Origin of the sequence: Pseudomonas frederiksbergensis (genome assembly GCF_003732705.1) — a bacterium.
In the GTDB taxonomy this organism is placed as follows: Bacteria; Pseudomonadota; Gammaproteobacteria; order Pseudomonadales; family Pseudomonadaceae; genus Aquipseudomonas; species Aquipseudomonas frederiksbergensis_F.
The window spans coordinates 76379-132017 of record NZ_MOBR01000005.1 but is presented as its reverse complement, the minus strand read 5'-3'; the positions used below and the strand labels follow the sequence as shown (position 1 = coordinate 132017).

Below are 55639 nucleotides of genomic sequence, written 5' to 3'. Positions count from 1 at the left end.
CAAAACACATAGCTCGTGGCTGGAGATCTTCGCTCCGGCATTTCGCCGCCGCACACTCACCAGTTCAGCCTTGGTCGGTGTCGCCATCGTCGGGTTGTGGGCCGGTTCGGTGTATGAAGCGACCGCCGTAGTGACGCTCGCCACCCGCGCCGGCATCGACCACGTCGGCGCGGTGCACCTGGCCTCGATTGGCGCGGCGATCCTGTCCTTGAGCACCATCCTCGGCTGCCTCATCGCGCCATGGCTGGCGGAACGCGTCGGGCGGCGCAAGGCGCTGGGCATTTACTTCGCCGGCATGGCCGCGTCGATCGTGGTCGCATTCGGCTGGGTGTTTTACATGGACGACGGCCTGCATCTGTTCATAGTGTCGCTGGTGTTCCTCGGTTTCTTTGGCGGCAACTTCGCGATTTTCTCACTGTGGCTGCCCGAGCAATACCCGACCCGTATCCGCGCCACGGCGTTCGCCTTCAACGCCTCGGTCGGGCGCTTTATCGGCGCCGGAGTCAACTTCCTGCTGGCGGCGGCCATCCACTGGCACGGCTCGCTGGGCGCGCCTGTCGCCTGGACCGCCGCCGCGTTTGTCGTCGGCATTCTGATCCTGCCGTTCGCCGTGGAAACCCGCGACCAGACCTTGCCGCAATAGCGCACCTGAACACTGATTTGGAGAACCCCATGCAAGCGTTAAAAGGCGTGAAGATTGTCGACCTGAGCCGCGCACTGTCGGGGCCGTTCTGCACCATGGTGCTGGCGGACCTTGGCGCCGACGTGATCAAGATCGAGCCCGGCCCGACCGGCGACATGAGCCGCACCTGGGGCCCGTTCGACCGTGGTGTGAGCACCTATTACCTCTCGTGCAACCGCAACAAACGCGGGATGTGCATCGACTTCCGCCACCCCGAAGGACTGGCGACGATCCAGCGGTTGATCGACGACGCCGACGTGGTGATCGAGAATTTCAAACCCGGCACCCTGGACAGCATGGGCCTCGGTTACGAGGTGCTCATTGCGCGTAATCCTCGGCTGATTCTCGGCAGCATCAACGCGTTCGGCGCCGACGGCCCGATGAGCAGTTGGCCGGGTTTCGACCAGATCGCCCAGGGTTATTCGGGACTGATGAGCCTGACCGGTTTTGTCGATGGCGACCCGACCCGTACCGGCACCGCTATCGGCGATTTGACCTCGGGGATGTGGCTGGTGACGGCAGTGTTGGCCGCGTTGCTGGAGCGTTCGAAGACCGGACGAGGCCAGCATGTCAGTACGTCGTTATTGGCCAGTCTGGTGGGGTTGTTGAGCGTGCATGGCCAACGTTATCTCAGCCTCGGCGATGTGCCCCGGCGCACCGGCAATGCGCATTCGGTGATCGCGCCTTATGGGGTGTTCCAGACGTTGGACGGCCCGCTCAATCTGGCGCCGATCACCTCGGCCATGTGGGGACGTTTGTGCGTATTGCTCGACTTGCCGGCGCTGCCGGACGATCCGCGTTTCGCCACCAATGAGGCCCGGGTCGAGCGTCGCGAAGAGCTGAAGGCGATCCTCGAAAGCCGTCTGAAAACCCGCAGCAAACATGCGTGGACCGAACTGTTTATCGACGCCGGCCTGCCTGCCGGCCCGATCAACACCCTCGACGAAGTGTTCGACGACCCGCAGGTTTTGCACAGCCAACTGACCGAAACCCTCACCCACCCGACCCTCGGGGCACTGCGCCAAGTGGTCACGCCGGTGTTCAGTGCGACCGACAGCGCCGCCAGCCGACCGCCGCCGCTCCTGGGCGAACACACCCTTGAAGTGCTGCGCGAAGCGGGTTTCGATACTGCATCGATCAACGCCCTGCTCGCCGCCAACGTGGTGTTCCAGGACACCGATGATTCATCCGAACACGCCACAGGAACCGCCCAATGAACGCCACCGTGACCGTCCACCCTGTCGAAGAGCGCATCGCCCGACTGGTTTTCAGCAACCCCACTCATCGCAACGCCCTCAGCGCACAACTGCTGAAGGCCCTCGACGAAAGCCTTGTCGCCCTCGCCGCTCAACGGGTGCCGGTGGTGATACTCGGCGCCGAAGTGGGCCAACCGGTGTGGAGCGCCGGCCACGACATTCGTGAACTGCAACATGACCGCGACCCGATTGCCTATGGCAAGCCCCTCGAACAAGTGCTGCGGCGCATTCGCGCTTACCCCGGCGTGGTCATCGCGCTGATCTCCGGCTCGGTGTGGGGCGGCGCGGTAGACCTGGCGATGAGTTGCGACCTGGTGGTCGCCGATCACAGCGTCAGTTTCGCCATGACCCCGGCGAACATTGGTCTGCCGTACACCACCAGCGGCTTGCTGCGGTTCTTCAACAACCTGCCGATTCATGTGCTCAAGGAAATGTTCTTCACCGCGCAGAAACTCGATGCGCAGCGGGCGGAACGGTTTGGGGTGATCAACCGGCTGGTGGACACCGACCTGCTGGAAGCGACCGCCCTGGACATGGCCCAGGGCATCGCCGCCAAGGCACCGTTGGCGGTGGTCGCGGTGAAGGAGCAATTGCGGATTCTGGAAGACCTGCAACCGATGCCGGTGCAGGCAATGGAGCAGATTGCCGAGTTGCGGCGACAGGCGTGTGAGAGCGTTGATTTTGGGGAAGGGTTGGCGGCGTTTGTTGAGCGTCGGGGGGCGGTGTTTAGCGGTCAGTAGTCAGAGCTGAAAATATATGGTGTCCGGGCTGCCGTCTTCGCGAGCAAGCCCGCTCCCACAGGGACTTCTTGTGGTTCACAAAATAATGCTTCAACACCAATCCCTGTGGGAGCGGGCTTGCTCGCGAAGGGGCCCTGGCATGCACCACAAATCCCAGGGATTGCGGCATTCTGTCCCACGCTGCCTATACTCACGCCCATAGATTCATCACCCACCGTCGCGGATGACTGGATCGCCGGGCAGCCTGACCGTTGCAACAGCCAGGGCTCCCGAACTGCCGTGACAATGGATCAAGGACGAGTGCATGGACGTTTCAGCCTATACAGCCCCCGCCCCCACCCGACAAAGCTCTGTGACCCGGCGACTGGCTTTTGCGATGGGCATTCTGTTTGTCGTCGGCGTCTTTATGGTGGTCGGCGCACTGTTCAGCATCGCCACCGGTCTCGATACCGATGACATCAACGACACGCGGTTCTACACCGCACGCGCGCTGGAAAACCGCATCACCGCGTCAAAAAACTACATCACCAGTTATGCCTTCTGGACGTCCGCCTACGACCATTTGAACGGTGAAGTGGACACCGACTGGGCGTACACCCAGCAAAACATGGGCAAGACCCTGTTTACCAGCGATGGCTACGAAGGCGTGTTCGTACTCGATCGAGGACACACCAAATACGCAGTGATCCGTGGTCAGTTAGTCCAAGAGGAATTTTCAAGTTACCTGACGGCCTCTGCAGCCGCGTTGATCGAACAAGTTCAGAGCCAGGCGGAACTGACCAAACCAGTGAGCATGTACACCATGTTCGAGGGTAGGCCCGCCCTGTTGACCGCCGAAGCGGTCATGCCGAATGACGAACGCCCGATTGAAGACCCGAAAAGCACGTCAGTGCTGGTGTTCGTCGATCAACTGACCGCGCCCAAACTGCTCACCCTGGGCACCAGTTATGGCCTGGACAACTTGAACCTTGCCCTCGACGGCACACTCACCAAAGACCAGCAGCAAGTGCCGCTGGAAACGACCGGCTACAGCCTGATCGCCGAACTCGATCAGCCCGGCAAGCATTTGTTATGGTCATTGTTGCCGCCACTGGGCGGGACCTTGGTAGTACTGATGTTGCTGACCGCCTACTTCTTTCGTTATGCGCTGCGCTCGTCCCGGTACGTCGACAGCAGTTATGCGGTGTTGCAAGCCTCCAACCAGGCACTGGAAACCGCCAATCACGCGCTGGAAGCCAGCGAAGAGCGCTTTCGCGCGGTGGCGGAGGCCGCGTCCGACTGGATCTGGGAAATTGATCAGCGCCAGTACATCACCTACCTGTCCGGACGTTTCAGCGCCGTCACCGGTTTTACCGATCAGCAATGGTTGGGACAAAACATCGAACAATTGTTGTATTGCGACACCACCCCGCTGGCTCTTTGGCTGAACAAACTGACCGAGGAAACCAGTGACAGCGACCTGCGCTGTACCTACCGCGATCAAAGCGGACAGCAGCGCTACTGCCGGGTGTCTGCCCGACCGATTTTCGATAATGAGACGGTCATTGGCTATCGGGGCACGGCCAGCGACATCACCGATGAAGTCGCCGCCCATGCGCAAATCCAGCATCTGTCGATGCACGATGCGCTGACCGGATTGCCCAACCGCAACAAGCTCGCGCGTTATCTGGAAGACGCCTTGTTGCTCAAGGAACACTCGGCGCCCCTGACGTTGTTGATGCTCGATCTGGATAACTTCAAGCCGATCAACGATTCGCTCGGCCATCCCGCTGGCGATGCGGTGTTGCAGGAAGTCGGCGCGCGTTTGCGCGAGTGCACCCGCGACCATGACATCGTGGCCAGGCTGGGCGGTGATGAATTTGTCGTGGTGCTGCACAACGTGGACAGCCGCAGCGAGATCGACAAGTTCTGCACCCGACTGATCGAAAGCCTGCACCGGCCCATCCACTATGAAACCCATGCCCTGCATATTGGCGCCAGCCTGGGCATCGCCCTCAGCCGCCGCCAGGGCTACCAGCCCAGCGAATTGATCCGCTGCGCCGACATCGCCCTGTACAAGGCCAAGTCCGACGGTAAAAACACCTGGTGCTATTTCGAAGCGCACATGAGCGACCAGATTCAACACCGTCGCCAACTGGAAGACGACCTGCGGCTGGCGGTGCAACGCAATGAATTTGTGCTGCATTACCAGCCACGCTACAAAGTGGACGGCAAGCAAATTGTCTCGGTTGAAGCACTGGTTCGCTGGCAGCATCCAACCCAAGGCCTGCTCGGGCCGGACCTGTTCATCCCGTTGGCCGAGCAAACCGATCTGATCGTGCCGCTGGGCCGCTGGGTCCTGCGTGAAGCCTGTGAAACCGCCCTGACCTGGCCGGACGACATCCTGCTGTCGGTCAACCTGTCCCCGGCCCAATTCGCCCGCAGCGACGTAGTGGAGGATGTGCGCGAGGTGCTGGTGGAAACCCGCTTCCCGGCCAGCCGCCTCGAACTGGAAATCACCGAAAACGTCATGCTCAATGACATCGACGGCGCCCTCACCACCATGAACGCCCTCAAGGAACTGGGGGTACGCTTGAACATGGACGACTTCGGCACCGGCTACTCCTCACTGGGCTACCTGCGCGCCTACCCGTTCGACGGCATCAAAATCGATAAACGCTTCATCGCCTCGATGGGCAGCGGCGGCAACGACCGCGCCGTGGTCCAGGCCATCATCGGCCTGGGCAAAGCCATGGGCCTGACCGTCACCGCCGAAGGCGTCGAGACCGAAGAACAACTGAACATCCTCGGCGCCGATCAATGTCACGAGGTGCAAGGTTTTTACATGAGCCGGCCAATCGACAAACAGGCGTTCAGCACACTGCTCAGCAAGTCCCGAGCCTGAACAATTCGCCCTCCCCTGCAGGAGCGAGGCTTGCCCGCGAAGAGGCCCTGAGAAATCACCACACACCGCCAAACAGACACAACGCGGTGCCTGGACACCCGCCGTCAAGTGGGAGAAAGTGCACGTTTTGAAACATTGGGTAACAACTAGAATCAAGGACGACTCATGAAAACTTTGCTGTGCTTGCTGATCGCCACCGGCGTCGGCGCGGCGTTGCAATACGCCGGCGTGCCCCATGGCCTGCTGCTCGGTTCGATACTCGCGAGCGCGCTGGTGGTCAGCAACCTGCGCTTTGCCCCCACCCTGCCCTTGAGCCTCGGTTATGTACAAATCGTGCTGGGGATCGCCACCGGCCTGATGTTCAAGTCGTGGGACAGCCACACAGCCGCGGCCATGTTGCCGAGCCTGGGCTTTCTGTTTCTGTGCCTGGCCGCCCAAATCACCGTGGCCGGATTCTGGTTGTTCAAGGTGTCAGGCTGGAACCTCAAGGACTCGTTGCTGGCCGTCTATCCCGGCGCACTCGCCGCAGTGTTCGACTTGCTGGAGTCCGAGCGGGCGTCCAGCAAAGTAATCGTCGTGCACCTGGTGCGATTGTTGTCGATCACCGTGCTGGTCAGTTTCCTGATTCCCGGATCCACCGGTGTGGCACTTGCCGACAGCGGGCCGATGCTCGTGAGCACCTTTCTGATACTGCTGTCGCTGATCGTCCTGTGCATTGGCATTGGCCGCGTCTTGCTGCGCATCGGCGTCCCGGCACCCTTCATGCTCACGGCCATCGTCGCCACCGGCGTCTTCGTCAAGATGGACTACCTCCACGACTTCAACATGCCGCAATGGAGCGTCGATTTCGCCACGGTGCTGCTCGGCGTGCTGATTGGCTCGAAATTCAACGACATCTCCCTGAAAGAACTGATTCGCCACGGTAAGTCCGGGGTAATGTCCGTCGCCCTGATGCTGCTCATCGCCGCCGCATTTGCCACCGTCGCCGCGCGAATCCTGGGCAGCGACCCGTTGTCGTTGTGGCTGGCCTACATGCCCGGCGCCATCGAAACCATCGCCATCGTCGCGTTCAGCGGCGGGCTGAATGTGGTGTTCATCCTGACCCATCACCTGGCGCGGATGGTGGCGCTGCATTTTGCGCCGGCACTGATTGTCCAGGCGCGGCGCTGGGGCGAGAGCGGGTCGTAAAAATCTCGAACTCCGGGCATATCGCCGTATCCAATGTTTTAGGCCAACAGAGGTACTCGATATGAACAACGAATCGAAAACAACACCGAACGCGCCGCCGACCGATACGTCGGGCAAACCGGTGAACGTGGTGGAGCGGGATCTTGAGGATCGAGATGACGACACCCGAGGCGTGGATGAAGTGATTACGCCCTCTTCAACCCGGGTTAAAGAGCAGGATGCGGAGGAGTTACAGAGGAAGGTTGATGAGATAGAGCGCAAGGTTGCGGATGGCAACTAACCTTTTAGGAGCTGCCGAAGGCTGCGATCTATTGATCTTCGAGATGCAAAAAAGCCCCGTTTCTCTAAACAGGATGGGGCTTTTTACGACATTCGGATCTCAAAGCTCACACACGCCGCCATCGTCATCGAAGAAATATATGTTTTCATGCTTGAACCCCCAGGCTCCGCTCTTCTGACGCACATGAGGCTCAAAGGTAAAACACTGCACTTCCCCGAGAGATCTGTGGTTCCCGGACTCGACATACAACCTGTCATCACGACGGACACAGATGCTATGCCCAACATTTCCACTGAAGTCGAGATTCTCAAACCCCGCCGAGATGATCGAATCATTGGCAAATTCATAAAGCTCATGAAATGTCGTCTCAGGCCGGGCAAAGCGGCACATCATCTCGTGTAACCGGTGCTCGACCTCATGCCCTCTACCGAACTCATCCCCAATTGGCACAGCTCGGCACACGCCCTCTTCCACATAAAACGAACGCGCGCAGTCACCCCAAACGTTGCCTGATTTCGGGCTCAAATCGACCGTTATCAAATTGTGGCTTCCAACCGCTTCGTTGCTCGGCCTGTAGTCTCGCCCTGACACAGAGAGCAAGCTGCGGGACCCAAGCAGTACAAAGGCTGGACAGGCGTAGTACCAGGTTTCGGGATAGCCTGATTGGGCGAGCGCGTGCGCGGCGAACCAGGCAATGGATGCTTCTGTGGACGTGGGTGTTATGTGTTCGACAAGTAACTGCAGGACCGCTTTTGCCGCGGTTTGGACGGGTAAGCTCAAGGGAATTGGCATGTAAGACGCAGCTCCGGGGAGAGTGACAAGGTGAAGCGTCGAACGCCTACCTGTGGCAAGGGACAGTGCTGACCTTAGCTTACCCACAAAAATGCCCGCTCACCGTCACCGGTTCAGCGGGCTTTTTGTGTCTTCACACCGGAGAAATCGTGGCAAGGACTCCAATCAAAATCGTCAGCACCAGAAACCCACCCAGGAAAATCGCCATTCTAGCCATAAGGCCTCCTACTACTTGAGTTTGCGGCGCAACAGGCGCAGTGAAGTGTGCTCACTTCAGGCGGCCGGGCCGGTGAGGCATTGTGGGACTGGGGCTGATCTGGTTACAGATGCAGGTGGCACGGGAAAATACGGATCAGATCACCGCACTCCTTGTGGGAGCGGGCTTGCTCGCGAAGGCGGTGGGTCAGCCGCGATAAATGTCGGCTGACACTACGCTTTCGCGGGCGAGCCTCGCTCCTACGGGTCGGTGTATATCCCGGGCAAAAAAAGTCCGCTGACCGTTACCGGTTCAGCGGGCATTTTTGCTGCTTTACATCACTTCAGATCAAACCGATCAAGATTCATGACTTTGACCCACGCCGCCACAAAGTCCTTAACGAACCGCTCCTTCGCGTCACTGCTGGCATACACCTCCGCCAACGCGCGCAACTGCGCGTGTGAACCGAAGACCAGGTCAACCCGCGTCGCCGTCCACTTCACTGCGCCGGTTTTGCGGTCCCGTCCTTCAAACGCTTCCTGCGTGTCCGACGTCGGCTTCCACTCCACGCCCATGTCCAGCAGGTTGGTGAAGAAGTCGTTGGTCAGCGCTTCCGGCCGCTGGGTGAAGACGCCGTGTCTGGTTTGGCCGACGTTGGTGTTAAGCACACGCAAGCCGCCGATCAACGCGGTCATTTCCGGCGCGGTGAGGGTCAGTTGCTGCGCCTTGTCGATCAACAGGTGCTCGGCCGGTACGCGGTAGCGGGTTTTGAGGTAGTTGCGGAAACCGTCGGCGATCGGTTCGAGGAAGCCGAAAGACTCGACGTCCGTCTGCTCTTGCGAGGCGTCTGTCCGCCCCGGCGTGAACGGTACTGTCACGTTGTGTCCGGCATTTTTCGCCGCTTGCTCGACGCCCACGCTGCCGGCCAGCACGATCAGGTCGGCCAGGGAAATTTTCTTGCCGCCGCTGCTGAACTCGCGCTGGATACCCTCAAGTTTCGCCAACACGTTGGCCAGTTGCTCAGGTTGGTTGGCTTGCCAGGACTTCTGCGGCTCCAGGCGCAGGCGTCCGCCGTTGGCGCCGCCGCGTTTGTCGGAGCCACGGAAAGTGGAGGCTGCCGCCCAAGCCGTCGAGACCAGTTGCGAAACGCTCAGGCCCGAAGCCACCAGTTTGCCCTTGAGTGCGGCGATATCGGCGTCATTGACCAGTGGATGATCGACGTCAGGAATCGGGTCTTGCCACAGCAGTTCTTCGGCGGGCATTTCCGGGCCGAGGTAGCGCGAAAGTGGCCCCATGTCACGGTGGATCAGTTTGAACCAGGCGCGGGCGAACGCGTCGGCGAGCTGGTCGGGATTGGCCAGGAAGCGCCGGGAGATCGGCTCGTAGATCGGGTCGAAGCGCAGGGCCAGGTCCGAGGTCAACATGGTGGGGTTACGCCGTTTCGACGGATCGAACGCATCCGGAATGATGCCAGCGCCAGCGCCGTTTTTCGGGGTCCACTGGTGCGCACCGGCTGGGCTTTTGGTCAACTCCCACTCGAAGCCGAACAGGTTTTCCAGGTAGTTGTTGCTCCACTTGGTCGGCGTGGTGGTCCAGGTCACTTCCAGGCCGCTGGTGATGGTGTCGGGGCCTTTGCCGGTGCCGAAACTGTTCTTCCAGCCCAAGCCTTGTTGTTCGAGGCCCGCCGCTTCAGGTTCTGCGCCCACATTGTCGGCAGGCCCGGCGCCGTGGGTTTTACCGAAGGCATGACCGCCGGCGATCAACGCCACGGTTTCTTCATCGTTCATGGCCATGCGGCCGAAGGTTTCGCGGATGTCGATGGCGGATCTGACCGGGTCGGGCTCGCCTTCCGGGCCTTCAGGGTTGACGTAGATCAGGCCCATTTGCACGGCGGCCAACGGGTTTTCAAGGTTGCGGCCGTGGTCGGTCCGGCTCTCTTCGTTTTTCCCCGGTTCAGCGACGAGCGGACCGTCACCGGGCTCTTCCACGGGTTTTTGCGATTTGTCGTAGCGGGTGTCGCCGCCGAGCCACTTGTTCTCGGAACCCCAGTACACGTCTTCGTCCGGCTCCCAAACGTCAGCGCGACCACCGGAATATCCAAAGGTCTTGAAGCCCATGGACTCCAACGCCACGTTGCCGGTGAGAACAATCAGGTCGGCCCAGGAAATGTTCTGGCCATACTTCTGCTTGATCGGCCACAGCAGCCGCCGCGCCTTATCGAGACTGACGTTATCCGGCCAACTGTTGAGCGGCGCAAACCGCTGCTGACCGGAACCCGCCCCGCCGCGACCGTCACCGGTGCGATACGTACCGGCCGCGTGCCAGGCCATGCGGATAAAGAACGGCCCGTAGTGACCAAAGTCCGCCGGCCACCAGTCTTGTGAATCGGTCATCAGCGCATTCAGGTCCGCTTTGACCGCCGCAAAATCCAGCTTCTTGAACGCTTCGGCATAGTCAAAGCCCTCGTCCAGGGGATCGGACAGGGACGAGTGCTGGTGCAGGATCTTCAGGTTCAGTTGATTCGGCCACCAGTCGCGGTTCGTCGTGCCACCGCCAGCGGCGTGATTGAACGGGCATTTCGATTCAGTTGCCATGTATGAGCTACCTTTGGTCGTATTCATCCAGCTACCCGGCCCGGGCGGGCCTGCAATAGCAATGAGCGAAATCAATGACATAGGCTGCTGGGCCAGGCAGTTCGATCAACTGCCCATTGTGGCCACACGGGGAATTCCAGAAATTGGCGATCGATTCGCCAGCACGCGGGCCCACGGCAAGCCTGTGACTCTTTCTTATCTCGATATCAGGTATTGAGCGGCCAGCATGCGCCAGCGCAACGGTAAGACTAGACCGTCTGGGGAGGACTGCTAATAGGCGCAGTGTTACGCGATGATAGGGAGAATCTTTTGCCTGCCGGGAGGGCGCGCAATCCGTCACGCCATGGGTTTTCCATAGCATGACGGTGACTCGGTCATGGCTTGATCAAAAGCCCCTGACCCGTCGGCAGGCTGGCGATCGCAATATTCCTTTTTGCGGCCCATTCGTCCATCCCGTCTTTTTGCGGCTGATAGCCAAAGTAGGCGTAGTCATCCAGCAACACCATCGCCCCCGGCACCAGGCGATCCCATAAAAACTCAAGGGCAGCCACTTCCGGCAACATGCAATTCATATCGATGTGCAAGTAAGCAATCTGAGTCGAATCGATCTGAGTCAGCGTATCCGGAATGGAACCCTGAATGATTTTCACATTCGACCATTCCGAGAAGTTAGCCCTTACCGCGTCAATGTTTGACGTGTAAGTGCCGTCGTCCACCCACTTCTGACTTTTATCAGACACACCACCCGCTTTCTCTTCGGCAGACAAAAACCGATCGTCAATACCGGAGTACGTGTCCAGCAGGTAGAACGTTTTACCGGTGTAGTCCCAGTCCAGATCGGCCATGATAGCTGAACTTAAAAACCCGTAGTTGACCCCGCACTCGACAAAATCACCGGGGCGGTTCGCGGCGGTGCGTGCCGCCCACAGCCCCAAGTGAACGCGCCAGTACAATTGATAGTCAGTGCCGCAGGCCTGTACGCCACGGTCATAGGCCGCGATGTAACGGGGGTCACTTATGAAGTCGTGATTGTGTATGGTTTTCAACCCATCAAAATTAAACTGCCCCCTGACTTTAGGCACTAACGGATCAGGACTTGGCTTATAAGGCCGCCCTTCTCCGATGCCCCAGGTCAGGTAGTGAACTTCAGGATTGATCCCGGCCAATCTGACGTCCGGGTGTAAAAACAGGTATTGCTCAGCAGAAAAATCAATTGGCAAACTCATTCCATATCCTTGTTAGCCATTAAACAGCTCCATCAGCCTGCGCAAAACACTGCAACTTTGGCAGACCAGCGCGTGGCGATAGTACAGTAGCCACGTGCCACTCTCCATACAAAAAAACCGCCAGACTGCGGTGCTTGAAGATCTGGTTAAACATCAAAAGCGATGGATGCGAACTGTCCGGGCGCCAACCAAAGACATCATGCCATTGCGCTAGAGCAAGCCGAGGAACGCATCCAAATCATGGGGTGCCGCTACAGTGTTGATAGCGGCAGCGTTAGGGAGTGACAGGGAGAATCTTTTGTCTGAGGCGTTCCTGTTTGAGACGCGTCGCAGGTCATTTCGCCAAAAAGAAATAACCTTCAAAAATACGAACGAAAAAAAGTCTAATGATCCTGTCATTTATGACAGTAGACGCTACTTAACTCATGGAGCAACGCTACACCTTCAAAAAAGGAGGTGTGTGACATGAGTTTGATCAAATTGACGACCCTGGTTTTGGCAGCACTTTATGGCTCCACCGTATCTGCCGCGATGACTGCCGAAGAATACCAGGCAGAATTACAAAGAACGGAAAAGGCAAGCGCCGCCCTGCCCCAGAACCAGCGCCCAAGCGTGAGTAACGTAGAGAATAAGGACTGTCGAGATGCCTGGAACCTCAGTTCTGCCTCTCAATCCTGCACCACACGTCAAGTGATATCCCAAGACCCGGCCGGAACCTGCAACCTTTATCTCAGTTGCAAGCGGCTGAACTCCCAAACCAGAGCCCTGCCTGATTGGAAAACGTCTGTTAACGCGGCTAGCTGGCAGTACGATGAAGCACAAAGAACGGAGCCGTTTTTTCCTGCGCCCTACCCGTATGTAAAGCTATTAGTCAATTGCGATGGCGTTTTACAGTATGGAAGTTGCCAATAAACTGATTTTCCCGGTGGAAAGGACATTAAAAAACCCGCTGACCGTCACCGGTTCAGCGGGGTTTTATGACGTCGAGCAAACTTGATCCCGAATCTCTATCTCAGGCCGCGTTGGCCTCTTTCTTCAAACTGCTCATATCAATCACAAACCGATATTTCACATCGCCCTTCAGCATCCGGCCATACGCTTCGTTGATGTCCTGAATGTTGATCACCTCGATGTCCGAAACAATCCCGTGCTTGGCGCAGAAATCCAGCATCTCCTGGGTTTCCTGAATCCCGCCAATCAACGAACCCGCCAGACTGCGACGCTTGAAGATCAGGTTAAACACCGAAGGCGATGGATGCGGACTGTCCGGAGCGCCGACCAGCGTCATGGTGCCATCGCGCTTGAGCAGATTGAGGAAGGCGTCCAGATCATGCGGTGCCGCGACGGTGTTAAGGATGAAATCCAGGGTGTTGGCAAACTTGGCCATCTCATCCGGATTCTTCGACACCACCACTTCATCCGCGCCCAGACGCAAACCGTCTTCACGCTTGTTCGGCGAGGTAGTAAACAACACCACATGCGCGCCCATCGCGTGGGCAATCTTCACCCCCATATGCCCCAGCCCACCGAGACCGACTACACCGACTTTCTTGCCAGGGCCGACTTTCCAATGGTGCAACGGCGAATAAGTCGTGATGCCCGCGCACAACAGCGGCGCGACCGCGGCCAGATTGGCGTCGCCATGGGAAATGCGCAGAACGAACTTCTCTTTCACCACAATATTGTCCGAGTAACCGCCGAACGTGTTCTCGCCACCAAACACCGGACCGTTGTAAGTACCGGTGAAGCCGCTCTCACAATATTGCTCTTCACCTTCCGCGCACGACGCACAGTGTTGGCAACTGTCGACCATGCAACCAACGCCGGCCAGATCGCCCACTTTGAACTTGCTGACATTCGCGCCAACGGCCGTTACCCGACCGACAATTTCATGGCCCGGCACTGACGGATACAAGGTGTTGTGCCACTCGTTTTTTACGGTGTGCAAGTCGGAATGGCACACGCCGCAATAGAGGATATCGATCTGCACATCATCCGCGCCCGGGGCGCGACGTTCGAAGGTGAAAGGCTTGAGCGAGTCTTTGGGGTCTTTCGCGGCGTAGCTGTAAGTCTTGGTCATTGCGATCGCCTTTTTGAGTCGGATGTTGAATATAAGAGGAGTAGCGTAGTTGCTGAATCGTTCAAGTGGATGACAGTGAGAGCCGGTTTGATGGCCGGCTCTCAAGAAGCGATGGCGACTGGGTTATGTCGCGTAGCGGATAGGGTAAAGCTTGGGGAGGTGTGGGCGATGGCTGCATTCTGCTGAATGATTGCCTAATCCCGCCGGAATGGGTCAGCGCTAAAAGCTGCCCCCTCAATATGGTAGACGGTCGGTTCTTCCGAAAAATATTCCTCTAAGCCCGTCATGAACATCCGATGGTCTTCACTCTCTTCGAAGCCCGGTGTGTGGTCCTCGAGTGATTGCCATCGCACTATCAAGTTGAATAGCTGAGGGGTTTCAATCCCTTGCGCCAGTAAGTGGCCGCCGTAACCTTTTGCGCGGCTGAGCAAAGGGGCGACCTCGGCAAATGCACGTCTGAACTGTTCAATGCGTTCTTTGTGAATGGGGAGCAGAGCGATCTCATAAATCATGGCGTTCTTCCAAAAGGGTTTAATCGGTTAAAAGTACGGACTTACGAGACGAGCGATGGCTCGACTGCAATCGCGATTTTTCCTCGCACAGCATTGTTGGGACTTTCCAGCCGGGCATGGGCGAGCGCCATGTCGGCAAGCGAATACACGGCGCCAACGTGTGGCCGCAACTGACCGCGCGCGACCAATGCACTTAACTCATCCAGCTTGCCGCGGTTCTGTCTGGTGAAAACGAAGTGATAGCTCGCGTTCTTGCCCCAGGCCTGAACGAGGTTTTGTGGCTGTGCGATGTCCACGATCGAGACCACGCGGCCAAGTTGTGCGAGCACGTCGGGGCTGCGGGACAATGTGTTGCCGCCAATGGTGTCGAACACAACATCGACGCCATGGCCACCCGTTTCCCGCAGGATGGCGTCGACGTAATCTTCCTTTTCGTAATCGATGATCACATCGGCACCCAAACTTCGTGCGAACTCGGCGTTTGCTTCGCGCACGGTTGTGAACACCCTGGCGCCGATGGCTTTTGCCAACTGGATCGCCACATGACCGACGCCTCCCGCGCCGCCGTGTATCAGAATGCTTTCCCCCACTCTGAGCGCCGCTCGCACCACCAGTGCTTCCCACGCTGTCCCGCCGACCAGGCTCAGACTTGCCGCCTCAAGATGGCTTAGCGAGGGAGGCTTCTTCCCGATAATGCTTTCGGCAGCCACGTGGTACTCGGCATAACTTCCTGGCCCGTCAAATATTTGCGGGGTGTACCAGACTTCGTCTCCTGGGGCGAAGGCCGTCACACCCGGCCCGACTTCTTCGACAACGCCCGATACGTCGTGGCCGGTAATGGCCGGCAGTTGCACCAGGTCGGGATAATCGCCGCGTCGAACCTGGTAATCCAATGGATTGATCGAGGTTGCATGTACCCGGACCAGGACTTGTCCCGCACCCGGCACGGGCTTGGGCACGTCGCTGAGTTCGAATGATTCCGGGCCGCCAAATGATTGAAGCATCATCGCTTTCATTGAAAATCCTCGTATCGACAATAAGGGATATCGAGATATCTCGATATACTGGGGTAAAAAAATTACAGGTCTTTGCCTATGATCTCGGCAAGTGCACTGATGGTTGCTTCATTGCGTTTGTAGTAGGTCCACTGCCCGATGCGCCTGACTTCAACCAGGCCCACGCGTTGCAGCGTTGCCAGATAACCAGACACCGTGGACTGCGACAGTCCGATACCTTCTTGAATACTGCTGACGCAGACGCCTACCGTGAGAACGTCACCCTCATCCTGCGGAGGGAAGTTCTTTGCGGGGTCCTTCAAGCCTTTCAAGATTTCAAGGCGTGTAGGATTTGAGAGGGCTTTGAATATTTCGAGTAATTCCATGCCGCGAGGATATCGAGATTTACCGATATGTCAATGCGAGAATCAACCCGGACCAAATTCTTGAGCTGCTGCGTCGCCCGGCGGGAGCAAGCTCCCTCGCCACAGGGTATCTGCCAACTCCGGTATTGCGTGATTCGCCAACGCCAAATCCCACCCACAAAAAAGCCCACTGACCGTCCCCGGTTCAGTGGGCTTTTCCCAATCAGGCTTCTACTTACAAAGCCATATCGCTAGCAGCATTAGCCTTCGGAGCCTTCCCTGCATCAGCAGGAGCCGGAGCAGCAGCCGGAGCCGCCAACTGCGGAATCACCGGCGGCGGAGTCAGTTGCAACACCTTCGCCGTGTAAGCCCATTCCTCAGCCACTTTAGCCGGATCGTTGTTCAACTGAGTGCCATAGCTCGGCACGATCTGATGCAGCTTTTCCTGCCAGGCCGGCGATGCAACCTGATCCTTGAAGACCTTTTGCAGCACGGTCAGCATGATCGGCGCAGCCGTCGATGCACCTGGCGATGCACCCAGCAGACCTGCAATGGTGCCGTCAGACGAAGCCACAATCTCGGTACCCAACTTCAGCACGCCACCCGCCGCTTCATCACGCTTGATGATTTGCACGCGTTGGCCGGCTTGCCACAGGCGCCAGTCTTCGGCTTTGGCGTTCGGGAAGTATTCTTTCAGGGCGTTCATGCGGTCTTCGTCGGACAGCATGAGTTGGCCAGCAAGGTACTCAACCAGTGGGTATTCCTTGATGCCGACTTTGGTCATCGGCCAGATGTTGTGGGTGGTGGTGCTGGTCAGCAGGTCCAGGTACGAGCCTTCTTTCAGGAACTTGGTGCTGAAGGTCGCGAATGGGCCAAACAGGATGACGCGTTTGCCGTCCAGGACACGGGTGTCGAGGTGCGGAACGGACATTGGCGGTGCGCCGACGGAGGCTTTGCCGTAGGCCTTGGCCAAGTGTTGTTCGGCGATGGTCGGGTTTTCGGTCACGAGGAACGAGCCGCCAACCGGGAAGCCTGCGTATTCCTTGGCTTCAGGAATGCCGGACTTCTGCAGCAGGTGCAGTGCACCGCCGCCCGCGCCGATGAAGACGAACTTGGCGTCGGTTTCGGTTTCCGTGCCGTCTTTCAGGTTTTTGTAGCTGACGCGCCAGGTGCCGTCTGCGTTCTTGGTGATGTCCTGTACTTCGCTGGACAGTTTCAAGTCGAACTTTGGCGTGGCTTGCAGGTGCGCAACGAACTGGCGGGTGATTTCGCCGAAGTTGACGTCGGTGCCGATCGGGGTCCAGGTAGCCGCGATTTTCTGGTTCGGGTCACGCCCTTCCATCATCAGCGGAACCCATTTCTTGATCACAGCCGGGTCTTCGGAGTACTGCATGCCGGCGAACAGCGGGCTCGCTTGCAGGGCTTCATAGCGTTTTTTCAGGAACTTGATGTTGTCATCGCCCCACACGAAGCTCATGTGCGGTGTGGAGTTGATGAACGAACGCGGGTTCTTCAGGACGCCTTGCTGAACCTGCCACGACCAGAACTGGCGGGAGATCTGGAAAGCTTCGTTGATTTCAACGGCTTTCGGAATCGACACTTTGCCGTTTTCGTCTTCCGGGGTGTAGTTCAGCTCGGCGAGTGCCGAGTGACCGGTACCGGCGTTGTTCCAGCCGTTGGAGCTTTCCAGGGCGACGCCGTCGAGGCGCTCGACCATTTCCATCGACCAGTCCGGTTGCAGCTCATTGAGCCATACACCCAGGGTCGCGCTCATGATGCCGCCGCCAATGAGCAGCACATCGACTTTCTTTGCCTCTTCCGCGTGAACGGACGTGATCCCCATCGACAAAGCCAGCCCCAGCAGGGCCGTGTTCAGTTTCTTAAGCATCTGTAGCACCTATGATAAAACGCCATCCGCCCTTCCATCCCAATCGCGAAGGCCCCTGGTTCACGGCATGCAGGCAGCATGTCGCGGGTTCCCGCACATCAGGATTGGAGGGTGGGCACACAAGGCCGACGTGTCTCCATCGACCTCAGTTTATATGTCCCTCTGAACTGACTTCTTATCATTATTGGCTTCAGCTACTTGAGCGACATCGATCCTGTTTGCACGTCTCGGGGACGTGCGAACTGAATAGGTCAAAGCAAGTTGGGGCGAAGAATATCACGACACGGCAAACCCGCGCGTCTGTTCGCGACTTGGTGGTCTGGGTCTGTGTCTGGACGCATCGGCGGCAATTTGAAAAACATGCCCGAGGATCGGCGTCTGTACGCCCTGCCCGGTGGCTAAATAGCATCGGGTTCAAGGATCGTCAGCCAAGGCCAACGCGCTTGATAACTGCGAGCCTTCTGTGCAAACAAATCAGGCTGATGATTGATTGGATTGATCCGCAGCAGGCCCTGTTCGGTATCCGCCAACCCGTAAGGCGCATAAACCTCACCAGTGGCAACATCCATAGCGATGCACGTTCCAGCAATCAAATAGCGATCAACGCCGTCCTTTGCTGAATGAAGTTGAGGATAAGACTTGCCGAACCGCTGGGCGTACCACAAGTGAACCCGGGCCTGATTTTTGATTTCGATGTTCAGGTCCAGGCCGTGAAAGAGTCGCTGAACGCTTTGGATGACTTCATTTTCGGCCTCCCAGGACACGTCCTCATCAAAATAAAAGACGTCGTAGTCCTTCACGCCCCAGGCTGGCGGCAAGTCTGATTGTAGATTCCACACGGCCTGGAACAGGCAGCCCGCAGTCAACAGGCACTGGTTCAAGCCAAGTGAAGGCAAGCGTCGGGCAATCTCGGCATTGGCCGGGTTAGTCATCGCGATATCGATCAGCGTCTGGGTAGTCAGTGTCATGTTTTTTCCTTGAAAGGCTGCCTTCCTTGGGGCTGACGATACCCAAAAACGAGGTGACACGCCTCCGGTAAACCGGTACTGGACTGACGCCTTCGCGAGCAAGCCCGCTCCCACAATTGGAACGCGTTCTAAATGTGGGAGCGGCGGTGCGACGATTCGACTTGCTCGCGAAGAGGCCCGCTCAATAACCATCAAACCAGGGCCCTGAAAGCGCCCGCACGCTCAGCGCATTCCCCAACGCAAACCCGCTCGCCGTGTTATCGAAGATGCACCAGGTCTCGGCCCCCGCCTGCGCTGACAATTGAATCTTCGCCGCCAACACCTGCAATCGATTCATGTCGTAGTCGCTGTAATAAATCCGCGGGGAACCATGCAGCCGCCAGTAACGCACCCCGGACCATCCACCCGGCGTGGTGCCGCCAGTGATTGGCGATGGATCGGCCGCAACCCGGCCGATCCGGTGTTCAATCAGTAACCCGCTGGCTGCGCGCCAGGTTTCATGGCGGGGTTCAAGCACTACGGAGCCGAAATATCGTTGCCGCAATATCCGAAAAAACTCTGCGGTCACAACGGCGTCATAGGCCAGCGATGGCGGCAGTTGAATCAACAAACAGCCCAACTTGTCACCCAATTGCAGGCATTGGGAAAAGAACTCATCGAGCAGCGCTTCGCAGTTCTGCAAGCGCTGAACATGGGTGATGAGTTTGGGCATCTTGATCGAAAATCGAAACGCGGGCGGCACCGATTGCGCCCAGCGAAGATAGGTCTGTGGCTGATGCGGGCGGTAGAACGAGCTGTTGATTTCAACGGCCGTCAGTTGCGTGGCATAGCGCTGCAAGTGGGTGCCGGGCTCAGGAAACATCGCCCCATATTCCCGGGGCACGCTCCAGCCGGCGGTGCCCACATAAACCGATCCAGGCACCGAACTAAGTCCCGCCTCCCAGCCCCGCAAATGAACGGGCAAAAGCGCCCCCCGCCTCGCGCACCAGCACGCGCCATTCCGCGCTGTTGATCAGCCCGGCGCGCTCCATCTCGTCGGCAGCCTTCAGCAGTTCGTCGTAGTGCTCCTCACTGTCCATGGAAATTTCCGGTTGTCGCAGCAGTTTGTACCAAGCGGCCAAGGCTTCCTGCTTCGGATCATCATTCATGGTCGTGCTCCCTTGGGTCGTTTTCCCTTGGAAGTATTGAGTTGAACGGCCGTTCCTCGCGCCCGACAGATGGCGCGGGTCGCCAGAAACGCTCTCTGTCTGCTCGCTAAAATATCTACTAAGTTGTACGACGACTGACGAATATCGTCGGTCTCGACTCCCTACAACAACAAGGAAACACCCATGCAAAAAGCCAAATTAGTGATCGGTTTTCTGTGCCTGTTCAGCGGCTATGTCGCCGCCGCCCCGGCTGCCGCTGAGAAAGACGTGGCACAAGCCGTCGACCACCTGACCCAAGCCATGCTGCACAAGGACATTCCCGAACTGCAAAAGCTGACGGCGGCCAAGCTGAGCTACGGGCATTCCAGCGGCAAGGTGCAGGACAAGAAAGAATTTATTGCCGATATCGAAACCGGCAAAAGCGCGTTCAAGACCCTGGAGATGCAGAAGCAGACCATCACCCTGCTGGGCGATACGGCGCTGGTGCGTAACCACTTCTCGGCGCAGGCGTTGAATGGCACGGAAGTGGTGCCGACTGAAATCGAGAACTTTCAGATTTGGCAGAAACAGGGTGGGAAGTGGTTGTTGATTGGGCGGCAGGCGTTTCATATCTGATGATGTTGATGGGCTCTGCCCGGTGTGCGGTGGAGCCATTTTCTTATCTGACCTGACGCCATCGCGAGCTTGCTCGCGAAGAGGCCCGCCCAGACACCGCAAATCCCTCAGTGACCCAAATGCCCGGCAACCCACCGCTCAAGCGTCACCACTTCAATACCCTCCTGAGCATTGAACGTCCCCGCCTTATCCCAAGCCACTCCCCTGCCCTCGGCAAACACCAACCGATACTTGCTCAACTGATCATCCGGCCGCTTCGCCAGTTCAGCCCTGAGCATCGGCACACTCCACGGCACCCGCGATATCTCGCGACCCAGCGCAGATTCCACCACGTCAGCCAGTTGCCCATAGGTGATCGTGTCACCGGCCACGTACACAATCCGGTTCACAAACCGTGGCTGCTTAAACACGATCATGGCAGTGAGCAGGCCGATGTCCTCGGGCGTGGTAATCGTCAATTGCGTATCCCAGTCCCCCAGCGTATGGACCGTATTGTTGGCCAGATCGACCACGCCGAAGGACGGTTCGAACAGAAAACTGGTGAACATGCCGGTGGAGACAATCACCCATTCAATTCGCTGCTGCGCGCGCAGCAGATTGCGCACATGCAACTGTTCGTCAAAGGAATCCTGCGCACTGCCAAAGCCAATCACGTCGTAATCCACACCGAATTGCCATGGGAAATAACGCTCAACGCCAGACTCAATCGCCGCTTGCGTCAGTTTGGTCTGAGTGCCCGGCCCTGCGGCAAACCCGACGCAACTGATCACCGTGTCAAAGGCTGCAAACAGCGCCGCCAGTTCACTGACCGTGTCCTTCGCGATATCGCCAGCCAGGGTTTTGATACCCCGTGTTTGCAGCTCGGACAGTTGCGCGAGGCGGCTCGGGTCTTGTGTCTCAATGGCCGACGCGCGCAGCAACACGCTGACCTTCGCGCCTTCGGCCTGGGCGGACAATGCCCGCATCACGGCCATGCCCAGTTCGCCGGCGCCCAGCACCAGAATGTTTCGCGAGCCGGTGTTTTGGTGGTTGCTCATCGTGTGACTCCTGATCGCCAGATGACTGAAATTCAGCAATCATGCTGGCACCCTTCGACGCCGCGCATAAGTAGGCACACGGGTGATACCGGAGAACCGAGTGGACATTTCAGACATCCTCAAACAGTCCCAAGGGGCCTGCGAAGCGCTGAGTGCGGACGACGACGGCCTCAAGCGCGACGTACTCACGCACGCCGGCAATCGCTGGTCGCTGGGCATTGTTTATGCCCTGGGAGTGGCCGGCCCGCTGCGTCATGCCGAGATCGGCCGGCGCATGGAAGGCGTGACTCAACGCATGTTGACCCGCACGCTGCGCACGTTGGAGCGAGATGGATTGGTGTTGCGCCATGACTACCAGGAAGTGCCGCCACGGGTGGAGTACGAACTCTCCGCGCTGGGTATCGGGTTGTTGGAGAACATGATTCCGTTGTGGAATTGGGTGATGGAAAACGCTGGGGGATTTCGGGCGGCACGGGCGGCATATGAAAAAGGTATTTAAGGTGTCTGGGCTGACGCTTTCGCGAGCAGGCTCGCTCCCACAGGGGTTTTGTGATCGCCGCAAATCCAATGTGGGAGCGAGCCTGCTCGCGAAGAGGCCCCTACAGACAACCCAATTCAGGGCTGGGTATGCGCCACATCCAACTGACTGAACGTCACCTGCCCTCCCTCGTTTTTATAGCCGGCGTTGTCCAGCGCATACACCCCGGCCTTGAAGTACAGAAGCTTGTTCTTCCAACTTGAGCTGATTTGTTTTCCCCAGCTATAGCCCTGGGAACTGACGTTCAAATAACCGGCAGAACTGAACCGAACCTCGTAAGAAAATGGCTTGCCCAGCGCAATGTCTTTGGCAATCACGACGGTGATGTCTTCACTGCCCGGTTTCAGTCGATAGTTGGCAATCACGTTGCCCTTCTTGGTGGCCGCATCGTACTGATACTCCACTTTCAGCAGCGGGCCTTTGTCTTGATAGATATGGATTTGCCCAATCACGATCCTACCCGTTGAAGGCACTTGATTGACCTTCAACACGGCTTTGAGTCGGTGATCGGCTTCGGGATACGTCCAGTTGCGCAGCGTCCCGTCGCTCAAGGTTTCACGCAGTTCGCTGCGGGGAAACTCTGATTCCGCAGTGCTGGACCCGGTGACGGGAGCCCAGAAAAAAAGGTTATCGCCGGAGCGAAAATAGGGGTCGGAATAGCCATCCACCAGTCGCGGCGTATCGATGACTTTGGCAGGCGTCCCTACGGGGATCGTCAAGTTCCAGGTTGCCAGATCAATCATCTCAACTCTCCTTGGGGGCGACAGGACCATACAGCACTTATGTCTGCGGCCCCTCAAGGAAAGTCTTACAGCCTGAAGCGGTCCACCGACTGCGACAGCTGCCCCGCCAGCGTCGACAACTCATCCGTGGTCGACGCCGTGCGCCCAATCACCTTGCTGTTGTCTTCAGACATGCCGGCAATCATCTCCACCTGATGGGCGATTTCGTTACTGGCCAGGCTCTGTTCGCCGATGGTGCGGCTGATGTCGTTGACCAGTTGCGTGGTGTTCAATGTGGCTTCGAGAATCTCGCGAATGGCGCGCTCGACGTCGGCCGTCACGGCCATGCCTTTGTCGACCTGGGCCACGCCGGCTTCCATACTGGTAACCGCTTCGCGGGTGCTTTGCTGGATGCGCGCGACCATCGCAGCGATTTCCTGGGTGGAGGCGCTGGTGCGGCCCGCCAGACTGCGGACTTCGTCGGCCACCACGGCAAAACCGCGGCCCTGCTCACCGGCGCGGGCCGCTTCGATCGCCGCGTTGAGCGCCAGCAGGTTGGTCTGATCGGCGATGCCCTTGATCACCTGAATGATGCTGAAAATCCCCTCGGACTCTTTGTCCAGCGTGCGAATCACCTGGGCCGACTGCTGCGCCGAGCGGGCGATGCCGTCCATGTCGCTGACCACCTGATGAATCACCCGGCCACCATCCTTGGCCAGTTCTTCGGCCTGGTTGGCCATGTTCAGCGCACGATCGGCGTGGCGGGTGATTTCCTCGATGCTGGCGGTCATTTCGCTGGCAGCGGCCGCCATGGTGCTGGCGGCGACGCTTTGCTGCTGGCTGCTGCCGGCGACTTCGTGGCAACCGTTGCTCAATTGCTGGCTCATGCCGCTGACACCGTGGGCGTTGCTGCGCACCACTTCGATCATGCCGCGCAGGTCGCGCTGCATGGTCGCCAAGGTACGGATCAACGTGCTTGCCTCGTCGTTGCCGGCAGGTTCGATGATCGGTTCGCTGAGGTTGCCATGGGCGATGCTGTCAGCGATGCGACTGGCCGAGCGCAACGGACCGAGGATGCTCAGGATCACCCAGCGGCCCTGGGCCAGCAGCAGCAACAGGCTGGCGACGAGGACGCTGCCGAGGGCGATGTTGGCGTGGCTGATGGCTTGCTGAGTGGCTTGGCTGGCCTGCTGAGTGTTGGTTTCAATCAGCTCGCTCAGCGCCGACATCTCGCCTTCCAGCTGCATGAACACCCCGTTGAACGTACCGATTTGCTGCTGCGCGGCCTCCGGGTTTTCCAGTGCGACCGCGACGATGCGCTCGGCAGCGCTGATGTAAGTGTCGAGGCTCGGCTTGACCTTGTTCAGGCCCGCCATGATGGTGTCGTTGACCGGCAGCTTGAGGTTTTCACCCAATACTTCACGAAATCGCGCCGCATGCTCCTCGATGGAACTGTGCACCTCGGCCTTGCTGCTGGTGCTTTTGCCCAGCCCCACCAGCATCGCCGACAACACATCGGCGCGCAGGGCGTCATGCATCATGTCGGCTTCGAGGTGATTACGCAGCGCCGCCATGCTGACCTCGCTGTCGTTCACGGCCTGAGCCATCTGGATGTTTCCCAGGTAACTGACCAGGCTCATGATCAAAGCCGTGAGCAGGCCAGTACCCATCAAGAGAAGTAAACGCAGTTTTATGGACACTTGTTGTTCCCCTGGTGGACGCTGCGAAAGGCGGCTCTGAAAGGGTTATCGACCCCATGCTGTGGTTATTTAAGCCTATTTCCACACGCCCGTTGGTTTAAGACCAACGGCGCGCCTGCCCTGACGGATGCACCCGACCTTTGTAGTAACTGTCGTTATGCGAACAGCACGGAACTCCTGAGCCTCGCCGCACCTCCTAAGTAATGTGTTACTTCCTTTTCGCTTTACGCTGTTGGAGGACGACGCCATGCGCCGCATGCTACTCATTACTTCTCTGATATTGTGCCTGCCCATCGGGTCAGCCCTGGCCGTGAGCGGCAAGGATGTCGCGACCTCGGCAGGGGTTTCCGCTTCGCTGTATTCCACCTTCAAAGACCACAAAATGGTGATTCCGGCCAGGGATGACGTCTCTGCATTTGTCGCCAGTGACGGCGCGATTCGCGGGGTCTACATGGAGGCGGTGTTGCAGCAGATCCGCCAGGACAACCCTGGTCTCAACGCCACCGATGCCGACCTGGCCAACGCGATCCTCGTCCAGTACGAAGGACCGGTGGCTCACTAGGCACCCAGGTTCACCCGCGTGAATAACAGGGGCAGGCTTGCATGGATGCCTGCCCTTGGGCCACGCGCAAACGCTATGGGCAAAACCGTTCATGGGCCTCTATGATTGAGCCCATGACGACCTCCGCCCCGATCCGCTCCCCCTGCCCACCCGGCGCCTGCATCTGCGGGCGTGACCCGTTGCTGGAAACACCCGGCGCGGATGTGCGCATCCTGTTCCTGACCCGCCAGGAAGAAAAACGCCTGCTGGATCGCCTGGAAAACCTGCAAAGCCTCGCCGATCTGGAACGTCTGAAAGTGCGGATGTTTGATCAATTGGGCATTCGCGTGGAACTGGTGCCGAGCTTCAACGAAGTCCGGACCATGCGCGGTATCGGCATTCAGATCGAGGAACTGCCCGGCCTGTGCCGCAAGACCCGCGCCGCCATTCCGGCCGCGATTCGCCGCAGTCTGGAAAAGCGCCCGGAGATTGCCTACGAGCTGCTTAACGCCAATGACTTGTTGCGCGATGCCTGAGTGTTTCACCCTTGTATCACTTGCTTGGATATTCGCTCCAAACCCAACGAAACAAGATCAGCGGTCGTACGCCGGGGGTGCGCCGCTGCTATGCCTGATCGTGGGAGCAATGGTTTGAAGCCAGTCAGGAAGGCGCTGCAAACACAGGTGTGAACCCGGCCCCGGCGCCAGCCAGGTGCGCAATCCGAAAACAGGTGCCGATCCGTAACAGGAGGTGGCAGATGTTATTCATCGTCAGCTGGACCATCAGTGCGCAAAGCCGAAACGCCGCGATCGAACGTTTCCTCAAGACCGGAGGCGCCCCGCCCGCCGGCGTCAAAATGCTCGGACGCTGGCACGCGATCGGCGCCTCCAGCGGGTTTGGCATTGCCGACGCCAGTGACCCGGTCGCTATCCAGAAATGGGTGCTGGAGTGGAACGACCTGATGACCATGGAAGTCCACGCGGCACTGACCGACGAACAAATGGCGCCGCTGCTGGCGGCGGTCGGCCAGCACTAGTCATCAGGGCGGCGAACGCTGCTCGCCGCCCTGATGTATTACCCTTCTCGCGCCTATGCTCCGGCATTTTTGAACTACCGTTATCAAAAAATAACGACTACCCCCACGGAGCATCCACCACCATGAACCTGTCCCGAAACGTGTTAATCGGCGCCACGCTGGCCAGCCTGTTATTGGGCGGTTGCACCTCCAAAGTCACCGATAAGGAGCAGTACTCGGGCTTCCTGCCCAACTACAACAACCTCCAGGAAGTGACCACCCCCAGTGGCGAGAAAGCCATGCGCTGGGTCAGTCCGTCATGGAATCCCAACGCCTACGACACCGTGGCCTTCATGAAGCTGGAACTGTATCCGGTGCCCAAACCCAACGATCGGGTCGACCAGCGCACACTGGAAGAATTGCAGACCTACATGACCAACAGCGCCAAAGGGGTGCTCGGCCAGAAATACCGCGTGGTGCCCAGCGCCAAAAAAGCCCCGGCGGGCTCGAAAACATTGGTCGTGCGGGCGGCGATTACCGGGGTGACCGCCTCCAACGAAGGCATGCAATGGTATGAAGTGGTGCCGGTTGCCGCAGTGGTCGGCGGAGTCAGCGCGGCTTCCGGGCATCGCAGCCAGGACACTACGCTGTTCCTTGAAGCGGAGTTGGTAGATGCCAGCAACAACCAGATCATGGCCAAAGTGGTGCGCAAGGTGTTTGGTGAACAGCTGAAAAACTCGAGCGAGAAAATCACCACCAATGACTTCAAAGCGGCGATCAGTAAGTTGACGGCGGATTTGCAGGCGTTTATTCGGTAGGAAACAGACAGATAGACCGCGTCATCGTTCTTCGCGAGCAGGCTCGCTCCCACAAGGGATCTTCGTCGTACACAACATCTGTGTGCACTGAAGATCCACTGTGGGAGCGAGCTTGCTCGCGAAGGCGGCGTGTCAGTTAACAGCGATTTGACTGTGTCGGCCTAATCGCGAGCAAGCTCGCTCCCACAGGAAATCGTTGTCGAACACAAAATCCGCATCCACTGAAGATCCACTGTGGGAGTGGGCTTGCTCGCGATGGCGGCGTGTCAGCCACCATCAATATTGACTGTACCGGCCTAATCGCGAGCAAGCTCGCTCCCACAGGAAATCGTTGTCGAACACAAACTCCTTATCCACTGAAGATCCACTGTGGGAGCGAGCTTGCTCGCGATGGCGGTCTGAGAGTCAACGCATCACTTTAGGCATGGATAACTAAGCCCCACCCTTCGCCTGCTGCTCCAGATGCACCTGCAACTCTGGCTCGATCTTCAGCGCCGCTGCCAGTTCATCCAGATAATTGCGCTCCGCGTCTTGTTGATCGTCCACCACCATCACACTGGCCAGGTACATTTCCGCGGCGATGGCCGGATCGGTGGCCGATTGCGCCACATCGGCGGCGTCCAGCGGCCGGGCGACTTCCTCGTCGAGCCATTGCTGCAGCTGCGGGTCGTCGGTGTGGCGGCCGATTTCGGTGCTGATCATGTGTTTTTCGTTGTCATCGATCCGCCCGTCAGCCTTGGCGGCGGCGATCAAGGCGCGCAGCACCGCGTGGCTGTGGTCTTCGACTTCCGGGCCGGACAGCAAATCCACGGTGCGTGGCGCCTGTTGCGGTGCCGAGGCCTGGTTGCGTTGCCAGGCTTGATAGGCCTGGAATGCCATCATCCCGAGGGACGCCAGCGCCGCATAGTTGGTGCCGCCGGAAGAACGGGTCTGGGTCGAACCGCCCAACGCCGAGCCGCCGCCCAGCAAACCACCGAGCAAGCCGCCCAACCCGCCACCGCCCGCGCTTGACCCGGCGCCACCGCCCAACAGACCGCCGAGCAATCCGCCGAGACCACCCAAGCCTCCCTGGGATGGCGAAGCGCCGCCACCCTGTTGCGACATCGAGCCCTGGCCGGCCCGCAGAAGTTGTTCGAGCAAATCGCTGGTGTTCATGACGACGTCCTCATAATCGGCGCTGTTCAAATAAGCTTGATGCAGTCACGCAACAATAGCCCCCGCCGCCAATTGCGCCAGCACCGTTGGGCTGACCTGAAATCCGCGTTATCACACTACTGACAGAATCTGACACTGCGCCCTTCTATGCTGCCCCGATCAACCACGGAGCAACCCCATGATCACGCCTCGCTACATGCTGCTTTTCGTCGAAAACCCTGCGGTCAGCGCGCGGTTCTACGAGTTTCTGCTGGACCTCAAACCCGTGGAAGAATCCCCGACCTTTGCGCTGTTTGTGCTGGAGGGCGGCTACAAACTGGGACTCTGGTCGCGGCACACCGCCGAACCGGCCGTGGGGATGACCGGCGGTGGCATGGAACTGGCGTTTCCAGTGGAGTCCGCCGAACAGGTCGACGCACTGTTCGGCAAATGGTCGAGCCTGGGCTTGAGCATCCTGCAAACACCCACCGAGCTGGATTTCGGCCGCACGTTCGTCGCACTTGACCCCGATGACCATCGGCTGCGAGTGTTCTTCCCCCGCTAACCCGCCGCCCAGAGGATCACTCCACCCATGGATCACCATCAGATCGTCGTCAGTGACGTGATTGAACCCGAAGTCGAGCAGTTGCTCAGCGCCGGGCTCAGCGCCTTCAATGATCAGGCCAGCGGGATCAGCGACTGGCAAGCGCTGGCGGTGACCCTTCGCGATCCCGCCACCGATCAGGTGCTGGGAGGAATAACCGGGCGTACGTCGCTGGGTCTGCTGTTTCTCGATCTGTTCTACTTGCCCGAGTCGCTGCGCGGTTCCGGGCTGGGCTCTCGATTGCTTAAAGCCTATGAAGAGGAAGGCCGCCGCCGGGGCTGTCAGTCTGCCGTGCTCTACACCTTGAGTTTTCAGGCACCGGCGTTCTATGAGAAGCATGGCTGGCAGCGATTTGGCGAGGTGCCGTGCAAACCCGAGGGCACCAGCCGGGTATTTCTGAGCAAAGCGTTATAAGCCTGCCTCCATTCCAATGTGGGAGCGGGCTTGCTCGCGAAAGCGGTGTATCAGTCAACATCAATATTGCCTGGACGAACGCCTTCGCGAGCAAGCCCGCCCCCACAGGGATTTTGGGGTGCCTGAAGACTCGGACCCAAGTCACCAGCCATGCAAATTTCTCCGACGTATTTTTTTGCGGGACAGCTAAGATTCATAGATGGTGAACCTTAACCCCGCTTTTCCGGTCGATACCTGCAACCCGACCCGGTTTGCCGACGCCCCCATTAGAAGGGTGCTGACTGGCTTGCTTCACTTTTTGGAGAACGCCCCCGTGATATCGACCCTACACATCGCCAGGCTCAAAGCATGGGGCGCCCATGGTTTTACCGCCACCGGCGTGGTCACCGCCTTCCTGGCCACCCTCGCGCTGCTGGAAAACCAGGCCACCCATTGCCTGCTGTGGCTGGGCGTGGCCCTGATCGTCGATGGACTGGACGGTGCACTGGCGCGCAAGGTCAATGTGCAATCGGTGCTGCCGAGTTTCGACGGTTCGGTCCTGGACCTGGTCATCGACTACCTGACCTACGTGTTCATCCCGGCGCTGTTCATCTATCGCTATATCCCGTTGCCGGACTACACGCTGCTGCTGACCGTGTCGCTGATCCTGGTTTCGTCGCTGTTCTGCTTCTGCAACGTCAACATGAAAAGCAAGGACAACTACTTCCAGGGTTTCCCCGCCGCCTGGAACGTGGTCGCGTTGTGCCTCTATATCATCGGCCCGTCGCCGTGGATCACGCTGCTCACCGTCATCGGCCTGGCCCTGCTGACCGTGACCCGAATGAAATTCCTCCACCCATTCCGCGTGCGCAAGTTCATGCCGATCAACATTGCCGTGACCGCCATCTGGCTGCTGTGCAGCTTGTCGCTGGTGGTCAACCACCCGGTGATCAATCCGCTGGTGATGGGGCTTTGGCTGCTGATGTCGGCGTACTTTCTGGGGATCTGCATCTGGCGCACGGCGATGGAGTGGTTTGACGGCTCGCGACACAAGTAACCGGGCATGGCCATCCACATCGTTCGGCTGGGCTCACCCCGTGGGCCCGACGAAGGCCTGCGCCTAGGCACGGTACGCCGCCCGCCTCGGGGCGTGCCGAAAGCCGAGTTCGCCAGCCGTGACTTTTATGACGTCTGGCAACCGCTGCTGTCTCCCAGCCCGGAACTGGTCGCCGAAGCCAAAGCGGCTGAAGACGCCAAGGCCTGGGACCTCTTCAAGCGAAAGTTCAAGGCTGAGATGAACCAGCCTGCACCCAGTCACTTGCTGGATCTGCTGGCGGCGCTGTCCCATCAAACGTCGCTGGCGGTGGGGTGTTATTGCGAGGAAGAGGCACATTGTCACCGCTCGGTATTGCGCGAACTGCTGCTGGCGCGGGGCGCCCAGATCATCTAAATCCCCTCCGATCACCGCAAACCCCTGTGGGAGCGAGCTCGCTCGCGATAGCGGTCAGTCAGTCGATATAAACGGTGACTGACACACCGCTATCGCGAGCAAGCTCGCTCCCACATTGATTGCGCCAGTCCGGGAGATCAGCCACAAGGAATGTAGCCACGTGAACACCGAAATCCGACTCGCAATCCCGCACGATGCAGCCGCCATCAGCCAGGTCATCATCCAGTCCCTGCACCAATCCAATGCCCAAGACTACCCGCCCGACGTTATTGCGCAGGTTGAGAAAAGCTTTTCCACCGAATCCATCCTTGCCTTGATGGACCAACGCCAAATGTATGTGGCAACCGTGGATCATCAGATCGTCGCAACCGCCAGCCTCGACCGCGACGTCGTACGCAGTGTGTTCGTCGCCCCCGATCATCAAGGGTTCGGCCTCGGCCGGACGTTGATGACAACCCTTCAATCCATCGCCCACGACGCCAACATCAAAGTCTTGCGCGTGCCCTCCTCCGTTACCGCCGAAGGCTTTTACTTGAAGCTGGGTTTTCGAAAAACCCGCGATGAGTTTCATGGCGCTGAACGCACGATCATCATGGATCTTCGATTAAGCCCCGATTGAATGTGGGAGCGGGCCTGCTCGCGAAGGCGGTGGTTCAGTCACCATCAATATCGACTGGCAGACCGTATTCGCGAGCAAGCCCGCTCCCACAGTTGTTCAGCGGATACCGTTCAATCTGTCGGGTAGACAGAATACCTCCCATGACGATAGCGTCGGACCCTCACAGTGAAAGGATTCGCCATGTTCCCGATTGTTGACTACACCCACGAACACCATCGCAACGCTGTCATCGAACTCTGGGAAACCGCATTCGGCTACGAAACCGCGCACAACACCCCAAGCCTGGTGATCGACAAAAAACTGGCCGAAACCGATGGGTTGTTTTTTGTGGCGCTGGACGGAGAGGTGGTTGTGGGCACGGTGATGGCGGGATACGACGGCCATCGCGGCTGGCTGTATTCGGTGGCGGTGCATCCGGCGCAACGCCGGCAGGGCTTGGGCGCCGGGCTGGTGCGCCATGCCGAGCAGGCATTGACGGTTCGCGGGTGCATGAAAATCAATCTGCAGATTGTCAGCACTAATGAGCAAGTGAAGAGCTTTTACGAGTCGCTGGGTTATGGGGTAGAGGCGCGTATCAGCATGGGCAAGAAAGTTGAAGTCAATATCCCTGGCGCCTGACAGTCCGTCATCGCGAGCAGGCTCACTCCCACACTGGATTGGTGTCTTGCAGATAATCTGCGACTGACCCCGGAAAACTGTGGGAGCGAGCCTGCTCGCGAAAGCGGTGGTTCAGTCACCATCAATATCGACTGGCAGACCGTATTCGCGAGCAAGCCCGCTCCCACACTGGATTGGTGTCTTGCAGATAATCTGCGGCTGACCCCGGAAAACTGTGGGAGCGAGCCTGCTCGCGAAAGCGGTGGTTCAGTCACCATCAATATCGACTGGCAGACCGTATTCGCGAGCAGGCTCGCTCCCACACTGGATTGGTGTCTTGCAGATAACCTGCGGCTGACCCCGGAAAAACTGTGGGAGCGAGCCTGCTCGCGAAAGCGGTGGTTCAGTCACCATCAATATCGACTGGCAGACCGTATTCGCGAGCAGGCTCACTCCCACACTGGATAGGCATTACCCAGTCTTAACGTCTTGTGATCACCACTTCCAGGTATTCACTCGGCACCACCAGCGATGCCTCGCCGGCCCTGTTCATCTTGTTCAACAATGCGGTGAAGTCCCTTTCCAGCGCCATCGCGCCGTCAACCGGTAGCACCGCGAAGGCTTTGTGAACCGGTCCGTACCAACTGCGGAACGTGTCGATGAAGTGCGCGGCCGAGCGGTAGCGGAAGTTGAAGGTGCGGCGTGTCACTTGGGTCTGGAAGTCATGGTCATCGAAGTGCGTGTGCAACCAGGCTTCATTGCCCCAGTTCGACGGCGGTAGTGCGCCGGGGGGTGGCGGCAGGTGTTGGCCGAGGGTCTTGAACATCTGGCCGACAAAGCCTTCCGGCGTCCAGTTGGCCAGGCCGATGCGGCCACCGGGGCGAACCACCCGTGCCAGTTCAGCAGCAGCCTTGGCCTGGTCCGGCGCGAACATCACGCCGAAGGTCGAGAGCACGGCGTCGTAACTGGCATCGTCAAAGGGCAACGCCTCGGCGTCGGCCACCTGGAAAATCACCTCCAGCCGTTCGGCCCGGGCGCGGTCTTCACCGCGTTCAAGCAGCGCCGCCACATAATCGGTGGAAGTGACTTGGCAGCCACGACGGGCAGCGGCGAGCGTGACGTTACCGTTGCCGGCGGCGACGTCCAGCACCAACTCGTCGCAGCGCAGGTCGCAGGCTTCGGCCAGTTGCTCGCCGACGATCTGCAACGTGGTGCCGATCACGGCGTAATCGCCACTGGCCCACGCGGCCATCTGACGGTTTTTCAGGGCAGTAAGATCAATGGGTGTACTCATAAAGTGTGGCTCCCTCGCGGGTTTGAACACGAATCAGGCTCTGACGGACGACTCTTCCGCCGTGGTGGGATCAATGATGGCTCTGACCTGGGACACGCTGTTCGCCGGGAAGCCGCCCTGCCTGGCATGTTCACGGATGAGTTCTTCGTTCGGCGCGATGTACACGCAGTAGATCTTGTCGCCGGTGACGTAACTCTGCAGCCATTGCACCTCAGGACCCAACTCGCGCAAGACCCGGCAGGACTTTTGCGAAATGGCTTTTAGATCCCGATCCGACAGTGCTCCGGCACCCGGGATTTCCCGCTCTATGACGAACTTCGGCATGGCAACCTCTCTTCTTGTTATCGCTACAGGGCCGGCAGTGACCCTGTAGATCAACTATCGCGCCAGCGCGGGCCTGCGTCCTGTCCGATCGTCGGCCAACACTGTCCGATCGTCCGGAGGTTTCACGCCGCGCGCAGACGCGCTCACACTCAAAAGCACCCGTTGCTACGAGAATTCACCATGGACGCCCTCTCGCAAACCCTGCGTGTTGTCCACCTGGTTGGCGCGATTTTCATCAACGCCCGATTCACCGCGCCCTGGTGCTACCAATCCCCCAGCGCCGACTCCGCCGCCCCGTTTCTGGAACCCGGCGCGGAACGTGTGGTGATCTTTCATTTGGTCACCGAAGGCGAGTGCTACGTCGAACTCGGCAACGATCCGCCCTTGCTGCTGAACGCCGGTGACGTGGTGGTTTTCCCCCAGGGTGATGCCCATCGCATGAGTTCTGAACCCGGACTTAAACCCGCTTCCGGTGCGCGACTGGATGCGGTGCTGGCGCGGCGTCCACGGCAATTGAGTTATGGCGGAGGCGGTGCCGTGACGCGGCTGGTGTGCGGTTATCTGGCGTGTGATACGCGGCTGGCGGGCATGCTGCTGACCGGGTTGCCGGCGGTGATCCGGGTCAATGTGCGCGGTTCAAATGCCGGCATCTGGCTGGAATCTTCAGTGTGTTACGCCCTGGCCGAGGCACGTTCGCCAAGGCCGGGCGGCGAAGGTGTGTTGGCGAAACTGGCGGAGGTGCTGTTCATCGAAGTGCTGCGTCTGTACATGAACGAACACGGCGAAGGTCGCACCGGTTGGCTGGCGGGTGTCGGCGACCGGATTGTCGGCGCCGCGCTGAATGCCCTGCACACCCAGCCCAGTCATTGCTGGACCCTGGAAGAACTGGCGCGCACCGCCAGCACCTCAAGGTCGGTGTTGGCCGAGCGTTTCCAACAACTGGTGGGCAGTTCGCCGATGCAGTACTTGACGCAATGGCGGATGTTGCTGGCGGCCAACCTGTTACGCCGCAGCAACACTTCATTGGCGCGGATTGCCGAGGAAGTCGGTTATCAAACCGACACGGCGTTCAGTCGCGCATTTCGCCGCGAGTTCGGCGCACCGCCAGCGGCGTGGCGGCGAGGTCAGAATGAAAAAATAATGGCCCACGGGCCGGAACCCGTGAGCCATTGATTCAGAAAGGTTACGCCGCCGGGGTTTTGGCCTCTTGCAGCAACTGCTGGATCATCTGCTCCTGCGTGTCGTAGCGACCCTCGCCAAAGTGGGTGTAACGCACCTGCCCCTTGGCATCGATCAGGTAGTGCGCGGGCCAGTACTGGTTGTCGAAGTTACGCCAGATCGCGTAGTTGTTGTCGATGGCCACCGGGTAGGTAATGCCGAGTTTTTTCACCTGATCCTTGACGTTGTCGATGATGCGTTCGAAGCCGTATTCAGGGGTGTGTACGCCGATCACCACCAGGCCATCCTTCTCGTATTTCTTCGCCCAGTCTTTCACGTACGGCAAGGTGTGCTGGCAGTTGATGCAGTCGAAAGTCCAGAAGTCGATCAGCACCACTTTGCCTTTCAGGGATTCGTTGGTCAGGGCCGGCGAGTTCAGCCATTCCACGGCGCCGTTGAGGGATGGCATGGCGCCTTTGGCGTTGTCCATGGACGTGTCGGCCTTGACCTTGCTGACGAAGTAATCGACCACTTTCGGCACGGTTTCCAACACACCTTTCTCGATACTGCTGACGCCTTCCGACGACGTGCCGGCCAGCAGTGTTTTGTCGGCGCCGGTGGAAATCACCGCCGCGGCAAGCAGCACGGCCACGCCAGTGCCACGACGCACCCAACCGGTGACCGGAATTGATGCTTTCAAGCGATTGACCAACCCGCGACCAGCGAAGATCAAGGTGCCCAGGGACAGCGCACTGCCCAAGCCATAGGCCACCAGCAGCAGGCTGGTTTGGGCGTTGGCGCCTTGCAGCATGGCGCCAGTCAGGATCACGCCGAGGATCGGCCCGGCACACGGCGCCCACAGCAACCCCGTGGCGACGCCGATCATCACCGAGCTCAGCGGGCCGGACATTTTGCGGGTGTCGGGGTCGAGGCGATTGCCCAGCAACACGAATGGACGTGCCAACCAGCCGCCAATGCGCGCGGAAATCAACGACAGGGCAAACAGCACCATGACGATCAGCGCCACGTGGCGACCGGTGTTGTTGGCCTGGACCACCCATTCGCTGCTGACCACGGCCAGGCTGGAGATCAAGGCAAACGTCAGGACCATGCCGCCGAGGGTGAGCAGGATCGAAGAGCGGGTGCGCTCGACGCCGGCGAACAGGAACGGCACGACCGGGAGGATGCAAGGGCTGAGGACAGTCAAAATACCGCCCAGGAATGCGATGAGGAACATGGGGGATTACCTTAATTAAGTGGTTTAGCTCGAAATCCACCCCTCACCCTAACCCTCTCCCCAGAGGGTAGAGGGGACTGACCGAGGTGTTTTATCGAGCTACATCGACCTGGAATTCCAAGTTGAACTCAGGTTCGCGATCCGCGACTTCGAGTCGAATTCAGATTTTGAGCAGCATGAAGATCGGCTCCCTTTCCCCCTCCCCCCCCTGGGGAGAGGGCTGGGGTGAGGGGTCGCTCTTGATGACCCCTCAAACCATCGGGTTATCCAGCAACTGCCCTTGTGGCGTCCGGCTCCCGCCGTTCTCGGCCACCATCTGCCCCTGCGGTGTGCGGCTGTAGCCGTCTTCGGCCAGGAAAGCATTGGTGTCCTTCTGCGCGACGGGGGTCAGTTGAAAGCACGTGGTGCTGCCACAACTGTTCTGTTCAACCGCCGCATTGGCATGGGCAGCCGTGCCGGCAACGGAGAAGGCAATGGCGGTCAAGTAGCGAGTGACGTGGTTCATGGTGTTCTTCCTGTTTCAAATGGGGATTGGGAGAAGGATTCAATTGCCTTCGTGGCAGTCATCGGAAAACTTGCTGTAGTTCAGGGCCTGGGTTTTGCCCTGGGAGTCCAGGTAAGTCAGCCGGGCATTCACAATCCCGCAGGAAGGGCCGGTGTCTTGTGTCAGCGACACGACTTTCTGGATGTCCAGATGTGTGCCGTAGGTGTAGGTTTGCGGGGTGACATCGGCTTCGGCACGGGCCGACAAGGTGCAGATGTTCAGGGCGGCAAACAGGCAAGCGGCGTAGACGGCTTTGGTGTTCATGGTGGTTCCCTCAAGACTTCAATGATTAATGGGTCCGAGGCGGGTTGGTTTGCCTCGATGGGACCCATTAGAAGCCTGCGAGGTATCCCGTCTGTGTCGGAAAAAGGCCTGAGTAAATCGTTACGTATCAAAGCCGCCGCCCGATACACAGCGATACAAAACCCCCGAAAATTCATGTTTTTGCGTCGGCGTGTATCCGTCGACACAGCAGATACACTGGAATACAAAGGGCGGCAGGCGTACGGGCGAATGCTCGATAGACTGCGCGACATCCCCCATTGATAGAGGCTTGGCCCCATGGAACACGTCGATCACATTCTCATCGTGGACGATGACCGCGAGATTCGAGAGCTGGTAGGCAACTACCTGAAGAAGAATGGCCTGCGCACCACCGTGGTGGCGGACGGGCGGCAGATGCGGTCGTTCCTGGAATCGACACCGGTGGACCTGATCGTGCTCGACATCATGATGCCCGGCGACGATGGGCTGATGCTCTGCCGCGAGTTGCGCGCCGGCAAACACAAAGCCACGCCGGTGCTGATGCTCACCGCACGCAACGATGAAACCGACCGCATCATCGGCCTGGAGATGGGCGCCGACGATTACCTGGTCAAGCCGTTCGCCGCCCGTGAATTGCTGGCACGGATCAACGCCGTACTGCGTCGTACACGGATGCTGCCGCCGAACCTGGTGGTCACCGAAAGCGGTCGTCTGCTGGCCTTCGGCCGTTGGCGCCTGGACACTTCGGCTCGGCACCTGCTCGACAGCGACGGCACCATGGTCGCCCTCAGTGGTGCGGAATATCGGTTGCTGCGGGTGTTCCTCGATCATCCGCAACGGGTGCTCAATCGCGACCAGCTGCTGAACCTGACCCAGGGCCGCGATGCTGATCTGTTCGACCGTTCCATCGATTTGCTGGTGAGCCGCTTGCGCCAGCGTTTGCTCGACGATGCCCGCGAGCCGGCCTACATCAAGACCGTGCGCAGCGAGGGTTACGTGTTTTCCCTGCCGGTGGAAGTGATGGGGGCGTCGTCATGACGCTCTCGATGCGTTGGCCGCGCACTCTGGCGTCACGGCTGTCGCTGATCTTTTTGATCGGCCTGATCCTCGCCCAGGCGCTGTCCTTTGGTGCGCAGTACTACGAGCGTTACGAAAGTTCGAAAAACACCATGCTCGGCAATCTGGAAACCGACGTCTCGACGTCCATCGCCATTCTCGACCGCTTGCCGGCCAATGAACGGGCGGGCTGGCTGCAACAACTGGAACGGCGCAATTACCGCTATCTGCTGGACGAAGGCTCACCGGGCACGGCCATGAGCGATACGCCGATTGCCGTCACCTCGATCAAAGACGCCATCGGCAAGGATTACCCGATGACCGTGACCGACATCCCCGGGCCGCAAAAACACTTTCAGGTGCACCTGAAACTGGCGGACGGCAGCCCGGTGACCATCGATGTGCGGCCAGCGATGGTGCCGTTGTCGCCGTGGCTGCCCATCGTGCTGCTGGGCCAACTGGCGCTGATGCTCGCCTGCACCTGGCTGGCCGTGCGCATCGCCATCCGCCCCCTCACCCGCCTCGCCGTGGCGGTGGAAACCCTCGACCCCAACACTCACGCGGTGCACCTGGACGAAAAAGGCCCGACCGAAGTTGCCCATGCCGCCATGGCGTTCAATGCGATGCAGGCGCGGATCGCGGCGTATCTCAAGGAACGCATGCAACTGCTGGCGGCGATTTCCCACGACCTGCAAACCCCGATCACCCGCATGAAACTGCGGGCCGAATTCATGGACGATTCCAGCGAGAAAGACAAACTGTGGAATGACCTGGGCGAGATGGAACACCTGGTGCGCGAAGGCGTGGCGTATGCCCGCAGCATCCATGGCGCGACCGAAGAGAGCCGGCGCACAGACCTGGATTCATTTCTCGACAGCCTGGTGTTCGACTATCAGGACATGGGCAAAGAGGTGCAACTGAGTGGCAAGACCGCTGCGGTGATCGACACCCGGCCCCACGCGTTGCGTCGGGTGCTGGTCAACCTGACGGACAACGCCCTGAAATTCGCCGGCGCTGCGCAGTTGCAGGTGGAAGCCAAGGCTGATGGCAGTTTGTCGGTGAAAGTCATGGACCGCGGACCGGGGATTGCCGAGGAGGAACTGGCGCAGGTAATGGAGCCGTTCTACCGCGTGGAAAATTCACGCAACCGCAGCACCGGCGGCACCGGGTTGGGGTTGGCGATTGCACAGCAACTGGCCCTGGCGATTGGCGGGTCGCTAACCTTGAGCAACCGCGAAGGCGGCGGCTTGTGCGCCGAACTCAAATTGCCGGCAAACAAATAAACCCCACCACAAAACCCTGTGGGAGCGGGCTTGCTCGCGAAGAGGCCGGCACATCCAAAATTGACATTGGCTGACACGCCGCCTTCGCGAGCAAGCTCGCTCCCACGAGAGATCTGCGGCGGGCACAACACTCCTGATCAACACTGAACCCTGTGGGAGCGGGCTTGCTCGCGAAGGGGCCGGCACATTCAGCATTAATGGTGGCTGACACTCAGCTATCGCGAGCAAGCTCGCTCCCACAAGGGATCTGCGGCGGGCACAACACTCCTGATCAACACTGAACCCTGTGGGAGCGAGCCTGCTCGCGAAGGGGCCGGCACATTCAGCATTAATGGTGGCTGACACTCAGCTATCGCGAGCAAGCTCGCTCCCACAAGGGATCTGCGGCGGGCACAACACTCCTGATCAACACTGAATCCCTGTGGGAGCGGGCTTGCTCGCGAAGGGGCCAGCACATTCAGCATTAATGGTGGCTGACACTCAGCTATCGCGAGCAAGCTCGCTCCCACAAGGGATCTGTGGTGGGCACAGGATTAGCGATCCACACTGAACCCCTGTGGGAGCGAGCTTGCTCGCGAAGAGGCCGGCACATCCAAAATTGATGTTGGCTGACACCCCGCCTTCGCGAGCAAGCTCGCTCCCACATGGGGATCTGCGGCGGGTCGATTATGGCAATCACCCCCGCCCCAAAATTTGCCCTTCCCTCCCATGAACCAGATTTGAAACCCGCAGTCTTAGACCTGCCCTGTCATACGCTCGTCCCCCCACTCGACAAGCGTGTCTTGAGCCCAATGATCGCCAGTACCGTCGTCATCTCCTCAGAGCCGTTCGCCTCATGCGCCAATTCGTCGTGTCTTTTCGCGTTGTTTCGCTCTGCCTTGTTCCGCTATTTCCCCTGTTCGCCACGCCCGCCCATGCCAGTGAGGAGCGGCAGCTGGTGTCGGAGATTAACGATTACCGCGCCCACCCGCGTGGTTGTTCGATACGCCCGGTCCAAGGCTTGAGGCCTCTGGCGCTGAAGTCGAACCTGGCGTTGCCGATCGGTTATGGCGGTCCTTTGCGCGAGGGGTTGAAGCAGAACGGTTATCAAGCGGTGACCGTGCGGACCATCCGTCTGGTCGGTGCGCAGGATGCCGAGGACGCCTTTGACAGGTTGCAGGACAACTACTGCGGCGCGTTGCTCGATGCGCAGTACGCCGACATCGGCATTAGTCGCGCCCGCAGCGAATGGCAAATCGTGCTGGCGCGACCCGTGCTGGACAGTCAGGTCAGCGACGGCCGAGCGGCCGGCAAGACCTTGCTGGCCGAGGTCAACGCCGCACGGGCACGGCCACGGATGTGTGGGCGCCAGCGCTTCGCCGCCGCTCGGCCACTGAGTTGGAATGCTGCGCTGGGCGCCGCCGCGCAAGGCCACAGCAAGGACATGGCCTACGGCAATTACTTCGCGCACCAGGACCCCGACGGTGAAATGCCGGCGGACCGTGCCAGGGCCGCTGGTTTCCGTGGCCGGCAGATCGGCGAAAACATCGCCGCCGGCCAGGGTTCACCGAGCAAGGCGATGGCCGGTTGGCTCGCAAGCCCCGGGCACTGCGCCAACCTGATGAACCCGATGTTCACTCAAGTCGGCGCAGCCTTTGCCACGGATGCACGCAGCGATGAGGGTGTGTACTGGACGATGCTGTTCGGGGCAAAGTGAGCAAAAAGCCGTCTACAGAACAGCCACGGATTTAGGTAGAGTGAGGCCCTTGCGCAACGCCTGCATACGGGGAATCAGCATGATCAGTCTTTCAGTTCTTGCCTTGGCCGGTCGCAACGGATGACTCAGCCCGCCGCACCACTCCCGACCGCCGCCCCCGGCAAACTCACCCCCCGTGAACTGCGCGGGCTGGTGGCGATTCTGGTATCGATCGCCCTGGCGGTACTCGATACCGCCATCGCCAACACGGCGCTGCCCACCATCGCTGCGGACCTCAACGCCTCCCCCGCCGCCTCGGTGTGGATCATCAATGCCTATCAACTGGCGGCCGTGGCCACGTTACTGCCGTTCGCCGCTCTGGGCGGAATCATTGGGCACCGCAAAGTATTCCTCAGCGGCATCATCCTGTTCGTGGTGGCTTCGGGGTTGTGCGCGCTCGCGTGGTCACTGCCGACCCTGACCGTGGCCCGCGTGCTCCAGGGTGTCGGAGCCAGCGCCATCATGAGCGTCAATGCCGCGCTGATCGGTTTGATCTTTCCCCCGGAACGCATGGGCCGTGGCCTGGGTTTGAACGCGCTGGTGGTCGGCACCTGCTTCGCCGCCGGCCCGACCATTGCCTCGCTGGTGCTGTCGGTGGCCAATTGGCCCTGGCTGTTTGCGATCAACCTGCCCCTGGGGCTGTTTGCCCTGACCTTCGCCTGGAGCTCCCTGCCAACCAGTCCGCCCAAAGCCGTGGTGTTTGATCGGCTGACCGCCGTGCTCAATGTCATCACCTTTGGTGCGTTGATTTTCGCGCTGAGCCAGGCCGCGCAGTTGGGCTCGATGAGCAGCGTGGTGATCGCCCTGGCGGTGTTCCTGATCGCAGGGGCCTTGATGCTGCGCCGCGAAGTCGGGCATCCGGCGCCAATGTTCCCCCTGGATTTGCTCAAGCGGCCGATGTTTGCCCTCTCGACGCTGACCGCGTTCTGTTCCTTCGCCACCCAAGGGTTGGCGTTCGTCTCGTTGCCCTTCTTCTTCGAAACGACCCTGGGCCGCGACCCGATCCAGACCGGTTTTCTGATGACCCCATGGTCCATCGTCGTAGCCCTCATCGCGCCGATGGCCGGGCGCCTGTCCGACACCTATCCGCCTGGCCTGCTGGGCGGTATCGGCCTGGCCATTCTGAGTGCGGGGATGGTGTCCCTGGCAATCATGCCGGCGGATCTCAGCGCTACCGGGATCGTGATTCGCATGATCATCTGTGGCATCGGCTTCGGCTTTTTCCAGGCGCCGAACCAGAAAGCCCTGATGACCAGCGCCCCGAGGGAACGCAGCAGCGGTGCCAGTGGGACCATCGCCATGGCTCGGCTGATTGGCCAGGCGACCGGTGCTGCGTTGGTGGCGTTGAGCTTCGGAATGTCGGGCACCCATGGCCCGGTGTTGGCGCTGAGCATTGGTGCGGGGTTTGCGGCGGTGGGGAGTGTGGCGAGTGCGTTGCGGTTGGTGGCGCGTAACGCATAACACCGAACCTGTGGCGAGGTGGCTTGCCCCCGTTGGACTGCGCAGCAGTCCCCTTAAAAGCGAGGGCCGCTTCGCGACCCAACGGGGGCAAGCCCCCTCGCCACAGCAAGCTCCCTCGCCACAAAAGCCCTTTTGCCGCAGGTTCTTCAGCGCTTGATTAGCGAGCCGCCCACGCATTAAAGCGTTCTTCCAGCTCCTCGCCATGGTCCACCCAGAACTCCGCATCTACCGCCCGGGCCTTGGCCATGTTGGCTTCGGCCGTCGGCAATTGCTGTTGCACTTGCTGCGGCAACAGCGCTAACGCCTGGCGATGAACCGGCCCATAAGGGATGTTTTCCGAGAACACTTTCTGGGTCTGCGGCTGGCTGGCGAATGCGATGAAACGCTCGGCCAGGGCCTTGTTCGGCGTGCCTTTGACCACAGCCCAATATTCCGGGTCGTAGAGGCTTTGCGGCCAGACGATGCTCAGGTTCATGCCCTCTTTCTGCGCTGAAGCGATGCGGCCGTTGTAGGCGGCGCTCATCACCACGTCACCGGCAATCAACCACTGCGCCGGTTGGGCGCCCGCCTCCCACCACTGGATGTTCGACTTGATCTTGTCGAGCTTGGCAAACGCCCGGCTCACACCTTCGGGGGTGTTCAGCACTTTGTAGAGTTGATCCGGCGCGACGCCATCGGCCAGCAGTGCGATTTCCAGTGTGTACTTGGCGCCTTTGCGCAGTCCGCGCTTGCCCGGGAAGTCGTTGACGTTCCAGAAATCCGCCCAGGACGAAGGGGTCTTGGTCAGCTTGTTCTGGTCGAACGCCATGACCATCGACCAGACGTAAGTGGCCACGCCGCACTCGGTAAACGTCCCCGGCACAAACTGGCTCTGGTCGCCAAAACTGGCCGGGTCGAGTTTCTCGAACAGACCGGCATCACAGCCGCGCAGCAGCTCCGGACTCTCGACCTCGACCACGTCCCAACTGGTGTGGCCGACATCGACCATCGCTTTGATTTTCGACAGTTCGCCGTTGTATTCACCCGCGACGATGCGTCCGGCACCACTGGCGTTGAAAGGTTGGAAGTAGGCTTTGTCCTGGGCCTGCTTGGTGACGCCGCCAAACGAGATGACGGTCAAATCCTGCGGCGCGGCGAACACGCCGGTGCACAACAGGGCCAGGGAAAAAGGAATGCACGTACGTAAGGTTAAAGACATGGAACGCTCCCGCAGCTGTTTTTTAAAATTAGGGTAAAGCCGGGCAGTGCTGGCCAGAGACCAATAACAGTTCCATCGTGCTGGCCTCATGGGACCTACATCGTTATGCGAAACGGCTTTCATCCGAGAGAGCCGAACCACGCTGGGTGTGGCTCGATAGTGCGACATCCGTCTGCCGAGGAAAATTATTAAAAATATGCTTGGGAGCGATAAAAAAGCTCGTTAGCGGGTGATCCGACTGACGGTATTCACAGCCTCCTCATCCCACTGAAACCCTCACGCAAGACGCCTGTAAACAACTTGCCACGGACCCATCCGGGCTTTTTTTACGCCTCGCTTTGATATGTTTATTTTCACCATATTGATTTATGAAATATTACGTGCCATTTATAGCCACACAAAAATCGCTCTCAAGGAGTCAACAATATGAACAAGACAGCACTTCTAGGCGCCCTGACCCTGTGCGCCGCCAGCTTCCTGGCTCACGCCGACGAAGACAGCCTGCGCATCGGGATCGAAGCCGCTTACCCACCCTTCTCCTACAAAACCCCGGAAGGCAATGTCAGTGGTTTCGACTACGACATCGGCAATGCGCTGTGCGAAGAGATGAAGATCAAATGTGAGTGGGTGATCCAGGAATTCGACGGCATGATCCCGTCGCTCAAAGTGCGCAAGATCGACGCTGTGTTGTCGTCGATGTCGATCACCGAAGACCGCTTGAAGTCGGTCGACTTCAGCAAAAAGTACTACCACACGCCGGGCAAGTTCGCGATGAAGGCCGGCAACGTGATCAACGACCCGTTGGTGGACCTCAAGGGCAAGAAAGTCGGGGTGCAACGCTCTTCGACCTACGACCGTTTCGCCACCGAGCAACTTGAAAAAGCCGGGGTCAACGTCGTGCGCTACGGCTCGCAAAACGAAGCCTTCCTCGACCTGGCCTCGGGTCGCCTGGACGCCACCCTCGCCGACATCGTCAACACCGATGAGAGCTTCATCAAAACCCCGGCCGGCAACGGTTTCGCCCTCGTCGGCCCGGACATCAACGACCCGAAATACTTCGGTCGCGGCGCCGGGATCGCGGTGCGCAAGGGTGACAGTGTGAACACCGTCCGCCTCAACACCGCGATTGACGCGATCCGCGCCAACGGCAAGTACCAGCAAGTGATGGCCAAGTACTTCGCGTTCGATATCTACGGCGAATAAACCCACCTTGGCTCCCGCCCGAAAGGGCGGTGCATCTCGCCCGTTGATAGAGGAACTTCATCATGCTTCACGGCTACGGATCGAGCATTCTCGATGGCGCCTGGCTGACCATTAACCTGGCCCTGACCTCCATGGCCATGGCGATTGCCCTCGGCCTGATCGGCGCGGCGTTTCGCCTGTCGCCGCTCAAATGGCTGGCCATGCTCGGCGAAAGCTACACCACCCTGATTCGCGGCATCCCGGACCTGGTGCTGATCCTGTTGATCTTCTACGGCGGCCAGGACCTGGTGAACCGCATCGCCCTCGCGCTGGGTTACACCCACTACATCGACATCAATCCATTCATTGCCGGCGTCTGCACCATGGGCTTCATTTTTGGCGCCTACCTCTCGGAAACCTTTCGCGGCGCGTTCATGGCGATCCCCAAGGGTCAGGCTGAAGCCGGGGCGGCGTATGGCTTGAGTGGTGGGCAAGTGTTCTGGCGAATCCTGGTGCCGCAGATGATTCGTTTCGCCATTCCCGGGTTCACCAACAACTGGCTGGTGCTGACCAAATCCACCGCGCTGATTTCGGTGATCGGGTTGCAGGACATGATGTTCAAAGCCAAGAACGCAGCGGATGCGACCCACGAGCCCTTCACGTTTTTCCTCGCCGTGGCGGCGCTGTACCTGATGCTCACCAGCGTGTCATTGCTGGTGCTGCGCTATCTGGAAAAACACTACTCGGTCGGCATCAAAGCCGCCGAATTGTGATCGGGAGCGAACCTCGATGCTCGACTACAACCTGATCTGGGAAAACCTGCCGCTGTATTTCAGTGGCGCCTTGTTGACCCTCAAAGTGCTGCTGATTTCCCTGGCGTGCGGCCTGGTGCTGGCGATCCCGCTGGCCTTGATGCGCGTGTCGCGCTCGCCGCTGCTCAACGCCCCGGCGTGGCTCTACACCTACGTGATTCGCGGCACGCCGATGCTGGTGCAATTGTTCCTGATCTATTACGGCCTGGCGCAGTTCGCCGCCGTGCGGGAAAGCGCGCTCTGGCCGTACCTGTCCAGCGCAACCTTTTGCGCGTGCCTGGCCTTCGCGATTAACACCAGTGCCTACAGCGCCGAACTGCTGGCCGGCAGTTTGAAGTCCACCGCCCACGGCGAGATCGAAGCCGCCAAAGCCATGGGCATGTCGCGCTTCACGTTGTATCGGCGAATTCTGCTGCCGTCGGCCCTGCGCCGGGCGCTGCCGCAGTACAGCAACGAAGTGCTGATGATGCTGCAAACCACCAGCCTCGCGTCGATTGTCACGCTGGTGGACATCACCGGCGCCGCGCGGACGGTCAGTTCGCGGTTCTACCTGCCGTTCGAGGCGTTCATCACCGCCGGCCTGATCTACCTGGCCCTGACCTTCATTCTGGTGCGTCTGTTCAAACTGGCCGAGCGCCGTTGGCTGGCGTACCTGGCACCGCGCAAGCATTAAGGAGCGTTTATGCAACACATTGAATATTTGTTGCCGTGGAGTGCTTCGGGCACGGAGCGGCGCCTGTCGCTGTTTCGCTTTGGCAGCGGGCCGCGCAAGGTTTACATCCAGGCGTCCTTGCATGCCGATGAACTGCCGGGGATGCGCGTGGCGGTGGAACTCAAGCGGCGTCTGCGGGTGCTGGAAGAACAAGGTCGGCTGAACGGGGTGATCGAGTTGGTGCCGATCGCCAACCCCATCGGCATTGCGCAGATGTTCCAGGCCACCCATCAGGGTCGTTTCGAATTCAACAGCGGCAAGAATTTCAACCGCGACTTTCCGGAGCTGACCGAAGCCGTGGCCGCGCTGGTGAACGGTCAACTGGGCGACGATGCCAACGTCAACACCGCACTGATCCGCCGCGCCATGGCCGCTGTCCTCGCCGACATGCCACCCGCGACCTCGGAACTCGATGGCCTGCGTCGTCTGTTGCTGCAGCATGCGTGCGACGCGGATGTGGTGCTGGACCTGCACTGCGATTTCGAGTCGATCATGCTGCTTTACGCCATGCCACAAAACTGGCCGCGTTTGCGTTCATTGGCCGCCCGACTCGGTGCCGGCGCCGCGCTGCTGGCCGAAGATGCCGGCGGCAGTGCCTTCGACGAAGCCTGCGCGTTTCCGTGGTTGCGCTTGGCCGAACTGTTTCCCGAAGCGGCGATTCCATTGGCGTGCGTGGCAACCACCATCGAACTGCGCGGCATGGCCGACACCGAGCGTGAGCAATGCATCGACAGCGCCGAAGCCATTCTCGGCTACCTCGCCGAACAAGGCCTGATCAGCGGTGACTGGCCCGAAGCGCCTTTCTTCTACTGTGAAGCAACGCCCTTCGCCGGTGCGCAATACGCCTATGCGCCGCACCCCGGCGTGGTGAGTTTCCTGCAACCGTTGGGCGCGCAGGTGCGGGTCGGTGATCCGCTGTTTGAAGTGCTGGATCCGCTGACCGATCGCCACAGCATCGTGCGCGCCAGCACCGACGGCATCCTCTATGCCCGGGAACGCCTGCGCTTTGCCCAGCCCGGTTTGTGGCTGGCCAAAGTCGCCGGCACCCGCCTTATTCGCCAGGGTCGCTTGCTCAGCGACTGACGCCAGAAGAGTGAACAGCATGTACAAACTTGAAATCCAGAACCTGCACAAAAGCTACGGCAGCCATGAAGTGCTCAAGGGTGTGTCCCTGGAAGCGAAGGCTGGCGATGTGATCAGCATCATCGGCTCCAGCGGCTCCGGAAAAAGCACGTTCCTGCGTTGCATCAACCTGCTGGAGCAGCCCAACGCCGGCAACATCGTGCTCAACGGCGAACCGCTGAAACTGGTGACCAACAAACTTGGCGGCCTCAAGGCAGCTGAACCCAAACAGCTGCAACGCATGCGTTCGCGGCTGTCGATGGTGTTCCAGCACTTCAACCTCTGGTCGCACATGAGCGCCCTGGAAAATGTCATGGAAGCCCCGGTGCACGTGCTGGGCATGAGCAAAAAAGACGCGCGGGAAAAGGCCGAGCACTACCTGAATAAAGTCGGCGTCGCCCATCGAAAGGATGCGTGGCCGGCGCACATGTCCGGCGGCGAACAACAGCGCGTGGCGATTGCCCGGGCGCTGGCGATGGAGCCGGAAGTGATGCTGTTCGACGAACCCACCTCGGCCCTCGACCCGGAACTGGTCGGCGAAGTACTCAAAGTCATGCAGGACCTGGCCCTGGAAGGCCGGACCATGGTGGTCGTCACCCACGAAATGGGCTTTGCCCGGGAGGTGTCGAATCAATTGGTGTTCCTGCATAAAGGCCAGGTCGAAGAACGTGGCAACCCGCGTGAAGTGCTGGTCAATCCGCAATCCGAACGCCTGCAGCAGTTCTTGTCCGGGAGTTTGAAATAGTCCGGCAGACCCGCTGCGCACCGACGGTTGGCTTCGGATACACTCCAGCCAACCTTATGCCCTCAGGAACTGTTGAGCCGCACATGCCGACCCCATCGAAAAACACCACGGTCTACGCCGCGCCGGTCATGCGCAAACTGGCGGAAGTCGTTGCCGAGTTGCCGCCGTCGCTGCGCAAGGTCGCGGACTTTATCCTGCGTCACCCGTTGCGCGCGGCGACCCTGACCATCGAAGAGATGGCTCACGAAACTTCGACCTCACCCGCAGCGGTCAATCGCCTGGCCAAGGCCCTGGACCTGGGCGGCTACACCGGGATGAAGGCCGAACTGGTGGCGACGTTGCAGCAGATGGTTTCGCCGGTGGACAAACTGCGCAACGAATTGGCCCATCGGCCGGGCGGCGCGTTTGGCCTGCATGAGCAAATCCAGAGCGCCAGCAGCAACCTCGCCACGGCAGCGACCAACAACCATGCCGACACCTTTGAAGCCTTCGTCACCCGCCTGACGACTGCGCGCAAGATCTACATCCTTGGCTTCGGCAACAGCGTCTACTTCGCCGGCCTCGCCGCTTCGACCCTGATGCCCTTCTGCGCCGACGCCACCGCCATCAGCATGGAAGGCGGCAACGAAAACGCCGCGTACCGCCTCGCCGCAATCACCGATCAGGACGTGTTGCTGGCAATCTCCCTGCCGCGCTATTCCCTCGACACCCTGCAACTGGCGCGCTTCGCCAGCGAGCGTGGAGCGACGGTGCTGGCGATCACCGACTCCCCCGCCTCACCGCTGACCGGCATCGCCGAGCACACCTTGTTCGCCCCCGCCGATCACCCGGTCCTGACCAGTTCCAACATCGCCGTGCTTGCGTTGATCGAAGGCCTGGTCGCGGGGGTCATGGCGCGCAACAAGGAAGCAGTGAAACTGGCCACCGAGCTGACTGAAAGCGTGATGGCTTACCTGCACATTCCCACCAGCACCAAAGCGCCGAAAAAATAATGATCACCACTGCACGATTGAGCTTGAGGCCACCGACAGCCGAAGACCTGGCGCGTCTGTTTGCGATCTATGGCGACCCGGCGACTAATCAATTCAACCCGGCCGGGCCGCTGTCCGATCTTCAACAGGCCGAAACCTTGCTGCAAGGCTGGCTGCGCCACTGGGACGAAAACGGTTACGGACAATGGGCGATTGCAACCCGTGAAGCGCCGGAGCATGTCATCGGTTTCGGCGGCATTGCGTTGTACAACTACCTTGCCGTCGAGCGCCTCAACCTCGGCTATCGATTTGCTGCCGCCGCGTGGGGCAAGGGTTACGCCACGGAATTGGGCACCACGGCGCTGGCGTTCGCTTTCAATGAGCTGAAGGCCGAGCAGGTGTTTGCGCTGGTCCGGCCAAGCCATCAGGCCTCAATCGGAGTGCTGGAGAAAATCGGCATGCAACGGTTTGATGTGCTCGATGACGTGCCGGGACAGCCGCAAAGCCTGGTGTATAAGGCCGATCAGCTTTAGAGGATGTAGCCACCCGACACGTCGATGCTCTGCCCGTTGATCCAGCCACTGTCCTCGGACAGCAACGTGGCGATGACCCGTGCGACGTCGCCTGGTTCACCGACCCGACCGAGGGCAGTTTGCGAAGCGAGCAGTGCTTCGAATTCGTCATTCAAGCCGCCGCCCAGTTCCGTGCGGATCGCGCCCGGCGAAACCGCATTGGCGCGGATGCGCCGCTCACCGAATTCCTTGGCCATGTAGCGAGTCAGCACGTCCAGTCCGCCCTTGAACGCAGCGTATGGCGCGACGCCCGCGGTGGCCACGCGGGTGGTCGCGCTGGTCAGGTTGACGATGCTCGAACCTTCCGCCATCAGCGGCAACAGCCCCTGGGTCAGGAAGAACGGGCCTTTGAGGTGCACGCCCATCAGGCTGTCGAATTGTGCTTCGGTGACCGTCTCGATCGGGTTGAACAAGCCGTGACCTGCGTTGTTGACCAGGCCGTTCAGGGTGGTCTTCTGCCAGGTCGATTGCAGCGTTTGTCGAACTGCATCAACAAAAACGCCGAATGCCCCGACATTGCCCACGTCCAGTTCAAGCGCAACAGCCTTGCCGCCTTCAGCGTTGATAGCCGCCACCACCGACTCGGCGGCCTGCGCATTGCTGTTGTAGGTCAGGATCACGCCCATGCCACGTTGGGCACATAACTGGGCAGTGGCGGCGCCTATGCCGCGGCTGCCGCCGGTGATCAGGGTAATGTTCATGTGCTGCTCCGCTGTGAATGAGGTAAGCCACTACGGTAGCGATTGACCTCCCGGCGAGCGCAGCCGATTCTGCTCGAAAACTGCCTGTTTCTGCTTTCTGCTTGCGCCGTGGGGAGCCATGGGATCAGATGTCTCCCCATGAACACTCAACTGAATGAACTCAGGACCTTGGCTGCCAGGGCTGAAAATCGGCGTACCGAAACCGGTATTCCACGGGTGGCGATGGTTCAGGGGGCGATCCCGGAACATCTGCTGGCCGCTGTTTATGACCCGATGATCAACCTGATCCTGACGGGCAGTAAGTCGATGACCGTCGGCGACCGCACGCTGCGCTACGACCCGGCGACATATTTCGTCATGTCCATCGAGTTGCCGGCGGTGGGCCAGGTGCATCCGGCCGCGACCGGCGAGCCTTACCTGGCCGTCAGCCTGACGCTCGACCCTAGCGTTGTGGCAAACCTGCTGGCGGACCTGCCCCCGGCGACCGGGCGTCACGAACAGGAAACCGGATTCTCGGTCGCCGCCGTTACCCCCGAGCTGATGGACGCCTGGGTGCGCATGCTGCGATTGATGGATCGGCCGGCAGACATTGCGGCGCTGGGCCCGGTCTATGAGCGGGAGATTCTCTATCGGGTGTTGCAAGGTCCCCACGGCGCGATGCTGCGGGAAATCGCCGCACCCGATAGCGCGATGGCCCGCGTGAGCCAAGCCATCCAGTGGATCCGCCGCGACTTTGCCGAACCGCTACGAGTGGACGCCCTGGCGCAGAAAGCGGCGATGAGCGTGTCCTCCTTCCACCGCCACTTCAAGGCCGTGACCAACTTCAGCCCCTTGCAGTATCAAAAACACGTTCGGCTGCTTCAGGCCCGCACGTTGCTGGTGGCCAGTGCCAAAAGCGTCACCAGCGCGGCGTTCGATGTCGGCTATGAAAGCGCGACCCAGTTCAGTCGCGACTATGCTCGCGTATTCGGCTTGCCGCCGGCGCGGGATGCGGCGAGGATTCTGGCCGATACACGAGGGGCGACCCGATGAACATGGACAGTCACTGGAGGCATCCCATGCAGGCGCTGAACAAAATCCTGATGACCCTGTGCCTTGTGCTGCCGTGCATTGCCAATGCCGAGCCACGGCCCGAGCACATGGTGTATCTGCGTTCGATCGCTCCGGGCATCGAGCAGGACATCCGCTACGCCACGGCCCACAACTTCACCGGCCATCCGCTCGACGGTTACGAGGCGCCCGAATGCCTGTTGTCAGAGGAGGCGGCCAAGGCCCTGGCCCGGGTGCAAACCGCTTTGCAGGCGCAAGGCTACGGGTTGAAGGTCTTCGATTGCTATCGGCCTGCCCGCGCGGTTGCCGATATGGGCAACTTCGCCAAGGTGCCCGGCGATCCCACCAAAGCCGAGTTCTATCCACGGGTGGACAAGCAAGACTTCTGGCGTTTGGGTTACGTGGCGCGGATCTCGGGGCATTCCAAGGGCAGCACGGTGGACCTGACCCTGACCAGTCCAAAAGCGCCGCCCGCTGCAATCTGGTCGCCCGCTATCCCCCAAGTCGATTGCACCGCCCCTTATGGCCAGCGCTGGCAGGATGGCGCGCTGGACATGGGCACCGGTTTCGACTGCTTCGACGAGCCGGCCCATGCCGACAGCACGGCCATCAACGCGAGCGCAAAAACCAATCGCCAGCGACTCACCAGCGCCATGGAAAAAGAGGGGTTTGTCGGTTACTCGAAAGAGTGGTGGCACTTCACCTACACCGGCAATCCGGCGTTGAATCAGGTCATGGATTTCCCCATTACCCCGCTGGCGCTCAGTACCAGCCAGCAACTGATTATCGTCACCACCAAAAACTGGAGCGCCATCCAGGGCACCGCCCAACGCTATGAGCGTCACGGCAACACCTTTCAAAAAACCGGCGAACCGTTTGCGGTGGTGGTCGGTAAAAACGGGCTGGCCTGGGGCAAGGGGCTGACCGTCGTCGAACCACGCCAGGGGCCCGTCAAACGTGAAGGTGATGGCAAGGCCCCGGCCGGGATTTTCAAACTCGGCACAGCCTTTGGCTACGACAAAACCACCGACACCCAACTGCCCTACCTGCCGCTGACCCCAACCCTCGAATGCGTGGATGACAGCCAGTCCAAACGCTACAACGAACTGGTCGACGGCGCGACAGTGGCCAAGGACTGGAACAGCTCCGAAACCATGCGGCGTGACGATGACATGTACCGAAATGGCATTTTCATCGAGCACAACACGCCGGCGGTGGCCGGTGCAGGGTCGTGCATTTTCTTCCATATCTGGCGCGGGCCGACGTCGCCGACGTTGGGGTGTACGGCCATGGACCCGGCGGATATCAAGCGGCTGTTGGGTTGGCTGGATCCAGGGCAGATGCCGTTGCTGGTGCAATTGCCGGAAGCTGAGTATGTGCAGTTGCGTGAGCGTTGGGGGCTTCCAGAGCGCTGATCACGCGCTCACCGGCATCGACCTCAATCATGCCGCTCCCCTGCCCGCTTGAGCATCTGCTTGCAGCGCTCCGACAAGTGAAACACCCGTAGATGCTTGCCAGCCTTGTCGTAGCGCTCACGCAACGTCTTCAACGCGGCGATGGCCGAGTAGTCGACGAAGCTCAGGTGACGGCAATCAAGCGTCACTTGCGCCGGGTCGTTGGCAGGATCGAACTGGTTGAGAAACGGCGCGGTTGAGGCGAAGAACAGCGTGCCATGCAGGCGATAGAGTTTGCTGCCGTCGGTTTCCAGGTAGGTGTCGGCGTACAGCTCGCGGGCCTGCTGCCAGGCGAAGTTGAGCGCGGCGATGATGATCCCGCAGAGCACGGCGGTGGCCAGGTCGGTGAACACAGTGATGGCGGTCACGGCGATGATTACCAGCACATCGTTGAGCGGCACTTTGTTGATCACCCGCAGCGAGGCCCAGGCGAAGGTCTGTTGCGACACCACGAACATCACGCCGACCAATGCCGCCAGCGGAATGCGCTCGATCAGCGGCGACAGAAACAGCACGAACAGCAGAATCATCACCCCGGCGACCACACCGGAAAGTCGGCCGCGACCACCGGAACTGAGGTTGATCACGGTCTGGCCGATCATCGCGCAGCCACCCATGCCGCCGAACGCGCCCGACACCATATTCGCCGCACCCAGCGCCACACACTCGCGATCCGGGTAGCCACGGCTCTCGGTGATTTCGTCGGTGAGGTTCAGGGTCAGCAGGGTTTCCAGCAGGCCGACCAGCGCCATCAAAATCGCGTAGGGCGCGATGATGCGCAGGGTGTCCAGGTTCCACGGAATGTCAGGCAACGCCAACGTCGGCAAGCCGCCGGCAATGTGCGCCATGTCGCCCAGAGTGCGGGTCGGCAAGCCGAGCAGAAACACCGCCAACCCGACGCCAAGGATCGCCACCAAAGCGGGCGGCACCGCACGAGTCAGGCGCGGCAGCAGATAAACGATCGCCATGGTCAGCGCCACCAACCCGCTCATCACGTAAAGCGGCGTGCCACTGAGCCAGGTGTCGCCGCTTTTGAAATGCTCCAACTGCGCCAGCGCAATGATGATCGCCAGGCCATTCACGAAACCGAGCATCACCGGATGCGGCACCATGCGCACCAGTTTGCCCAGCCGCAACAGCCCGAACGCCATCATGATCAACCCGCCCAACAGCACCGTCGCCAGCAAATACTGCACGCCGTGTTGCACCACCAACGCCACAATCACCACCGCCATCGACCCGGCAGCACCGGACACCATCCCCGGCCGCCCGCCGAACAGCGCGGTCAATGTGCAGATGATAAACGCGCCGTAGAGGCCCATCAGTGGATTGAGGTGAGCGACCAGGGCGAAGGCGATGCATTCGGGCAGCAACGCGAAGGATGTAGTGAGCCCGGCCAGGGCATCGGCGCGAAGGCGTTGTGGTTTCATGGCTTACCTGAACATGCGGGCCGGTGGAATTGGCCGCGGGGAGTTGCGGGGAATGAGGGGTGGGGATGTTACGGAATTGGGGGCGGTTGGGCCAGTGGTTGGTGGGGCGAAGCAAGACTGTCGGACTTTGTATGTCACCGTGACTGAAAGTTTATTGATTCCGCCCCGTGAAAGTCATGGGTACTCCTGTCTGGCATGCAAAACACTCAGGATCTCGATTCGATCCGTCACTCGATAGATCACCAGATAGTTGGGATGCGCAACGATTTCCCGAGTACCGGGTACTCGACCAAGTCGATAAAGATAGGGATGTTCGGGAAGGGCTGAGGTAGCAACTTCAATGGCTTGGTACAGCTCGCTTGCTGCCACAAAGTGGCGGTCACCAATAAAATCCAGGATTTTCCAAAGTTCAGCCCGCGCTTCGGGTCGCCACTCAACCAGCATCGTGCTTGTTGCGCTTTGATTCGATAAGGGCCCGCATATCCGCCATCACCTGATCATGCGGGACATTCGGACGCGGATCATTCAATGAAGCTTGCACTTTGGCTCGCAGCCATCGGTCGTAGCTAGCAGCCTGCTCTTCGGTGGTGAACTCTGAAACGATGGGGGACAGTTCAGCGCTCATAATGACCTCCGGGATTGATACCGACGAGTCTAATCGGTCTGTGTCTCGCTGTCGTTGCTGGCCAGATGAAGTACATCCACACCCGCGCCGCGAAAGCCAGCTAAAACCAAGAGTATCGGCATCTTCCGAACTCTCAATGGTAGATCCGATTAAAGGCCAGCATATTGCTCCTACAGCATCTGACTCAGGAAGACTTATGGGTTCTTTGAACATGATCAACCTCTGCTAACTGATGGAGGTTGCTACGGTAAACCTCGAACTTCCGACGGCCAACCTTCAAATGCTGTCGGACTTTTCGTCGAGTTTATTGAAAGTAAACACGCCATGTAGGACGCGTGTTTAAAGACACCCCGTGTTACGCCACCAAAGGCTACAACGCCTTGCGTCGTTGCCTACAGGTACGCCAGAATCCGCCGGCTTGTGCGTCTTGGCCCCGGACTTTATCGTTTCCCCGTCGCTGAAAAACAGTGATCGGGTTTGGTAGCCCGGATGTAAGGACTGCACAGCATCACCATTCGCGGCGTTTTTCGTCTCGGCATTATGGTGGTCATGCACAGGGCATCTTCGGGTGCGCCGGTTTCCTTATGTCCCGGTCTACCAACCTGCGTATGGCCACCACCCATTCGTTTGGTAGCGAGGTTGGTTGGCTCTTTATTTACGACATAAGGAGTTCTATCTATGTTCAAGGTAACGCCTAACCCCCCGCACACGGGTCCAGTACCCTACGACGCCTCTTTTGATCTTGACCCCAAGAAAATGAAAGCGGCGACAGACCGCGCACTCGATTTCTACCTCAACCCCGGGGCGACCAAAACGCAGATACCGCCCCGCACATCCGGCACCTTCCTCACCATCGACGCAGCGGTGGATGACGAAACGTTGCTGGTTGAGGCCTACGAGTCGCTGTCATCGTGCCGCAAAATGGTCAACGACCTCGCCGAACTGGAGGACAACCCGCGACGCCATACGATGCTGGTGTTGCATCGGTCGCTCCTGATCGGTGAGCTGGCGCTCAATCGCGTGCTGGATAACCACAAGCCTGGGTAGCAGCCAGGCACATCCCCTGTAGGAGCAAAGCTTGCTCGCGAAGGCGTCAGGTCTGACACACCGCGTCATCGTTCTTCGCGGGCAA

General features: G+C 59.6%; 59 protein-coding genes (1 of these 59 only partly in view). 34 read left to right on the top strand and 25 right to left on the bottom strand.

Annotation, left to right across the window (positions count from 1 at the left end; translation table 11 throughout):
* The 6 genes from BK667_RS04440 to BK667_RS04415 form a co-directional block, all read left to right on the top strand.
* Positions 1–643 carry the 3' end of an MFS transporter gene (locus BK667_RS04440; protein ID WP_123596892.1) on the top strand. The gene continues 662 nt to the left of window position 1, outside the view, so the window shows 643 of its 1305 coding nt (coding positions 663–1305); the start codon falls outside the window, past its left edge; its stop codon occupies positions 641–643.
* Between the two features lie 29 nt (positions 644–672).
* On the top strand, positions 673–1899 hold the full coding sequence (locus BK667_RS04435) for a CaiB/BaiF CoA transferase family protein (protein WP_123596891.1): 1227 nt from the start codon (positions 673–675) through the stop codon (positions 1897–1899).
* Complete coding sequence (gene scpB, locus BK667_RS04430) at positions 1896–2678, top strand: methylmalonyl-CoA decarboxylase (protein WP_123596890.1); 783 nt, start codon at positions 1896–1898, stop codon at positions 2676–2678. Before BK667_RS04435 ends, scpB begins: the two co-directional genes overlap by 4 nt.
* Before the next feature lie 304 nt (positions 2679–2982).
* Complete coding sequence (locus tag BK667_RS04425) at positions 2983–5562, top strand: bifunctional diguanylate cyclase/phosphodiesterase (protein WP_123596889.1); 2580 nt, start codon at positions 2983–2985, stop codon at positions 5560–5562.
* Positions 5563–5727: 165 nt separating this feature from the next.
* Positions 5728–6750, top strand: coding sequence for an AbrB family protein (locus BK667_RS04420; protein ID WP_123509016.1), 1023 nt, complete (start codon positions 5728–5730; stop codon positions 6748–6750).
* Positions 6751–6811: 61 nt separating this feature from the next.
* Positions 6812–7030: a hypothetical protein gene (locus BK667_RS04415; protein WP_123509015.1), complete on the top strand. Its 219-nt coding sequence runs from the start codon at positions 6812–6814 to the stop codon at positions 7028–7030.
* A 99-nt stretch (positions 7031–7129) separates the two neighbouring features.
* Here the strand turns inward: BK667_RS04415 and BK667_RS04410 are convergent, their stop codons facing one another.
* From BK667_RS04410 to BK667_RS04395, 3 genes are all read right to left on the bottom strand, one after another.
* Positions 7130–7822 carry a M24 family metallopeptidase gene (locus BK667_RS04410; protein WP_123596888.1) on the bottom strand — a complete coding sequence of 231 codons (693 nt, stop codon included), beginning with the start codon at positions 7820–7822 and terminating at the stop codon, positions 7130–7132.
* Between the two features lie 534 nt (positions 7823–8356).
* The gene (gene katG, locus BK667_RS04405) at positions 8357–10612 is read right to left on the bottom strand and encodes a catalase/peroxidase HPI (RefSeq protein ID WP_123596887.1); all 2256 of its coding nucleotides are present in this window, start codon (positions 10610–10612) and stop codon (positions 8357–8359) included.
* A 374-nt stretch (positions 10613–10986) separates the two neighbouring features.
* Positions 10987–11838, bottom strand: a complete 852-nt coding sequence (locus BK667_RS04395; RefSeq protein WP_123596885.1) for a TylF/MycF/NovP-related O-methyltransferase — start codon at positions 11836–11838, stop codon at positions 10987–10989.
* 465 nt (positions 11839–12303) lie between these two features.
* Between BK667_RS04395 and BK667_RS33015 the strand changes: the two genes are divergently transcribed.
* The gene (locus BK667_RS33015) at positions 12304–12750 is read left to right on the top strand and encodes a hypothetical protein (protein ID WP_148060124.1); all 447 of its coding nucleotides are present in this window, start codon (positions 12304–12306) and stop codon (positions 12748–12750) included.
* Between the two features lie 100 nt (positions 12751–12850).
* Here BK667_RS33015 and BK667_RS04390 read toward each other — a convergent pair whose 3' ends face one another.
* The 8 genes from BK667_RS04390 to BK667_RS04355 all read right to left on the bottom strand — a co-directional run bounded on the left by BK667_RS04390 (position 12851) and on the right by BK667_RS04355 (position 19794).
* Positions 12851–13918 (bottom strand): NAD(P)-dependent alcohol dehydrogenase, encoded by a 1068-nt coding sequence (locus BK667_RS04390; protein WP_123596884.1) that lies wholly within the window; start codon positions 13916–13918, stop codon positions 12851–12853.
* 194 nt (positions 13919–14112) lie between these two features.
* A complete protein-coding gene (locus BK667_RS04385) occupies positions 14113–14430 on the bottom strand; it encodes an antibiotic biosynthesis monooxygenase family protein (protein WP_123596883.1) in 318 nt (105 codons plus the stop codon).
* Between the two features lie 41 nt (positions 14431–14471).
* Entirely contained in the window at positions 14472–15446 is a 975-nt protein-coding gene (locus BK667_RS04380) for a zinc-dependent alcohol dehydrogenase family protein (protein WP_123596882.1), read from the bottom strand.
* A 62-nt stretch (positions 15447–15508) separates the two neighbouring features.
* On the bottom strand, positions 15509–15811 hold the full coding sequence (locus BK667_RS04375; RefSeq protein ID WP_123509004.1) for an ArsR/SmtB family transcription factor: 303 nt from the start codon (positions 15809–15811) through the stop codon (positions 15509–15511).
* Between the two features lie 214 nt (positions 15812–16025).
* Entirely contained in the window at positions 16026–17678 is a 1653-nt protein-coding gene (mqo, locus tag BK667_RS04370; protein ID WP_123596881.1) for a malate dehydrogenase (quinone), read from the bottom strand.
* A gap of 398 nt (positions 17679–18076) precedes the next feature.
* The gene (locus tag BK667_RS04365; RefSeq protein WP_123596880.1) at positions 18077–18646 is read right to left on the bottom strand and encodes a nucleotidyltransferase family protein; all 570 of its coding nucleotides are present in this window, start codon (positions 18644–18646) and stop codon (positions 18077–18079) included.
* Between the two features lie 181 nt (positions 18647–18827).
* Positions 18828–19568 carry a DUF72 domain-containing protein gene (locus BK667_RS04360; protein ID WP_511261941.1) on the bottom strand — a complete coding sequence of 247 codons (741 nt, stop codon included), beginning with the start codon at positions 19566–19568 and terminating at the stop codon, positions 18828–18830.
* A gap of 4 nt (positions 19569–19572) precedes the next feature.
* Positions 19573–19794, bottom strand: a complete 222-nt coding sequence (locus BK667_RS04355; protein ID WP_123596878.1) for a hypothetical protein — start codon at positions 19792–19794, stop codon at positions 19573–19575.
* Between the two features lie 183 nt (positions 19795–19977).
* On the opposite strand from BK667_RS04355, the gene BK667_RS04350 reads away from it, so the two are divergent.
* Positions 19978–20409 carry a nuclear transport factor 2 family protein gene (locus BK667_RS04350; protein WP_123508997.1) on the top strand — a complete coding sequence of 144 codons (432 nt, stop codon included), beginning with the start codon at positions 19978–19980 and terminating at the stop codon, positions 20407–20409.
* 107 nt (positions 20410–20516) lie between these two features.
* On the opposite strand, the gene BK667_RS04345 is transcribed toward BK667_RS04350, so the two are convergent.
* Positions 20517–21446, bottom strand: a complete 930-nt coding sequence (locus tag BK667_RS04345) for an aromatic alcohol reductase (RefSeq protein WP_123596877.1) — start codon at positions 21444–21446, stop codon at positions 20517–20519.
* A 100-nt stretch (positions 21447–21546) separates the two neighbouring features.
* Here BK667_RS04345 and BK667_RS04340 point away from each other — a divergent pair, with 100 nt between their 5' ends.
* Entirely contained in the window at positions 21547–21945 is a 399-nt protein-coding gene (locus BK667_RS04340) for a winged helix-turn-helix transcriptional regulator (protein WP_123508995.1), read from the top strand.
* 116 nt (positions 21946–22061) lie between these two features.
* On the opposite strand, the gene BK667_RS04335 is transcribed toward BK667_RS04340, so the two are convergent.
* Positions 22062–22727 carry a polysaccharide lyase family 7 protein gene (locus BK667_RS04335; protein WP_123596876.1) on the bottom strand — a complete coding sequence of 222 codons (666 nt, stop codon included), beginning with the start codon at positions 22725–22727 and terminating at the stop codon, positions 22062–22064.
* Positions 22728–22792: 65 nt separating this feature from the next.
* Positions 22793–24406, bottom strand: a complete 1614-nt coding sequence (locus tag BK667_RS04330) for a methyl-accepting chemotaxis protein (RefSeq protein WP_123508993.1) — start codon at positions 24404–24406, stop codon at positions 22793–22795.
* 247 nt (positions 24407–24653) lie between these two features.
* On the opposite strand from BK667_RS04330, the gene BK667_RS04325 reads away from it, so the two are divergent.
* The 4 genes from BK667_RS04325 (at position 24654) to BK667_RS04310 (ending at position 26780) form a co-directional block, all read left to right on the top strand.
* Positions 24654–24968 carry a DUF2388 domain-containing protein gene (locus BK667_RS04325; protein ID WP_123508992.1) on the top strand — a complete coding sequence of 105 codons (315 nt, stop codon included), beginning with the start codon at positions 24654–24656 and terminating at the stop codon, positions 24966–24968.
* Between the two features lie 113 nt (positions 24969–25081).
* Entirely contained in the window at positions 25082–25483 is a 402-nt protein-coding gene (locus tag BK667_RS04320) for a hypothetical protein (protein ID WP_123596875.1), read from the top strand.
* Positions 25484–25704: 221 nt separating this feature from the next.
* Positions 25705–25983 carry a DUF3303 domain-containing protein gene (locus BK667_RS04315; RefSeq protein ID WP_123596874.1) on the top strand — a complete coding sequence of 93 codons (279 nt, stop codon included), beginning with the start codon at positions 25705–25707 and terminating at the stop codon, positions 25981–25983.
* A gap of 122 nt (positions 25984–26105) precedes the next feature.
* Positions 26106–26780: a DUF3313 domain-containing protein gene (locus tag BK667_RS04310; protein ID WP_123508989.1), complete on the top strand. Its 675-nt coding sequence runs from the start codon at positions 26106–26108 to the stop codon at positions 26778–26780.
* 432 nt (positions 26781–27212) lie between these two features.
* Here the strand turns inward: BK667_RS04310 and BK667_RS04305 are convergent, their stop codons facing one another.
* Positions 27213–27935, bottom strand: a complete 723-nt coding sequence (locus tag BK667_RS04305) for a tellurite resistance TerB family protein (RefSeq protein ID WP_123596873.1) — start codon at positions 27933–27935, stop codon at positions 27213–27215.
* Positions 27936–28113: 178 nt separating this feature from the next.
* On the opposite strand from BK667_RS04305, the gene BK667_RS04300 reads away from it, so the two are divergent.
* The 6 genes from BK667_RS04300 (at position 28114) to BK667_RS04275 (ending at position 31598) form a co-directional block, all read left to right on the top strand.
* Positions 28114–28479 (top strand): VOC family protein, encoded by a 366-nt coding sequence (locus tag BK667_RS04300; RefSeq protein WP_123508987.1) that lies wholly within the window; start codon positions 28114–28116, stop codon positions 28477–28479.
* Between the two features lie 27 nt (positions 28480–28506).
* Entirely contained in the window at positions 28507–28932 is a 426-nt protein-coding gene (locus BK667_RS04295) for a GNAT family N-acetyltransferase (RefSeq protein ID WP_123596872.1), read from the top strand.
* Between the two features lie 313 nt (positions 28933–29245).
* The gene (gene pcsA, locus BK667_RS04290; RefSeq protein WP_123596871.1) at positions 29246–29968 is read left to right on the top strand and encodes a phosphatidylcholine synthase; all 723 of its coding nucleotides are present in this window, start codon (positions 29246–29248) and stop codon (positions 29966–29968) included.
* 6 nt (positions 29969–29974) lie between these two features.
* On the top strand, positions 29975–30361 hold the full coding sequence (locus tag BK667_RS04285; RefSeq protein WP_123596870.1) for a DUF488 domain-containing protein: 387 nt from the start codon (positions 29975–29977) through the stop codon (positions 30359–30361).
* Between the two features lie 160 nt (positions 30362–30521).
* Positions 30522–30980 carry a GNAT family N-acetyltransferase gene (locus tag BK667_RS04280; RefSeq protein ID WP_123596869.1) on the top strand — a complete coding sequence of 153 codons (459 nt, stop codon included), beginning with the start codon at positions 30522–30524 and terminating at the stop codon, positions 30978–30980.
* 180 nt (positions 30981–31160) lie between these two features.
* On the top strand, positions 31161–31598 hold the full coding sequence (locus BK667_RS04275; RefSeq protein WP_123596868.1) for a GNAT family acetyltransferase: 438 nt from the start codon (positions 31161–31163) through the stop codon (positions 31596–31598).
* Between the two features lie 460 nt (positions 31599–32058).
* On the opposite strand, the gene BK667_RS04270 is transcribed toward BK667_RS04275, so the two are convergent.
* Positions 32059–32871, bottom strand: a complete 813-nt coding sequence (locus tag BK667_RS04270) for a class I SAM-dependent methyltransferase (RefSeq protein WP_123508981.1) — start codon at positions 32869–32871, stop codon at positions 32059–32061.
* 33 nt (positions 32872–32904) lie between these two features.
* Positions 32905–33195, bottom strand: a complete 291-nt coding sequence (locus BK667_RS04265) for a DUF4242 domain-containing protein (protein ID WP_123508980.1) — start codon at positions 33193–33195, stop codon at positions 32905–32907.
* A 180-nt stretch (positions 33196–33375) separates the two neighbouring features.
* Here BK667_RS04265 and BK667_RS04260 point away from each other — a divergent pair, with 180 nt between their 5' ends.
* Positions 33376–34368, top strand: a complete 993-nt coding sequence (locus BK667_RS04260; RefSeq protein WP_123596867.1) for an AraC family transcriptional regulator — start codon at positions 33376–33378, stop codon at positions 34366–34368.
* A gap of 10 nt (positions 34369–34378) precedes the next feature.
* Here BK667_RS04260 and BK667_RS04255 read toward each other — a convergent pair whose 3' ends face one another.
* From BK667_RS04255 to BK667_RS04245, 3 genes are all read right to left on the bottom strand, one after another.
* Positions 34379–35590 carry a cytochrome c biogenesis protein DipZ gene (locus BK667_RS04255; protein ID WP_123596866.1) on the bottom strand — a complete coding sequence of 404 codons (1212 nt, stop codon included), beginning with the start codon at positions 35588–35590 and terminating at the stop codon, positions 34379–34381.
* 250 nt (positions 35591–35840) lie between these two features.
* Entirely contained in the window at positions 35841–36095 is a 255-nt protein-coding gene (locus BK667_RS04250) for a hypothetical protein (RefSeq protein WP_123508977.1), read from the bottom strand.
* 39 nt (positions 36096–36134) lie between these two features.
* Positions 36135–36398, bottom strand: a complete 264-nt coding sequence (locus BK667_RS04245; RefSeq protein ID WP_123596865.1) for a DUF2790 domain-containing protein — start codon at positions 36396–36398, stop codon at positions 36135–36137.
* Between the two features lie 297 nt (positions 36399–36695).
* On the opposite strand from BK667_RS04245, the gene BK667_RS04240 reads away from it, so the two are divergent.
* The 4 genes from BK667_RS04240 (at position 36696) to BK667_RS04225 (ending at position 41933) form a co-directional block, all read left to right on the top strand.
* Positions 36696–37436, top strand: coding sequence for a response regulator (locus BK667_RS04240; protein WP_123508975.1), 741 nt, complete (start codon positions 36696–36698; stop codon positions 37434–37436).
* Positions 37433–38737, top strand: a complete 1305-nt coding sequence (locus tag BK667_RS04235) for an ATP-binding protein (protein ID WP_123596864.1) — start codon at positions 37433–37435, stop codon at positions 38735–38737. The genes BK667_RS04240 and BK667_RS04235 overlap by 4 nt, the downstream gene beginning before the upstream one ends.
* Positions 38738–39572: 835 nt before the next feature.
* A complete protein-coding gene (locus tag BK667_RS04230; protein ID WP_123596863.1) occupies positions 39573–40433 on the top strand; it encodes a CAP domain-containing protein in 861 nt (286 codons plus the stop codon).
* Positions 40434–40622: 189 nt separating this feature from the next.
* Positions 40623–41933, top strand: coding sequence for an MFS transporter (locus BK667_RS04225; protein ID WP_259697854.1), 1311 nt, complete (start codon positions 40623–40625; stop codon positions 41931–41933).
* Positions 41934–42090: 157 nt separating this feature from the next.
* Here the strand turns inward: BK667_RS04225 and BK667_RS04220 are convergent, their stop codons facing one another.
* Positions 42091–43131, bottom strand: coding sequence for a gamma-aminobutyric acid-binding protein (locus BK667_RS04220; RefSeq protein ID WP_123596861.1), 1041 nt, complete (start codon positions 43129–43131; stop codon positions 42091–42093).
* A gap of 426 nt (positions 43132–43557) precedes the next feature.
* Between BK667_RS04220 and aotJ the strand changes: the two genes are divergently transcribed.
* From aotJ to BK667_RS04180, 7 genes are all read left to right on the top strand, one after another.
* Positions 43558–44334 carry an L-arginine-binding protein AotJ gene (gene aotJ / locus BK667_RS04210; protein ID WP_123596860.1) on the top strand — a complete coding sequence of 259 codons (777 nt, stop codon included), beginning with the start codon at positions 43558–43560 and terminating at the stop codon, positions 44332–44334.
* 62 nt (positions 44335–44396) lie between these two features.
* Positions 44397–45086 carry an ABC transporter permease gene (locus BK667_RS04205; protein WP_123596859.1) on the top strand — a complete coding sequence of 230 codons (690 nt, stop codon included), beginning with the start codon at positions 44397–44399 and terminating at the stop codon, positions 45084–45086.
* A gap of 16 nt (positions 45087–45102) precedes the next feature.
* Positions 45103–45798, top strand: coding sequence for an ABC transporter permease (locus BK667_RS04200; protein ID WP_123596858.1), 696 nt, complete (start codon positions 45103–45105; stop codon positions 45796–45798).
* 9 nt (positions 45799–45807) lie between these two features.
* Complete coding sequence (locus BK667_RS04195; RefSeq protein ID WP_123508965.1) at positions 45808–46920, top strand: succinylglutamate desuccinylase/aspartoacylase family protein; 1113 nt, start codon at positions 45808–45810, stop codon at positions 46918–46920.
* Positions 46921–46939: 19 nt separating this feature from the next.
* Positions 46940–47704, top strand: a complete 765-nt coding sequence (locus BK667_RS04190) for an ABC transporter ATP-binding protein (RefSeq protein ID WP_123596857.1) — start codon at positions 46940–46942, stop codon at positions 47702–47704.
* An 83-nt stretch (positions 47705–47787) separates the two neighbouring features.
* Positions 47788–48696 (top strand): MurR/RpiR family transcriptional regulator, encoded by a 909-nt coding sequence (locus tag BK667_RS04185; RefSeq protein ID WP_123596856.1) that lies wholly within the window; start codon positions 47788–47790, stop codon positions 48694–48696.
* Positions 48696–49208 carry a GNAT family N-acetyltransferase gene (locus tag BK667_RS04180; RefSeq protein WP_123596855.1) on the top strand — a complete coding sequence of 171 codons (513 nt, stop codon included), beginning with the start codon at positions 48696–48698 and terminating at the stop codon, positions 49206–49208. The genes BK667_RS04185 and BK667_RS04180 overlap by 1 nt, the downstream gene beginning before the upstream one ends.
* On the opposite strand, the gene BK667_RS04175 is transcribed toward BK667_RS04180, so the two are convergent.
* Positions 49205–49948, bottom strand: coding sequence for an SDR family NAD(P)-dependent oxidoreductase (locus BK667_RS04175; RefSeq protein WP_123596854.1), 744 nt, complete (start codon positions 49946–49948; stop codon positions 49205–49207). The two genes, BK667_RS04180 and BK667_RS04175, sit on opposite strands and share 4 nt — an antisense overlap.
* A 138-nt stretch (positions 49949–50086) precedes the next feature.
* Between BK667_RS04175 and BK667_RS04170 the strand changes: the two genes are divergently transcribed.
* Complete coding sequence (locus tag BK667_RS04170) at positions 50087–50980, top strand: AraC family transcriptional regulator (protein WP_185058171.1); 894 nt, start codon at positions 50087–50089, stop codon at positions 50978–50980.
* A gap of 26 nt (positions 50981–51006) precedes the next feature.
* Positions 51007–52413 carry a M15 family metallopeptidase gene (locus tag BK667_RS04165; RefSeq protein WP_123596853.1) on the top strand — a complete coding sequence of 469 codons (1407 nt, stop codon included), beginning with the start codon at positions 51007–51009 and terminating at the stop codon, positions 52411–52413.
* 23 nt (positions 52414–52436) lie between these two features.
* Here BK667_RS04165 and BK667_RS04160 read toward each other — a convergent pair whose 3' ends face one another.
* The 3 genes from BK667_RS04160 to relB form a co-directional block, all read right to left on the bottom strand.
* Positions 52437–53882, bottom strand: coding sequence for a SulP family inorganic anion transporter (locus tag BK667_RS04160; RefSeq protein WP_123596852.1), 1446 nt, complete (start codon positions 53880–53882; stop codon positions 52437–52439).
* Between the two features lie 174 nt (positions 53883–54056).
* On the bottom strand, positions 54057–54326 hold the full coding sequence (locus BK667_RS04155) for a type II toxin-antitoxin system RelE/ParE family toxin (RefSeq protein WP_123596851.1): 270 nt from the start codon (positions 54324–54326) through the stop codon (positions 54057–54059).
* Complete coding sequence (gene relB, locus BK667_RS04150; RefSeq protein WP_123596850.1) at positions 54316–54507, bottom strand: type II toxin-antitoxin system RelB family antitoxin; 192 nt, start codon at positions 54505–54507, stop codon at positions 54316–54318. Before relB ends, BK667_RS04155 begins: the two co-directional genes overlap by 11 nt.
* A 678-nt stretch (positions 54508–55185) precedes the next feature.
* Between relB and BK667_RS04145 the strand changes: the two genes are divergently transcribed.
* Positions 55186–55554, top strand: a complete 369-nt coding sequence (locus BK667_RS04145) for a DUF6124 family protein (RefSeq protein WP_123596849.1) — start codon at positions 55186–55188, stop codon at positions 55552–55554.
* Positions 55555–55639: the final 85 nt, after the last annotated feature.

Coding starts and splice junctions, on each gene's coding strand:
- BK667_RS04435 (WP_123596891.1), top strand. CDS start 673: ATGCAAGCGTTAAAAGGCGTGAAGATTGTCGACCTGAGCCGCGCACTG.
- scpB (WP_123596890.1), top strand. CDS start 1,896: ATGAACGCCACCGTGACCGTCCACCCTGTCGAAGAGCGCATCGCCCGA.
- BK667_RS04425 (WP_123596889.1), top strand. CDS start 2,983: ATGGACGTTTCAGCCTATACAGCCCCCGCCCCCACCCGACAAAGCTCT.
- BK667_RS04420 (WP_123509016.1), top strand. CDS start 5,728: ATGAAAACTTTGCTGTGCTTGCTGATCGCCACCGGCGTCGGCGCGGCG.
- BK667_RS04415 (WP_123509015.1), top strand. CDS start 6,812: ATGAACAACGAATCGAAAACAACACCGAACGCGCCGCCGACCGATACG.
- BK667_RS04410 (WP_123596888.1), bottom strand. CDS start 7,822: ATGCCAATTCCCTTGAGCTTACCCGTCCAAACCGCGGCAAAAGCGGTC.
- katG (WP_123596887.1), bottom strand. CDS start 10,612: ATGGCAACTGAATCGAAATGCCCGTTCAATCACGCCGCTGGCGGTGGC.
- BK667_RS04395 (WP_123596885.1), bottom strand. CDS start 11,838: ATGAGTTTGCCAATTGATTTTTCTGCTGAGCAATACCTGTTTTTACAC.
- BK667_RS33015 (WP_148060124.1), top strand. CDS start 12,304: ATGAGTTTGATCAAATTGACGACCCTGGTTTTGGCAGCACTTTATGGC.
- BK667_RS04390 (WP_123596884.1), bottom strand. CDS start 13,918: ATGACCAAGACTTACAGCTACGCCGCGAAAGACCCCAAAGACTCGCTC.
- BK667_RS04385 (WP_123596883.1), bottom strand. CDS start 14,430: ATGATTTATGAGATCGCTCTGCTCCCCATTCACAAAGAACGCATTGAA.
- BK667_RS04380 (WP_123596882.1), bottom strand. CDS start 15,446: ATGAAAGCGATGATGCTTCAATCATTTGGCGGCCCGGAATCATTCGAA.
- BK667_RS04375 (WP_123509004.1), bottom strand. CDS start 15,811: ATGGAATTACTCGAAATATTCAAAGCCCTCTCAAATCCTACACGCCTT.
- mqo (WP_123596881.1), bottom strand. CDS start 17,678: ATGCTTAAGAAACTGAACACGGCCCTGCTGGGGCTGGCTTTGTCGATG.
- BK667_RS04365 (WP_123596880.1), bottom strand. CDS start 18,646: ATGACACTGACTACCCAGACGCTGATCGATATCGCGATGACTAACCCG.
- BK667_RS04355 (WP_123596878.1), bottom strand. CDS start 19,794: ATGAATGATGATCCGAAGCAGGAAGCCTTGGCCGCTTGGTACAAACTG.
- BK667_RS04350 (WP_123508997.1), top strand. CDS start 19,978: ATGCAAAAAGCCAAATTAGTGATCGGTTTTCTGTGCCTGTTCAGCGGC.
- BK667_RS04345 (WP_123596877.1), bottom strand. CDS start 21,446: ATGAGCAACCACCAAAACACCGGCTCGCGAAACATTCTGGTGCTGGGC.
- BK667_RS04335 (WP_123596876.1), bottom strand. CDS start 22,727: ATGATTGATCTGGCAACCTGGAACTTGACGATCCCCGTAGGGACGCCT.
- BK667_RS04325 (WP_123508992.1), top strand. CDS start 24,654: ATGCGCCGCATGCTACTCATTACTTCTCTGATATTGTGCCTGCCCATC.
- BK667_RS04320 (WP_123596875.1), top strand. CDS start 25,082: ATGACGACCTCCGCCCCGATCCGCTCCCCCTGCCCACCCGGCGCCTGC.
- BK667_RS04315 (WP_123596874.1), top strand. CDS start 25,705: ATGTTATTCATCGTCAGCTGGACCATCAGTGCGCAAAGCCGAAACGCC.
- BK667_RS04310 (WP_123508989.1), top strand. CDS start 26,106: ATGAACCTGTCCCGAAACGTGTTAATCGGCGCCACGCTGGCCAGCCTG.
- BK667_RS04305 (WP_123596873.1), bottom strand. CDS start 27,935: ATGAACACCAGCGATTTGCTCGAACAACTTCTGCGGGCCGGCCAGGGC.
- BK667_RS04300 (WP_123508987.1), top strand. CDS start 28,114: ATGATCACGCCTCGCTACATGCTGCTTTTCGTCGAAAACCCTGCGGTC.
- BK667_RS04295 (WP_123596872.1), top strand. CDS start 28,507: ATGGATCACCATCAGATCGTCGTCAGTGACGTGATTGAACCCGAAGTC.
- BK667_RS04285 (WP_123596870.1), top strand. CDS start 29,975: ATGGCCATCCACATCGTTCGGCTGGGCTCACCCCGTGGGCCCGACGAA.
- BK667_RS04275 (WP_123596868.1), top strand. CDS start 31,161: ATGTTCCCGATTGTTGACTACACCCACGAACACCATCGCAACGCTGTC.
- BK667_RS04270 (WP_123508981.1), bottom strand. CDS start 32,871: ATGAGTACACCCATTGATCTTACTGCCCTGAAAAACCGTCAGATGGCC.
- BK667_RS04265 (WP_123508980.1), bottom strand. CDS start 33,195: ATGCCGAAGTTCGTCATAGAGCGGGAAATCCCGGGTGCCGGAGCACTG.
- BK667_RS04260 (WP_123596867.1), top strand. CDS start 33,376: ATGGACGCCCTCTCGCAAACCCTGCGTGTTGTCCACCTGGTTGGCGCG.
- BK667_RS04255 (WP_123596866.1), bottom strand. CDS start 35,590: ATGTTCCTCATCGCATTCCTGGGCGGTATTTTGACTGTCCTCAGCCCT.
- BK667_RS04250 (WP_123508977.1), bottom strand. CDS start 36,095: ATGAACCACGTCACTCGCTACTTGACCGCCATTGCCTTCTCCGTTGCC.
- BK667_RS04245 (WP_123596865.1), bottom strand. CDS start 36,398: ATGAACACCAAAGCCGTCTACGCCGCTTGCCTGTTTGCCGCCCTGAAC.
- BK667_RS04240 (WP_123508975.1), top strand. CDS start 36,696: ATGGAACACGTCGATCACATTCTCATCGTGGACGATGACCGCGAGATT.
- BK667_RS04235 (WP_123596864.1), top strand. CDS start 37,433: ATGACGCTCTCGATGCGTTGGCCGCGCACTCTGGCGTCACGGCTGTCG.
- BK667_RS04230 (WP_123596863.1), top strand. CDS start 39,573: ATGCGCCAATTCGTCGTGTCTTTTCGCGTTGTTTCGCTCTGCCTTGTT.
- BK667_RS04220 (WP_123596861.1), bottom strand. CDS start 43,131: ATGTCTTTAACCTTACGTACGTGCATTCCTTTTTCCCTGGCCCTGTTG.
- aotJ (WP_123596860.1), top strand. CDS start 43,558: ATGAACAAGACAGCACTTCTAGGCGCCCTGACCCTGTGCGCCGCCAGC.
- BK667_RS04205 (WP_123596859.1), top strand. CDS start 44,397: ATGCTTCACGGCTACGGATCGAGCATTCTCGATGGCGCCTGGCTGACC.
- BK667_RS04200 (WP_123596858.1), top strand. CDS start 45,103: ATGCTCGACTACAACCTGATCTGGGAAAACCTGCCGCTGTATTTCAGT.
- BK667_RS04195 (WP_123508965.1), top strand. CDS start 45,808: ATGCAACACATTGAATATTTGTTGCCGTGGAGTGCTTCGGGCACGGAG.
- BK667_RS04190 (WP_123596857.1), top strand. CDS start 46,940: ATGTACAAACTTGAAATCCAGAACCTGCACAAAAGCTACGGCAGCCAT.
- BK667_RS04185 (WP_123596856.1), top strand. CDS start 47,788: ATGCCGACCCCATCGAAAAACACCACGGTCTACGCCGCGCCGGTCATG.
- BK667_RS04180 (WP_123596855.1), top strand. CDS start 48,696: ATGATCACCACTGCACGATTGAGCTTGAGGCCACCGACAGCCGAAGAC.
- BK667_RS04175 (WP_123596854.1), bottom strand. CDS start 49,948: ATGAACATTACCCTGATCACCGGCGGCAGCCGCGGCATAGGCGCCGCC.
- BK667_RS04170 (WP_185058171.1), top strand. CDS start 50,087: ATGAACACTCAACTGAATGAACTCAGGACCTTGGCTGCCAGGGCTGAA.
- BK667_RS04165 (WP_123596853.1), top strand. CDS start 51,007: ATGCAGGCGCTGAACAAAATCCTGATGACCCTGTGCCTTGTGCTGCCG.
- BK667_RS04160 (WP_123596852.1), bottom strand. CDS start 53,882: ATGAAACCACAACGCCTTCGCGCCGATGCCCTGGCCGGGCTCACTACA.
- BK667_RS04155 (WP_123596851.1), bottom strand. CDS start 54,326: ATGCTGGTTGAGTGGCGACCCGAAGCGCGGGCTGAACTTTGGAAAATC.
- relB (WP_123596850.1), bottom strand. CDS start 54,507: ATGAGCGCTGAACTGTCCCCCATCGTTTCAGAGTTCACCACCGAAGAG.
- BK667_RS04145 (WP_123596849.1), top strand. CDS start 55,186: ATGTTCAAGGTAACGCCTAACCCCCCGCACACGGGTCCAGTACCCTAC.